Below are 57,289 nucleotides of genomic sequence, written 5' to 3'. Positions count from 1 at the left end.
CTTCGCCCCACCGCCGGCCGAGGCCTGCGCGCCCAGCCGCTCGGCCATGGTGTCCTTCACCCGGTTGTTGAACAGCGCGCCGAACAGCGCGACACCGAAGGAACCGCCGATGGTGCGGAACAGGGTGGCGGTGGAGCTGGCCACGCCCATGTCCTTGAGCTCGACGCTGTTCTGCGCGACCAGCATGGTGATCTGCATCAGGAAGCCCATGCCGGCGCCGAGCACGACCATCCAGCAGGCCGAGGTGAAGCTGCTGGTCCCGGTGCCCATGGTGGAGAGCAGGATCAGGCCGCCGGTCATCACGAGGGTGCCGATGATCGGGTAGATCCGGTACTTGCCGGTCCTGGTGACGGCCTGGCCGACCACCAGCGAGACGACCAGCATGCCGAACATCAACGGCATCAGCAGCAGACCGGAGTTGGTCGCCGAGGCGCCCTGGACGATCTGCTGGTAGAACGGCAGGAAGAAGGTCGAGCCGAACATCACGAAGCCGACGATGAAGCCGATGATCGAGACCAGGGTGAAGTTCAGGTTCTTGAACAGGGTCAGCGGCAGCATCGGCTCCTCGACCCGCTGCTCCACGTAGCAGAAGGCGATCAGCGAGGCGACGGCGAGCGCGGCCAGGCCGAGGATCTCCTTGGAGCCCCAGGCGTACTGCTGGCCGCCCCAGGTGGTCAGCAGCACGAGCGAGGTGATGCCGGTGGTGAGCAGGATCGCGCCCAGGTAGTCGATCCGGGCGGTGTTGCGGACCTTCGGCAGCTTCAGGGTGACGATGACGACGGCGAGCGCGATCACACCGAGCGGCAGGTTGATGTAGAAGGTCCAGTGCCAGCTCAGGTGGTCGGTGATGAAGCCGCCGACCAGCGGGCCGCCGACGGTGGCCAGGGCCATCACCGCGGCGAACATCCCCTGGTACTTGCCGCGGTCGCGCGGCGGGACGAGCGCGCCCATGATCGACATGACGCCGACCATCAGACCGCCGGCGCCCAGGCCCTGTACGGCGCGGAAGCTGATCAGCTCGGTCATGTTCTGCGACAGGCCGGACAGCGCCGAGCCCACCAGGAAGATCACGATCGAGGTGAGGAAGCTGCCCTTGCGGCCGTACAGGTCGCCGAGCTTGCCCCAGATCGGGGTGGAGGCGGCGGTGGTCAGCGTGTAGGCGGTGACCACCCAGGACCGGTGCTCGGCACCGCCGAGGTCGCCGACGATGGTCGGCATCGCGGTGCCGACGATCAGGTTGTCTAGCATGGCCAGCAGCATCGTGACGACCAAGCCGACCATCACGAGGCGGATCTCGCGGGGTGACCGCGGCTGTTCCTCCTCGGCCGTCTTGTCCTCCGGTACCGGGCCGGCGGTCTTGGACTGTGACATGGGGTGGGGTCTCCCGGAGGGGTGGTTCGGACGAGCGTCGCGCCGTGCGGCGGCTCACTTACTTGTCGCCCGGCTAGTTTATCGATCGTCGGCACGGTAAGTTGTTTCCTAGCCGGTCGTCAAGCCAGTTTTCCGAACGGCCGCCTGGGCAGGGAGAATGGGCCCGGGGCGGACGCCACCGTGGGGTCCGCAGCAGTCACCGACGCAGTCATGAGGCAGGCCATGGGCACTCCGCACAGCCCCCGCAGCGACACCCGGGCTCGCATCATCGAGGTGTCGTTGGAGCTCTTCTCCGAGCAGGGCTACGAGCAGACCTCACTGCGCGAGATCGCCGACCGCCTGGGCGTCACCAAGGCCGCGCTCTACTACCACTTCAAGACCAAGGACGACATCGTCCTGGGCATCGTCGAGCGGATGGCCGCGCCCATCGACGAGACCATCGAGTGGGGCCGTAAGCAGACCTGGAGCCCGGAGACGCGCGACGAGCTGATCCGCCGCTTCGCGGACGGGATGGCCGAGCGGGCCCCGCTGCTGCGCTTCTTCCACGAGAACCAGCCCGCGCTGCGCGAGTCCCCGGCCGGGCTCGCCTTCCGGGACCGCATGATCACCATGATGCAGCTGGTGCACGGGCCGGACGCGGACTTCCACGACCGACTGCGGGCGGCGATGGCGCTGTTCACCGTCCACTCGGCGCTGTTCCTGCTCAAGCAGGACACCTCGGACTGCGGCCACGCCGAGAACGTCTGGGGCGAGAAACTGCCCACGGCCGACCTGGACGAGGCGATCGACGCGGCCCGGGAGGTCTCGCTGGAGATCGGCTCCCGGATCAGCCACCCCGCCCGGACCGGCGGCTGACCCCCGGTCAGAACGCCGTGACGCCGTGCCCGGAGAGATAGGCGATCGGGTTGACCACCGCGCCGTAGCGGTTGCGGGTGCGAATCTCGAAGTGCAGGTGCGGCCCGGTCGAGTGGCCGGTGTTCCCGGACAGCCCGACCCGCTCGCCCGCCGACACGTGGTCGCCCGCCGACACCGAGAGCGCGGACAGGTGGGCGTACTGCGCGAAGTGCCCGTCGGCGAGCCGCAGCACGACCTCCTTGCCGTACGCGCCGTCCTGGGCGGCCGAGACCACGGTCGCGTCGCCGACCGCCAGCACCGGGGTGCCCGGGTCGACGGCGAAGTCCACCCCGGTGTGGTACCCGGCGGCGTACTCGGAGTCGGCCACCCCGTACGGATGGCTGATCGGCGCGTTCGGCACCGGCGGCGACCAGTCGGGCGCGAGGGCCGGTGCGGGCTCCGGCTCCGGGGCGGGCTCCGGCTCCGGGGCGGGCTCCGGCGCGGGCTCCGGCGCGGGAGCAGGGGCCGGGGCGGCGGCCGGCGGCTCGGCCGGCAGCAGATTGGGCGCCACCGCCACGAACGCCTGCGCCGAGGCGCCGTCGTCGGGCAACTTGTACGGGCTGGGGCCGGCCACCTGGACCATGCCCGGGTCGGGCACCGACGCCTGCGGAGCCGTGAAGGCCGAACTGCCCGGCGTGGTCGGCAGCACGGTCTGCGCCACGGCGCTGCCCGGCGCGGCCGCCAGCACCACGCCCGCCAGCAGCACCGCGGCCGCCCCGGTGGAGACCACCGCGCGGTCGCGCTCGGCCCGCCGCCGGCTGCCCTGCCGGGACGTGACGAGCGCGCGCAGCGGCGGCGCGGCACGGGTGTGGACGGCACGGCCGATCCGGGGCTGCCAGGCGGCCGCCTGGGCCGCCGTACGGGCGGCGAGCCGGCGCAGGGCCGGCCCCACGGGCGGGACGGTGGACATCGCTCGACGTACCTCACGGTCGTGCGGGGGGTAGCACGAAGCGCCCGATCGGGCGCGTGCTGAGCGGGGGACCACTCAGATGCAACCGTCACCGAGTGGAGTCCCAAACGGGGCGAGGTACTACGGCGTGTAGTCGGCGCGGCGCCGGAGATTCAATCCGACGGAGCAGCGATCACGAGATCGGATCGCCCACGACCGGTCCGATCCGCCCGGGCGGCCCACCCCGTCCGACTGCCGGGCCAGGTCGCACCGCGCCGGACCGCCGTGACCGGCACCACCCGACCGCGGGGTTCGAACCGGTATCCGAAGCGTCGGCGGAGCCGCGCACAAGCGTCCGGCCCGTCCCCGCGCGTTCGCGGGGACGGGCCGGACGTGGAGACTTCAGAGCCGTGCGATCACGGCCTGACCGTCAGGACGATCAGTTGTCGACCGGGCGGACCCGGATCCAGGTCTCCAGGTAGTTCGCGGACTCGTTCTCGACCTCGATGCTGGTGCCGGTCTTCGGAACGATCACGCTGCTGTACGGGTTGTCCTTGGACCAGTACTCCTTCAGGTCCGAGAACTCGTCGACGCCCTTGGACTTCGGGATGACCGTCTCGGCGCCGTTCTTGTGCAGCGTCAGCGCCGGGACGCGACGCGAGCCGAAGGTGGAGTCGAAGCCCTGCATGCGCGGACGCATCAGGGTGCCGTCGGCCCACTTCAGCGGGGTCGGGTGCGAGTCGACCGGGAGGACCAGACCCTGGCCCGGGTGGGCGCTGACGTTGTTGTCGGTCTGCGACTCGTCCCAGTACCAGATCAGCAGACCGGGCTGGTACGCGTAGTGCTCGACCCAGTTCGGCTTGGCGGCGCCGAAGCCGAAGTTGTACGGGCCGGTCTTCAGGGTCTCGTCGAACGACACGTACTGCCGGTTCTCCGCGATGTAGTACTGCGCGTAGTCCTTGGTGTACGAGCCGCCGAAGCGGGTGAAGCCGCCGGCCGCCCAGCCGTTGTCACCCTTCTCGACGTCGTCGCTGAAGACGGTGGCGCCGTCGGCGGTCACCGAGATGTCGTCCAGCGCCAGGCCGCGGTAGTGCAGGCCGCCGTCGGTGGTGTTGTGGTAACGGAACTTGACGGCCTTGCCGGCGTACGCGTCCAGGTTGAAGGACAGGTCGCCCCAGGCGGCGGTCAGGCCGCTGAGGGCCGGACGGCCGTTCTCCTTGGGCAGCGCGGCGCCGTTCCAGGTGCCGTCCACCACGGTCCAGGTCTTGCCACCGTCGGTGGAGACCTCGCCGAAGGCGTAGTCGAAGTCCGGCTCCAGCTCGTACCAGGCCTTGGCGTTGACGCTGGCCTTGGTCTTGCCGGTGAGGTCGATGTCCCGGGTCAGCGTGACGTTGAGGTTGTCGGCGCTGCCGCTCCACCACTCGGTGTTGCCGCTGAACGGCTTGTTGATGTCGGTGGTGATGCTCTTCTTCGGCAGGTCGACGATCAGGGCCTGCGGGAGCTTGCTGTTGTACTCGACCGGACCGATGTGGTGGGTCGACTCGGTGCCGGCCTTGGCGTGGTCCGCCTTCAGCCAGCCGAGCTTGTACTTGCTCCAGGCGTCGAGGTCGTTCGGCATGTCGCCGATGCTGTCCTTGCCCTCGCCGAGCCAGGAGCCGGAGGACATCAGCGACCAGAAGCCGACCGAGTTGTCGATGCCCTTGCCCGCGGTGTCGTAGAGGTCCGGCAGACCGAGGTCGTGGCCGTACTCGTGGGCGAAGACGCCGAGGCCGCCGTTCTCCGGCTGCATCGTGTAGTCGCCGATCCAGAAGCCGGAGTCACCGACCGGCACGCCGCCGAGCTTGTTGCCGTCGGGGCCGGCCTGGCCCGTCAGGTTGCCGTAGACGTACGAACGGTGCGCCCACAGGGCCTTGTTGCCCTGCTTGCCGCCACCGGCCGACTTGTCCTCACCGGCGTGCACGATCTGGAAGTGGTCGATGTACCCGTCGGGCTGGTTGAAGTTCCCGTCGTGGTGCGAGCCGTAGCGGTCCCACTGGTCGTACGAGGCCAGCGTCGCCTTGATCTGCTCCTTGGTCTGACCCTTCGCCAACTGGTCCTTGTACCAGATGTCGACGGCGTCGCGGATCAGGTCCTGGGCGCTGGGGCAGACGTTGGAGCCGCAGTAGTCCGAGCCGTACCGGGCCTCGTTCCACGGCACCCGGACCCAGTCCGAGACCACGCCGTCGACCGAGTAGCGGCCCGAGGACTGCTTCTCGTAGAAGGTCTTCAGCGAGGGCTTGTCCTTGGCGAAGTACAGGTCCTGGTAGTGCTGCTGGTTGTAGTCGGCCTGCCAGGCGGTCGAGTTGTTGGTGGCGCGGTCCGGCTTCTCGATCTCGTTGTGCTTCGGGCCGGGCTCGCCGCCGAACTTGGTCTTGCCGTCGGGCGTCTTGGTGGTGTTGTCCACCTGGTCGCCGAAGTCGACCAGGATGGTGAAGATCTTGTCCGTGCGCTCGCGGGCGAGCTCCACGTACTTGTCCTTGCCGAGCTTCACACTGGTGCTGCCGTTGTGCTGCTCGACCTGGGCGGTGCCGTTGAGCAGCTGCTCGGTGGCGGCCTTCTGCTCGGCCTCCACCTTGGCGGTCAGCGGACCCGGGATGTTGTGCTCGGTGTTGACGGACTGAACGGCGTCAGCGGGGTCCTTCGGCACCGGTGCGGAGCCGGCGGCGACGGCGGCGCTCGGGAACAGGCCCGCGCCGAGCGTGACTATGACCGCTGCGGCGGTGGCGATCGCAGCGGTTCTCCTGGTGGTCTTCAACGGTGTGACGTCCTCCCCGACCGAGCCGACTCTTGGCCAAGGCCCGGTAAACCAATATGAAAGACAGGTGGACGTCATTTGACCGAAGTGAGGCTGCAAAAGATAGACCTTGACCATGACATGGTCACGGCGCTATGCTCCCCGACTTCACATCAGCTGACAAGCTGTCAACCGTGCGCCGGTTAAAGCTTGCTGAGAAATGGGACGCACCCGCACGAACCGGCCGGCGGGCTGCCCGCCCAGGGCCACGCCGACTGCGGGGTCGTCCGCCCCCGAACGCACCGAGCCCCCGGCGTGAACGCCGGGGGCTCGGTGGCTGTGAAGTTGTCTGTTAAATGTTGCCTTACTTCGTCAGGTCCGGACCGGACGAGGCGACCGCGGCCGGGGTGTCCGCGACGGCCGACTTCTCCTCACCGCGGAAGGTGAACTTGGCCTCCTTGCCCTCGCCCTCGACGTCGACGACGACGATGTGGCCGGCCCGCAGCTCACCGAAGAGGATCTTCTCGGAGAGATGGTCCTCGATCTCGCGCTGGATGGTGCGGCGCAGCGGACGGGCACCCAGGATCGGGTCGTAGCCGCGCTTGGCCAGCAGCTTCTTGGCCTCGACGCTGAGCTCCAGGCCCATGTCCTTGTCCTTGAGCCGCTCGTCCACCTTGGCGATCATCAGGTCGACGATCTGGATGATGTCGTCCTCGGACAGCTGGTGGAACACCACGATGTCGTCGACACGGTTCAGGAACTCGGGGCGGAAGTGCTGCTTGAGCTCCTCGCCGACCTTCGCCTTCATCCGCTCGTACCCGGTCTGGGTGTCACCCGTGGCCGCGAAGCCCAGGTTGAAGCCCTTGGAGATGTCCCGGGTGCCGAGGTTGGTCGTCATGATGATGACGGTGTTCTTGAAGTCGACCACGCGGCCCTGGGAGTCGGTCAGGCGACCGTCCTCCAGGATCTGCAGCAGCGAGTTGAAGATGTCCGGGTGGGCCTTCTCGACCTCGTCGAAGAGGACGACCGAGAACGGCTTGCGGCGGACCTTCTCGGTCAGCTGGCCGCCCTCCTCGTAGCCCACGTATCCGGGCGGGGAGCCGAACAGCCGGGAGACGGTGTGCTTCTCGGAGAACTCGGACATGTCGAGCGCGATCAGCGCGTCCTCGTCGCCGAAGAGGAACTCGGCCAGCGTCTTGGACAGTTCGGTCTTACCGACGCCGGACGGGCCGGCGAAGATGAACGAACCGCCGGGGCGCTTCGGGTCCTTGAGGCCCGCACGGGTGCGCCGGATGGCCTGGGAGAGCGCCTTGATGGCGTCCTTCTGGCCGATGACGCGCTTGTGCAGCTCGTCCTCCATGCGGAGCAGACGGGACGTCTCCTCCTCGGTCAGCTTGAAGACCGGGATGCCGGTGGCGGTGGCCAGGACCTCGGCGATGAGCTCCTCGTTGACCTCCGCGACGACGTCCATGTCGCCGGCCTTCCACTCCTTCTCGCGCTTGGCCTTGGCCTGCAGGAGCTGCTTCTCGTCGTCGCGCAGGGACGCGGCCTTCTCGAAGTCCTGCGCGTCGATCGCGCTCTCCTTCTCGCGGCGCACGTCGGCGATCTTCTCGTCGAACTCGCGCAGGTCCGGCGGCGCGGTCATCCGGCGGATGCGCATCCGGGAACCGGCCTCGTCGATCAGGTCGATCGCCTTGTCCGGCAGGAAGCGGTCCGAGATGTACCGGTCGGCCAGGGTGGCGGCGGCGACCAGGGCGGCGTCCGTGATGGAGACCCGGTGGTGGGCCTCGTAGCGGTCGCGCAGACCCTTGAGGATCTCGATGGTGTGCGGCAGCGAGGGTTCCGCGACCTGGATCGGCTGGAAGCGGCGCTCCAGCGCGGCGTCCTTCTCCAGGTGCTTGCGGTACTCGTCCAGGGTGGTGGCACCGATGGTCTGCAGCTCGCCGCGGGCCAGCATCGGCTTGAGGATGCTGGCTGCGTCGATGGCGCCCTCGGCGGCGCCCGCGCCGACCAGGGTGTGCAGCTCGTCGATGAACAGGATGATGTCGCCGCGGGTGCGGATCTCCTTGAGCACCTTCTTCAGGCGCTCCTCGAAGTCACCGCGGTAGCGCGAGCCGGCCACCAGGGCGCCCAGGTCCAGCGTGTAGAGCTGCTTGTCCTTGAGCGTCTCCGGGACCTCGCCCTTGACGATCGCCTGCGCCAGGCCCTCGACCACGGCGGTCTTGCCGACGCCGGGCTCACCGATCAGGACCGGGTTGTTCTTGGTGCGGCGGGACAGCACCTGCATGACCCGCTCGATCTCCTTCTCGCGCCCGATGACCGGGTCGAGCTTGGCCTCACGGGCGGCCTGGGTGAGGTTGCGGCCGAACTGGTCCAGGACCAGCGAGGTCGACGGGGTGCCCTCGGCGGGCCCGCCGGCCGTGGCCGACTCCTTGCCACCGCTGGTCTGGTAACCGGACAGCAGCTGGATGACCTGCTGGCGCACCCGGTTGAGGTCGGCGCCCAGCTTCACCAGGACCTGGGCGGCGACGCCCTCGCCCTCGCGGATCAGGCCGAGCAGGATGTGCTCGGTGCCGATGTAGTTGTGGCCGAGCTGCAGGGCCTCCCGGAGCGACAGCTCCAGGACCTTCTTCGCCCGGGGGGTGAAGGGAATATGACCGGACGGGGCCTGCTGGCCCTGGCCGATGATCTCCTCGACCTGCTGGCGTACGGCCTCAAGAGAAATCCCGAGGCTCTCCAGGGCCTTGGCGGCGACGCCCTCGCCCTCATGGATCAGACCCAGGAGGATGTGCTCGGTGCCGATGTAGTTGTGGTTGAGCATCCGGGCTTCTTCCTGAGCCAGGACGACAACCCGCCGCGCGCGGTCGGTGAACCTCTCGAACATCGTTTATCGCTCCTCAGAGCGGTCGGGCAGTTCGGGGTCCGTCCCCGCCCTGTCCTTCCGCATGCTAGTCCCGCTCAGCGGCGCGGCCCACGGATTCACTCCCCGGTAGAGGAGCGAGATGCTGCGCGACCAGCCGACACCAATCCCAACCTGATGCTGGGAATCGGTGTTCCCACTGGTGGGCCGGATGCACCGGAAACCGCTACGCCATCGGCGAACAAGAGTCGCCGGGGCGGAGCCGGACCCTCTCCGGCCGGTCACCCCTGGACGGGTCGAAGTACCCGTCCACCTGCATTCATACCCGGTATCGAGGCGGTTCTCGCGCAGTTTCCGCGGTGACGGTGTTCGCCTGGCGAGAAGTCGGGCCGCGGTGACGGTGGTTCAACGGCGGCCGGGAGGGCCGGTACGCCATCCCGGTGGTGTCCTCGTTACCGCTTCGCTCCTACAGCGTTGCACAGCTCGTGATTGTTCCGCCGCCCGAGCCCGCGGCCCCGGACGACCCCGGTACCGGTGGCGCGGCGGTCGTCCGGGAATGCGCCGCGGGGCGCGGAGGAGGCTCCTCCGCGCCCCGCGCGTGTGTCGTCGGCGCCGTACGCGGTCGCCGGGGTCCCGCACCCGATCCGGCGGGCCGGCGGTGCCGGGGTCAGGACGCGTTGGCCTCTTCGTAGGCCTGGCGGACGTTGCTCGGCACCCGGCCGCGGTCGTTGACCTCCATGCCCTGCTCCTTGGCCCACGCGCGGATCTTCGCGGTGTCGGGAGCGCTGCCGGACGGGCGCGCCGCGGCGCCGCGGCCCGGACGCCGGGAGCCGGCGAGTCGGCCGCTCTGCTTGCGACCCTTCTCCACGTAGGGCGCCAGCAGACCGCGCAGCTTGTCCGCGTTGGCGCTCTTCAGGTCGATCTCGTAGGCAACGCCGTCCAGCGCGAACGTCACCGTCTCGTCCGCCGAACCGCCTTCGAGATCGTCTTCAAGAATGACCTGCACCCTCTGTGCCACGGGCTTCCCTTTCCGCTAAACGACCCATTGCCTAAGGAAAGGAAAGCGCCTTTCTCCGGAAAACACAAACCCTTGACCGGCACGGAGCCGCTCAGAGGTGCAGCAGCATGCGCGAGTTGCCCAGTGTGTTGGGCTTCACCCGCTCCAGGTCAAGGAACTCCGCGACACCTTCATCGTACGAGCGGAGGAGTTCTTCATAGACATCCGTAGCGATCGCCGCCGGGTCTGTCGTACCATCATCGGTTTCCTGAAGCTCCCCGATCTCGACGAAACCGTGTTTCGCGAAGAACGGAACCTCGAACGTCAGGCAGAAAATCCGACGGACGCCGAGCCAGCGTGCCGTCTGCACCAGCTTCTCCAGCAGCAGATGCCCGATCCCGAAGCCCCGGCAGGACGGATCGACCGCGAGCGTACGGACCTCGGCGAGGTCCTCCCACATCACGTGCAGGGCGCCGCACGCCACCACCACGCCGTTGTCGTCGCGTTCCGCGACCCAGAACTCCTGGACTGATTCGAACAGTGTGACAGTGGGCTTGTCGAGCAGAATGCCGTCGCGCGAGTAGGCGTCGATGAGCCCGCGTACGGCCCGCACGTCCGTGGTCCGCGCGCGGCGGATGGTGACCTCCATGGCGGGACGTTATCGCGTCGTCCCCGGCCCGGTCTCCCCGGTATCCGGTCCGGGGCTATCCGGAGGGGCGTCCGCGGAATCCGCGGCGGGCGGATCGGGCGGGAAGAGGGCGGCCACCCGCAAGGCGTCCCGGAGTGCCTCGCGTTGCTCCGGCGACATCAGGCCGAAGAAGTGCACCAGGGCCGCCGCCGGATTGTCACTGGTGGCCCATGCGTCGTTCATCAGGGCTGCCGTGTACGCCTCGCGCGAGGAGACCGGTTCATATCGATAGGCCCGGCCGACCCGCTCACGGCGCAGCCAGCCCTTTCTGTGCAGCTTGTCCAGGACGGTCATCACCGTGGTGTACGCGATTTCGCGTTCCGACTGCAGATCCAGGAGAACCTCGCGAACCGTCACCGGTCGGTTCCACCGCCACACCCGGGTCATGATGGCGTTCTCAAGTTCGCCGAGTTGCCGGACCATAGTGCGGCCAGGATAGGGAGTGAATGGGGCAAATCTTGTGAAGTGTGCCAAACCGGCGCGCCGCCACCCCCGGGAATCGGGAATGGCGGCGCGCGGGTCGTTCTGCGGCGGCTGACGGTGTCAGTCGCGGGGTCGTTCGCGGGGTCGTTCGCGGGGAAGGCCCCGGGAAGGCCCCGGGAAGGCCCGGGGAAGGCCTGGGGAAGGCCTGGGGAAGCCCCCGAGGCCCCGGGCACCCCGGGAGATCAGTCGATGTCTTCCTTGGCCTTCTGGGCCCCGCCCTGGCTGCGGAAGATGGCCCGCACCAGGAATCCGAAGCCGATCGCCATGACCAGCGGCGGCACGATCGCGCTGACGTAGTCCATCAGGTCACTCCTCCTCGGTCTTCTCCGCCGTCACGGCGGAAGCCTTCGGCTCCGGCTTCACCAGCGGGAAGAGCACGGTCTCCCGGATGTTCTTGCCGGTCAGCAGCATGATCAGGCGGTCCACGCCGAGGCCGAGGCCACCGGTCGGGGGCATCGCGTACTCCAGCGCGCGCAGGAAGTCCTCGTCCAGCTGCATCGCCTCGACGTCGCCGCCGGCCGCCAGCAGGGACTGCGCGGTGAAGCGGGCGCGCTGCTCGACCGGGTCGATCAGCTCGGAGTAGGCGGTGCCGATCTCGGTGCCGAAGATCACCAGGTCCCACTTCTCGGCCACGCCGGCGACCGAGCGGTGCTCGCGGGTCAGCGGGGAGACCTCGGTCGGGTAGTCCTTGATGAAGGTCGGCCGGACGGCGTTCTCCTCCAGCAGGCGCTCCACCATCTCCAGCACGATCTGGCCGTGGCCCCAGTTCTTCTCGAACGGGATGTCGTGGTCGGTGGCGAGCTTGCGCAGTTCCTCGACGCCGGTCTCCGGGGTGACCTCGACACCCAGGTGGGCGGAGATGCCCGGGTAGACGCTGACCTCCTCCCACGGCTCGGCCAGGTCGATCTCGTGCTCCACGCCGTGGGCGTCCACGCCCTTGATCACCGTGGTGCCCAGGGCGTCCCGGGCGGCGTTGATGATCGTCTCGCGGATCAGCTCGGCCTGGGTGTTGTAGTCGCCGTAGGCCTCGTACGACTCCAGCGAGGTGAACTCGGGGTTGTGGGTGGCGTCCGCGCCCTCGTTGCGGAAGTTGCGGTTGATCTCGAAGACCTTCTCGGCGCCGCCGACCACCAGCCGCTTGAGGTACAGCTCGGGGGCGATGCGCATGTAGAGGTCGATGTCGTACGCGTTGATGTGCGTCTTGAACGGACGGGCGTTGGCGCCGCCGTGCACCGGCTGCAGCATCGGGGTCTCGACCTCGATGAAGCCGCGGTCCTCGTAGGTGCGGCGGATCGAGCGGACGACCTTGCTGCGCAGGTGCAGGATCTCCCGGGCCTCGGGGTTCACGATCAGGTCGACGTAGCGCTGGCGGACCCGGGCCTCCGGGTCGGTCAGGCCCTTGTGCTTGTCCGGCAGCGGGCGCAGGCACTTGGCGGTGAGCTCCCAGCGGTCCACCATCACCGACAGCTCGCCGCGCTTGGAGGTGATCACCTCGCCCTCGACGCCGACCTGGTCGCCGAGGTCGATGTCGGACTTCCAGGCGGCCAGCCGCTCGGCGCCCAGCTTGTCCAGGGAGAACATCACCTGGAGGTCGCCGGTGCCGTCGCGCAGGGTGGCGAAGCAGAGCTTGCCGCCGGTGCGGGAGAGGATCACCCGGCCGGTGATGCCGGCCCGCTCACCGGTCGCGGTGTCGGGTTCGAGGTCCGGGTGCTTGGCACGCAGGTCCGCGATGGTGGTGGTGCGGGGGAATCCGACCGGGTACGGGTCGACACCGGCCGCCCGGAGCCGGTCCAGCTTCTCGCGCCGGACGCGCATCTGCTCGGGAAGGTCGTCGGTCGCGGGAAAAAGGCTCTGATCGCTCACCCCACAAGGGTAGCCAGCCGTACACCGTGCTCCGCGACCGGATTACCGGCGGGGGGAGACCGTGGCGACGGTCTCCCCCCGGGGACGCGGTCGGCTCAGCCGGTGCCGGTGCGGAGTTCGGTCTCCTCCGGGGTCTCGTCGGCCGGCGTGGTGGGGTGGGCCGGGGGTTTGGGGCGGCGGCCGAAGAGCTCGGCCGGGGTGGGCATCCGGTGCGGGCGGGCCGGCGTCTTCGCGGCGGCGGGCTGCTCCGGGCGGGAGTCGCGGGAGTCGGTGCTGCTCATCGTGGTCCGTCCTCCTACAGGGGTGGGGTGACTGCTCGGTGGTGCGGCGGGGTTCGGTACGACCACCAGGTGGCGCGGCTGCCCGGTGGTGAGGGCGAGCCGTTCGCGGACGGCGGTCTCGGCCAGCGCGTGGCAGCGCCCGGCCAACCGGGAGCGGCGGGACCGCTCCCCCTGGCCGCAGGGCTGGCGGGTCAGTCCGCGCAGCGCGGTGAGGTCCTCGGGGCCGGGCAGGTAGCCGCCGGCCACGGCTTCCTCCAGACGCTCCAGGTAGCCGGGGGCACTTCCGGGCAGGGCGGAGCGGTAGCGGCCGAGGTCGGCGAGCAGGAAGGCGCGCAGTCGGCCGCCCTCCTGGACGGCCTCGTCGATCGCCTCGGTCAGGCGTAGGGCGTCCTGGACGTCCTCCGCCCACAGCTCGGCGCCCGGCCCGGCGAACGCCGTCCGGTCGGGCTCCTGGAGGTGGACGGGAACGGCGGGGTGCAGGGCTTGGGCGAGGGCTCGGCGCAGCACGCGGACTTCATCGGCGCTGAAGGCCATGCCGCCGCGCGATCCGTGTGGCGTAGGCATGGGGTGACACTACGTGAGGAATATCCGATTTGTCGGTAACGTCGCGCGGAATTCCCCTCCATTGGGGCCTCGGCGGAGGGTCAGCTCGGCCGGTTGCGCTCGTACACCAGGCGCAGGCCGACCAGCGTCAGCCACGGCTCGTGCACGTCGATGGTGGTGGCCTCGCCGAGGACCAGCGGCGCGAGGCCGCCGGTGGCGATCACCTGAACGTCGTCCGGGTCCTTGGCCAGCTCCCGGGCCATCCGTTCGACCAGGCCGTCGACCTGCCCGGCGAAGCCGTAGAGGATGCCGGACTGCATGCCCTCGACGGTGTTCTTGCCGATCACGTTGCGCGGGCGGGCCAGCTCGATCTTGCGCAGCTGGGCGCCCCGGACGCCGAGCGCCTCGACCGAGATCTCGATGCCGGGGGCGATCGCCCCGCCGACGTAGTCGCCGCGGGCGTTGACGGCGTCGAAGGTGGTCGCGGTGCCGAAGTCGACCACGATGCACGGGCCGCCGTACAGGTGGTTGGCGGCCAGCGCGTTGACGATCCGGTCCGCGCCGACCTCCTTGGGGTTGTCCATCAGGACGTGCACCCCGGTCTTCACGCCGGGCTCCACGATCACCGCGGGGACGTCGCCGTAGTAGCGGCGGGTCACCTCGCGGAGCTCGTGGAGCACGGCGGGAACGGAGGAGCAGATCGCCAGGCCCTCCACCGAGGCCTCCCGGACCGCGGTGTGGTTGCCCATCAACCCCTGCAGCAGCACCGCCAGTTCATCGGCGGTGCGGCGCGGATCGGTGGAGATCCGCCAGTGTTCCACCACGTCCTCGCCGTCGAACAGGCCGAGTGTGGTCTGGGTGTTGCCGACGTCGATGGTGAGGAGCATGGGGCGCTTTCTGCGAGTCGGGACAGGTCTGCTCTCGACCTGACGGTCAGGCGCGCAGGTCCAGGCCGATGTCCAGGATCGGCGAGGAGTGGGTCAGCGCGCCCACGGCCAGGTAGTCGACACCAGTCTGGGCGACCTCGCGCGCGCTGGCCAGGGTCAGTCCGCCGGAGGCCTCCAGCTTCGCCCGGCCGGCCACCAGCGCGACGGCCTCCTTCAGCTGCTCGACGGTGAAGTTGTCCAGCAGGATCAGGTCCGCACCGGCCTCCAGCACCGGCGGGATCTGCTCCAGGTCGTCCACCTCGACCTCGACCGGCAGCTCCGGGTACGCGGCCCGGACGGCCCGGAAGGCCTCGGCCACGCCGCCGGCCGCCACCACGTGGTTGTCCTTCACCAGGGCGGCGTCCGAGAGCGCCATCCGGTGGTTGGCGCCGCCGCCGCAGCGCACCGCGAACTTCTCCAGCGCACGCAGGCCGGGGGTGGTCTTGCGGGTGTCCCGGACCACCGCGCCGGTGCCCTCCAGGGCGTCCGCCCAGGCCCGGGTCGCGGTGGCGATGCCGGACAGGTGGCAGAGCAGGTTGAGCGCGCTGCGCTCGGCGGTCAGCAGGTCGCGGGTGCGGGAGCGGACCGACAGCAGCACCTGGCCGGCCTCGACCCGGTCGCCGTCCTGGACGTGCCGATCGACCTCGAACTCCTCCTCGCAGATCAGCGAGACGACCGCCTCGGCGACCCGCAGACCGGCCACCACGCCGGCCTGGCGGGCGGTGAAGTCGGCGGTCGCGACGGCGTCGGCGGGCACGGTGGCCACCGAGGTGACGTCCTCGCCGCCGGCCAGGTCCTCGGCCAGCGCCAGGGTGGCGATGTCCTCGACCTCGACCGGGTCCAGCCCGGCCTGCTCCAGCAGCTCGGCCAGCTGCGGGTCCAGGCCGGTCTCGTAACCCTCGCCGTCCCCGCAGGCGCAGCCGTCGCCGCAGCCGCCGGCCTGGTCGGCCAGGGGGAGTTCCTCGTGGGAGTGGGTCATGGTTCTACTGCTCCTCAGGGGTGCTGACGGGGTCGCCGGAGGCGGTCAGGGTGGTGATCAGGTGGCGCCGCCAGTGGGCGTCGTCGCGCTCGGGGAAGTCCTCGCGCCAGTGGCAGCCGCGGGTCTCCTCGCGCTGCGCGGCGGCCGCGACCAGCGCGGTGGCGACCAGCAGCAGGTTGGCGGCCTCCCAGGTCTCCACCCGGGGGTCGGCCGGCTTCTCCTCGGCCACGTGCGCGTAGGCCTGCTCGGCGATCAGGGCCAGCCCGGTCGCGGTGTCGGCCATCGAGGCGGCCGAGCGCAGCACGCCCGCGCCGCGCGACATCAGCCGCTGGATCTCGGCCCGCGCCTCGGAGGGCGGCAGCGGCACCGGCTGCGCGGCCCTGGCGGCGGCGACGTCCACCGTCCGCTCGGGCAGGTCGCCGGCGCGGTGCCGCTTGGCCAGGTCGGCGGCGATCCGCTCGGCGAAGACCAGGCCCTCCAGCAGCGAGTTGGAGGCCAGCCGGTTGGCGCCGTGCACCCCGGTGCAGGCGACCTCGCCGCAGGCGTACAGGCCCGGGACGCTGGTGCGGCCGTGCCGGTCGGTCCGCACGCCGCCGGAGGCGTAGTGCGCGGCCGGGGCGACCGGGATCGGCGCGGTGACCGGGTCGATGCCGTGCGCGCGGCAGGAGGCCAGGATGGTCGGGAAGCGGTGCGCCCACATCTCGGCGCCGAAGTGCCGCCCGTCCAGGAACATGTGCTCGGCGCCCTGCTCCTGTATGCGCCGGGTGATCGCCTTGGCGACGATGTCGCGCGGGGCCAGCTCGGCCAGCTCGTGCTGCCCGACCATGAAGCGGACGCCGTCCGCGTCCACCAGGTGGGCGCCCTCGCCGCGGACGGCCTCGGAGACCAGCGGCTGCTGGCCCTCGGCGTCCGGGCCGAGCCACAGCACGGTCGGGTGGAACTGGACGAACTCCAGGTCGGTGACCGCGGCGCCGGCCCGCAGCGCGAGCGCCACGCCGTCGCCGGTGGAGACCGCCGGGTTGGTGGTGGCGGAGAAGACCTGGCCCATGCCGCCGGTGGCGAGCACCACCGCGCGGGCCCGGACGGCGCCGACGCCGTCGCGCTGGCCCTCGCCCATCACGTGCAGGGTGAGTCCGGCGGCGTGGCCCTCGGCGTCGGTCAGCAGGTCGAGGACGAGCGCGTGCTCGATCAGCTCGATGCCGGGATCGTTGCGGACGGCGGCGACCAGGGCGCGCGATATCTCGGCGCCGGTCGCGTCCCCGCCCGCGTGCGCGATCCGGCGGCGGTGGTGGCCGCCCTCGCGGGTCAGCAGGATCTCGCCGGCCTCGTCGCGGTCGAACAGGGCGCCGACCCCGATCAGCCGGCGGACGGCGTCCGGGCCCTCGGTGACCAGGGTGCGCACGGCGTCCTCGTCACAGAGCCCGGCGCCGGCCACCAGGGTGTCGTCCAGGTGCTGCTCGGGGGTGTCCCCCTCGCCCAGGGCGGCCGCGATGCCGCCCTGGGCCCAGCGGGTCGAACCCTCGTCCAGCATCGCCTTGGTGACCACCATGGCCCGCAGGCCGGCCTTGCGGACGTTGAGGGCGACGGTGAGACCGGCGACCCCGGAGCCGACCACGACCACGTCGGCGGTGGCGGTCCAGCCGGGGGCCGGGGCGGTGAGGCGATGCGTCACGGACATGGCTCAGTGGCTCCTTCAGCGCGTGGCCGCGGCGGCCGCGCCGTCGCCACCGTACGCCTGGTCACCGCGGAGCAGTCCGGTGCCCTCCCGGGCCTCGGCGGGGTCGCCGCCCAGGCCGGTGATCCGGTTGTGCTCGTCCACGAAGACGATCTTCGGCTCGTAGCCCTTGGCCTCGACCGTGTCCATCTGCCCGTAGGCGATGAGTATGACCAGGTCGCCGGGGTGGACCAGACGGGCGGCGGCGCCGTTGATGCCGATCACGCCGGTGCCGCGCGGGCCGGCGATGGTGTAGGTCTCCAGCCGGGCGCCGTTGTTGATGTCGACGATGTGGACCAGCTCACCGGGGAGCAGGTCGGCGGCGTCGAGCAGGTCCTCGTCCACCGTGACGGAGCCGACGTAGTGCAGGTCGGCCTGGGTCACGGTGGCCCGGTGGATCTTGGACTTGAGCATGGTGCGGAGCATGGGGTCACGCCTCCAGTGAGTGCATGCCTAGAAGGGGTTCTTGCTACCGGTTCAGCGAACGGTTCTGTGCTTGACGGTGATCTGCCTAGCGGCAGATGACGTGGACGTTGTCGATCAGTCGGGTCGAACCCACCTTCGCGGCGACGGCCAGCACCGCCGCGCCCTGGAAGTCGTCCGCCGCCTCCGAGAAGTCGTGCGGGTCGATCAGGGCGAGGTAGTCAAGGGTGACACCGTCGGCGCCGTCCAGGACAGCCGCGGCTGCCTCGCGCACGGCCTTCGGGCCCTGCGCGGCGACGTCCCGGCCGGCGAACAGGGCCTTGGACAGGGCGAGGGCGCGGGTGCGCTCCTCCTCGGAGAGGTAGCGGTTGCGCGAGGACAGCGCCAGGCCGTCCTCCTCGCGGACGGTCGGCACGCCGACGATCTCGACGTCGAAGTCCAGGTCGGCGACCATCCGCTGGATGACCGCCAGCTGCTGGGCGTCCTTCTCGCCGAAGAAGGCGAAGTCCGGGTCGGTGATGTGCAGCAGCTTGGCGACCACGGTCAGCACGCCGTCGAAGTGGCCGGGGCGGGTGGCGCCCTCGAAGCGCTCGCCCATCGGGCCGGCCGCCAGGCGCACCTGCGGCTCGCCGTTCGGGTAGACCTCCTCGACGGAGGGCGCGAAGACCACGTCGGCGCCGTTCTCCTCGGCCAGCCGCACGTCGTCGTCGAGGGTGCGCGGGTAGCGGTCCAGGTCCTCGGACGGGCCGAACTGCAGCGGGTTGACGAAGACCGTCACCGCGACCCGGCCCTCCTGGCCGACCTGCTTGCGGGCGGCCCGGATCAGCGCGGCGTGGCCCTCGTGCAGTGCGCCCATGGTCATCACGACGGCGTTGTCCACCGGCCGCTCGTCCGGCCAGAACGCGGCCTCGAAGTCGTCCACGGTGCGGGTGACGACGGCCCGGTGGACCTTCGGCGTCCGCTGGGGCTTGCTCCGCTGGGCCTTGCCCGCCATTCCTGCACTCCTTCGTTCATCCGGCTGCGCGCTGTGCCGCCGTCTCTTTACGCTCCGTCCCGTGCGGTGACGCACCGGGCAGGGCTTGTCCGTCATGAGGCCGCTCTGGCGGCCAAGTGAGAAGCCCCGGCTCAGGCCGGGGAGGAGTCACCAGGCTTCTCCTCGTTCAGTACGTCGAGAAGCGCGGCCGCAGTGTCGGTCGAGAGAGTCCCGTTGGCCACCGCCCGCTGGGCGGTGGCGCGGGCCATTGCACGATACGCCGCCGGGATGTCCGGGGACACCGTACTGAGCTGCGCCAGGTGGCGCCGTACGGTACCCGCGTCGCCCCGGGCGACCGGGCCGGTGAGGGCCGCGTCGCCGGAGCGCAGGCTGTTGTCCAGGGCCGCGCCGAGCAGCGGGCCGAGCATCCGGCCGGGCTCGGCGACGCCGGCCGTGCGCAGCAGGTCCATCGCCTGGGCGACGAGGGTGACCAGGTGGTTCGCGCCGTGCGCGAGGGCGGTGTGGTAGAGCGGGCGGACCTCCTCGGGCACCCACTCGGGCTCGCCGCCCATCTCCACCACCAGGGCCTCGGCGATCGGCCGCAACTCCTCGGGGGCGGTCACGCCGAACGGGCAGCCAGCCAGCCGGGCCAGGTCGACGGAGGTGCCGGTGAAGGTCATCGCCGGGTGCAGGGCCAGCGGCAGCGCCCCGGCCCGGGTGGCGGGCTCCAGGATGCCGACGCCGTGCGCGCCGGAGGTGTGCACCAGCAGTTGCCCGGGGCGGACGGCGCCGGTGGCGGCGAGGCCGGTCACCAGGTCGGCCAGCGCGTCGTCCGGCACGGTCAGCAGGACCAGGTCGGCGGCGGCCATGACCTGCGGCGGGGTGACGATCCGCACGCCCGGCAGCAGCGACTCGGCGCGGCGGCGGGAGGCGGCGGAGACCCCGGAGGCGGCGACCACGGTGTGCCCGGCGAGCTGCAGCGCGGCGCCCAGAGCGGGGCCGACCCGGCCGGTGCCGACCACGCCGACGGCCAGCCTGGCCGGTCGGTTGCCGGGGTCGCCGGGATCACCGAAAACCTGGTCGCCGAGGCCGTCGGCGAGCGGGGCGAACTCGCCGAAGTCCGAAGGACTCATGCGCCCGCCTCTCCCCCGGCCTTCGGCCGGGGGGACCCCCATGCTGCGCTCGCTCACGCTTTGTCCCTGATCATCCGTTCCAGTCCACCTGCGGGTACCGGACGTACCGCCCCAGTGTACGGGCGCGTCAGTCCGCCGCCCCGGCCCGGATCAGCCCCGCCTCGTACGCCAGCACCACGGCCTGGACCCGGTCGCGCAGCCCGAGCTTGGCCAGGATCCGGCCGACGTGGGTCTTCACGGTGGCCTCGGAGAGCACCAGCCGGGCCGCGATCTCGCCGTTCGACAGCCCCTGGGCGACCAGCAGGAACACCTCCCGCTCGCGCTCGGTCAGCGGGCCGAGGACGTCCGAGCCGGGCGCGCTCTGCGGGGTGGGCAGCACCTCGGCGAAGCGGTCGATCATCCGGCGGGTGGTGGTCGGGGCGACCACCGCGTCGCCGCCGTGCACCGCGCGGATCGCGGCCACCAGCTCGGTCGGCGGGACGTCCTTGAGCAGGAAGCCGCTGGCCCCGGCCTTGAGCGCGGCGAAGGCGTACTCGTCCAGGTCGAAGGTGGTGAGGATGAGCACGTGCGGGGCGTTCGGCAGCGGGCTGCCGTCCTCGGCCAGGCAGATCCGGCGGGTCGCCTGCACCCCGTCCAGGCGGGGCATCCGTACGTCCATCAGGATCACGTCCACCGGCGTGTGCCGCAGCAGCTCCAGGGCCTGCGCACCGTCGCCCGCCTCGGCGGCGATCTCGATGTCGCCCTGCGACTGGAGGATCATCCGGAAGCCGGTGCGCAGCAGCTCCTGGTCGTCGACGAGCATCACGCGGATGGTCAAGGTGGCTCCTAAAGGGGGCGATGGGTCAGTGTGCGGCCTTGAGCGGGAGGATGGCGCGGATCCGGAAGCCGCCGCCGGGGCGGGGGCCCACGTCGAGGCTTCCGCTGACCATGCCGACCCGTTCGCGCATGCCGATCAGGCCGTGGCCCAGGCCGTCCGCGCCGCCGGTGGTCAGGTTCTCGTCGGTGCTGCCGCGTCCGTCGTCCTCGACCAGGACGGCCAGTTCGCGTTCGCCGAAGTCGACGGCGACCCGGGCGTGTACGTCGGGGCCGCCGTGTTTGCGGACGTTGGTCAGTGCCTCCTGGACGATCCGGTAGACGGTGAGTTCGACGCCGCGCGGTAGTTCGCGGGGGTGTCCGGAGGTGGCGTAGTCCACCTGCAGTCCGGCGGTGCGGACCTGTTCCAGTAGTTCCGGGAGTTCCTCGACGCCCGGTTGGGGGACGTATTCCTCGGCGGTGTCGGAGGTGCGCAGTACGCCCAGGAGGCGGCGCATCTCGACCAGGGCCTGTCGTCCGGTGGAGGCGATCGTGCCGAGTGCCTCCTTCGCCTGTCGGGGGGAGTTGTCGAGGACGTACGCGGCGCCGTCGGCCTGGACGATCATCACCGAGACGTTGTGGGCGACCACGTCGTGCAGTTCGCGGGCGATGCGGGCGCGTTCGGCGGCGACCGCGACCTTGGCCTGGGCGTCCCGTTCGCGTTCCAGGCGGGCCGCGCGGTCCTCCAGCTCGGTGAGGTAGGCGCGGCGCACCCTGGTCAGTCGGCCCCAGGCCCAGCAGAGGATGAACGGGGTGCTCATCAGCAGGGTGATCAGCGCCGCCTCGCCGAGGCCGTACGGGTGGGTGTGCACCTCGCCGGCGTGCACCGTCGTCTGCATCGGGTTCATCTGCCAGTACGTCAGCGGTCCGGCGGCCAGTCCGGCGGCCAGCGCCAGCCGGGAGGTCCACTTCTGGCCGAAGGCGGCGCCGGTGTAGGCGAAGACGAGGTAGGCGATGGCGGAGGCGCCTGGTTCGACGTCGGCGATCACCTGGGCGACGGCGACGCCGATGGCGGCGGCGACGGTGACGTCGGGGAAGCGCCGGCGGAAGACCATCAGCAGCGGCAGCATCGCCGCGACCAGGAGCTCGGCGTCGAGGCGCGAGCCGGTGTCGAACTCGTTGCCCGGCAGCAGGCCGAGGAACAGCACGACCGACGCCCATGCGGCGTCGACCACCATGGGGTGACGGCGGAGCCAGGCGTTGAGTCGATGCACGTCTCAAGCCTAGGCAGTCGCGCGAGGTGCCCAGGTCCGCCGGTAGGGCGATCCGTCCTACTCCGTAGGTCGGAGACGCCCCGGCACCGGTTGGGAGGGGTTCCCGGAGGCCCGGTAGCGTCCCGCCCCATGACTTGGATGCGCTGGGCGCCCGCCATGGAACGGGCCCTGTACGACCCGGACGGCGGCTTCTACCGCAGGCCGGAGGGCCCGGCCGGGCACTTCCGCACCTCGGTGCACGCCTCGCCGAGGTTCGCCCGAGCGGTGGCCCGGCTGCTGCTCGAGGTTGACGCGGCCCTCGGCCGTCCGGAGGAGCTGGCCCTGGTCGACGTCGGGGCCGGGCGCGGTGAGCTGCTGACCGGGGTGCTGGCCGAGCTGCCCGACGAGGTGCTGGCGCGGCTGCGCCCGTACGGCGTGGAGATCGCGGAGCGCCCGGCCGGGCTTCCGTCCACAGCCCTGTGGACGGACGAGCTGCCGCGTGGCCTGACCGGGCTGCTGTTCGCCAACGAGTGGCTGGACAACGTGCCGCTGGACGCCGGGGAGGTGGACGGGGAGGGGGTGCTGCGCTACGTCGAGGTGGACACCGCGACCGGTGCGGAGCGGTCCGGCGAGCCGGTCTCGGCGGCGGACGCGGCCTGGGCCGAGCGCTGGTGGCCGGTCGAGCACCCCGGGGACTTCGTGGAGTTCGGTGGGCCCCGGGACGCGGCCTGGGCGCGGGCCGTGGCCGGGCTGGAGCGCGGTCTGGCCGTTGCCGTCGACTACGGGCACACGGCGGAGCGGCGACCGCTCTTCGGCACCCGCGCGGGTTTCCGGGAGGGCCGGGAGGTGGCCCCGGTGCCGGACGGCTCCTGCGACGTCACCGCGCACGTCGCGCTGGACGCGATCGCCGTGCCCGGTCTCCACAGCCTGTGGACAACCCAGCGCGAGGCCCTGCGCGCGCTCGGGGTGAGCGGCGCGCGCCCGTCGCTCGCGCTCGCCTCCACGGACCCGGCGGCGTACCTGCGGGCGCTGAGCGGTGCGGGGGAGGGGGCCGAACTCACCGACCCGAGCGGGCTGGGCGCCTTCGGCTGGCTGGTCCAGGCCGTCCACATGCCGGTACCGGCGGGCTTGGAGCTGGTGCCGGGATGGCAGACTCTGGGTTCATGAGGGAGACCACGGTCGGCATCGGGGCGGGAGCCGAGAACTTCACCGGCGAGGCGGGCACCACCGACATGGTGCTCAACATCGGCCCGCAGCACCCGGCCACGCACGGCGTGCTGCGGCTGCGTCTGCTGCTCGACGGTGAGCGGATCATCACCGCCGAGCCGGTGATCGGCTACATGCACCGGGGCGCGGAGAAGCTGTTCGAGGCCCGTGACTACCGGCAGATCATCATGCTGGCCAACCGGCACGACTGGCTCTCCGCCTTCTCCAACGAGCTGGGCGTCGTCCTCGGCGTCGAGCGGATGCTCGGCATGGAGGTCCCCGAGCGGGCGGTCTGGGTCCGCACCCTGCTGGCCGAGCTCAACCGGGTGCTCAACCACCTGATGTTCCTCGGCTCCTACCCGCTGGAGCTCGGCGGGATCACCCCGATCTTCCACGCCTTCCACTGCCGCGAGGAGCTCCAGCACGTGCTGGAGGAGGCCTCCGGCGGCCGGATGCACTACATGTTCAACCGGGTCGGCGGCCTCAAGGAGGACCTGCCGGCCGGCTGGTTCGGCCGGGTCCGCGCCGCCGTCGCCAAGGTGCGCTCGGAGATGCCGGTCTTCGAGGACCTCGTCCTCGGCAACGAGATCTTCCGCGCCCGCACCGCCGGCGTCGGCGTCCTCACCAAGGCGCAGGCCGAGGCGTACGGGGTCAGCGGCCCGATCGCCCGGGCCAGCGGCCTCGACTTCGACCTGCGCCGCGACGAGCCCTACCTCGCGTACGGCTCCGAGGAGCTGCGGCAGGTGCTCACCGTGGTCACCCGCGAGGAGGGCGACTGCCTGGCCCGCTTCGAGTGCCTGCTGGAGCAGACCCTCAACGCGCTGGACCTCGCCGACGCCTGCCTCGACAAGATCGCCACCCTGCCGCCCGGCCCGGTCAACCAGCGGCTGCCCAAGGTGCTCAAGGCGCCGGAGGGCAGCACCTACGCGTGGACCGAGAACCCGCTCGGGATCAACGGCTACTACCTGGTCTCGCGCGGCGACAAGACGCCGTGGCGGCTCAAGCTGCGCTCGGCGTCCTTCAACAACATCCAGGCGCTGACCGAGCTGCTGCCCGGGACGCTGGTCGCGGACATGGTGGCGATCCTCGGGTCGATGTTCTTCGTGGTCGGCGACATCGACAAGTAGGCCGGTACCGACGAGTAGGCCGGTACCGGCTAGTAGGTCACCCGGTCTTGGGCTTCTTGGCCGGGTCGGCCGGGTGCGGAGCCACCTTCCGGTCGCCCTTGGTGGCGATCCGCTCCTCGCACAGCCGGGCCAGCACGTCGTAGCCCGCCTTGCCCATCAGCTCGGTGAGCTCGGGGCGGTAGCTGACGTACACCGGCTCCGCGCCCTGGTGCGCGGCCGGCGCCCCGGTGCACCACCAGTGCAGGTCATGGCCGCCCGGGCCCCAGCCGCGGCGGTCGTACTCGCCGATCGAGACCTGGAGGTAGCGGGTGTCGTCGGGGCGGTCGATCCAGTCGTAGGTGCGGCGGATCGGCAGCTGCCAGCAGACGTCCGGCTTGGTCTCCAGCGGCTCGCGGCCCTCCCGGAGGGCCAGCGCGTGCAGGGCGCAGCCGGCGCCGCCCGCGAAATCCGGGCTGTTCACGAAGATGCAGGCGCCGTTGACCCGGCGGGTCTGCCGGTCGCCGTCCTCGTCCAGCATGGTGATGCCGCCGTCGGACTTGATCCGGCCCTTGGCGTCGGTGCCCTCGGCGAAGTTCTCCCACAGCTCGGGGGTCAGTCGCGCCGCGTGCCCCAGGACGCGCTTCTCGTCGTCCTCGTCCGAGTAGTGGGCGCCCAGCGTGCAGCAGCCGTCCGACGCGCCGCGGCCCTCACGGATGCCGTGGCAGCCCTGGCCGAAGACGCAGGACCAGCGGGAGGTCAGCCAGGTGAGGTCGCAGCGGAAGACCTGCTCCTCGTCGGCGGGGTCGGCGAACTCGACCCAGGCGCGCGGGAAGTCGAGCGGGACCTCGTCGCGCGGGATCTCGCGGCGCAGGGTCGGCATCGCGAGGTCGACGGGGGCGGGGGAGGCCTTGGGCTTCGCCTTGGCCTTCTTCTTGGACGTTTCTGCTGGTGCCACCCGGCAAGGGTAGAGCTTCGCGGGGGCGTACGGGCCGGTGGCCGCACCCGGGGCGGCGTGAAGGCGGGGTGAAGAGGTCCGGCGGTCGGTCCGGGAGGGGCGGGAGGGTGCCTAGGATGGCGGCCGGTCCGCTACGGGGAGGTACGGGATGGCAGGCGGCAGCACCGGGAAGTCCGACGGCGGCAGCGGCGGGTTCGTCATCAAACCGTGGGAACTGCGCGGCGAGGGGCGGGAGTTCGAGAAGATCGGACGCGAGCTGGGCAAGGCCGCCGGCGCCCTGGAGGAGGGTCTGACCGCGCTCGGCACGCCCTGGGGCACGGACACGGCGGGCAGCGCCTTCGCCGCCGTGTACGGTCCGGCGCACGGCGAGCTCCTCGGTGGGCTCAAGGGGTTGGCCGGCGGAGTGGGCCGGGTCGGGGCCGGGCTGCACGCGATGGCGGAGCGGACCACCGACACCGACACCTCGACGGCGGACGGCTTCGCGGGGAAGGCCCGACCGGCGGTCGACCCGCCGGGGGTGTCGCCCGCGGTGTATTCGGTTGCCGGGTCGGCAACCCCGGGGGCGGCGCCGGTCGTCCCCAAGGACATGTCGGTCTGACCGGCCCGGCTCGAAGGGGGAGATGCGCGTGTCCCGGAAACTGCCCGAGGAACTGGTCCCGCTCCTGGCCAGGACCGGCCAGCCCTGGCCGCAGGCCGACGAGGAGGGGCTGCGCAAAGCAGCCGCGCTCTGGCGGGAGTTCGGCTCCGAGGCCGACCGGCTGACCCGCCGCTGCGGGGAGTCCGTCCAGCGGGTGACCGCCGACAACTCCGGGCACGCGGTCGAGTCCTTCAGCGCCTACTGGCAGACCTTCAGCGGCGGCGGCAAGGGCCACCTGGACGACGCCCATACCGCGGTCGGGCTGGTCGGCACCGCCTTCGACGCCGCTGCCCGGGCCGTGGACAGCTGCAAGGCGGAGATCATCGCCACCCTGCAGAACCTGGAGGCCGAGCTCAAGCAGGCCCAGGAGCAGGCCGCCAAGGTCCAGCAGACCGCGGCCTCGGTCGCCACGGCGGCGAAGACCGACGACGGCCCCGGCCGGACCGGGGTGTTCGGCGGCCTGCGGAAGGCCGTCGCCGGCGTCGCCGACGACGTGAAGAACGCCGCCACCACCCAGGTCGCCGCCGGCGTCGAGGACGTCGCGGTCGAAGCGGCCGGGCTGAAGATCGCCGGCCTGCTGGCCGAACTCGGCCGCAGCATGAAGGACGCCCTGTCCACCGCGCTCAAGGAGCCCGCCGCCGTCGCCCTGCTGCGGCTCGGCACCACCTCCGGCACGGGGATCACCTCCGCCTCCTACCGCACCAAGGGCGGCTTCGACCCGCGCGCCGCCGGACTGCCCGCCGCGCTCGGCGAGCCCGGCGTGCTCGGGGCGGACGGCACCGGGCTGGTCCTGCTCTCCGGCAAGGACGGCAAGCCCGTGGTCGGCGTGCCCGGGCTCAGCGTCAAGGTCGACGCCCACGGACAGCCCGTCCTCGGCGCGGACGGCAAACCCGTCATCCTGCGCTCCGACGGCACCCCGGTCGCCGACGCCGCCGGGCTGCTGGTGCTGACCGGGCCGGACGGCAAGCCGGTGGTCGGGGTCTCGGACCTGGCCGTCCAGCGGGACGGGCACGGGAAGCCGGTGCTCACCGACGAGGCGGGCGAGGAACTGCACGGGCTCGCGCTGGCGGACCTGACGGACCCGCGGGACGCGAAGGGGGATCCGAAGATCGACCCGGTCGACCCGAAGGGCGATCCGAAGACCGACCCGAAGATTGACCCGAAGGCCGACCCGAAGGCCTCGGGCCTGGTGACGGTGTCGGCCGCGGTGCCGGTGGTGGATCCGACGGTGGTGCCGTCCGTGGTCTCCTCCGCGGTCCCGGGTCCGTCCGAGGCCGCGGCCGATCCGGTGGCGGCCTCCGCTCCGGCGTCCGGCCCCTCGCACCCGGGGTCGCACCGGGGCGCGGCAGCCGCCCCCGCCGACTGGTCGCCGCCCGCGGCGCGGGACGACGGTCCGGCGGTCCCCTCGGCGCCCTCGCACCAGGGCGGCGGGTCGGTGGCGGCGAGCTGGTCGGACGGGGACTACCCGCTCCAGGCGCCCGCGCACAACGGCGGCGGTGGCAGTGGCGGCAGCGCGCCGGTGACCGTACGGACGGACTCGGTGAGCGCGCCGCCCGCGCCCTCCGTCTCGCCGTCCGTCGGCGGTCCCGGCTACAGCCCGGCGCCGGACGCGCCCTCGTCGGTCCGACAGGTCGGAGTGGTCGGGGTGGCCGGGCAGTTCGGGACGCCGGCGTACACGGGCGGCTACCCGGTGGCCGGTCCGGTCGGCACCGTCGGGCCCGGGCCGCTCGCGGTCGGCGTGGGTGGGGCCCCCGTGCATGCGGCGGCACCCTTCGGCAGCGGCGTCGGCGCGGGAGCGCCCGGCGGCGTCGTGGGCGGCGTTCCCGCCGCCGGCGCGCCGGCGGCCGGTGCCCCCGCCACCGGAGCTCCCGGAGTCGTCGAGCCCCGACCCGGTGCACCCCGCACCCCGGTCGGCGTCGCGCCGCACCCGGTCGCGCCCGGCCCGGTCGCCGCGCCGCCGCCCCCGGCCGAGCCGCCGATCGTCGGCACCGCCCCGGTCATCGGCCGGCCCGAGCCGCACCACGTCGACGGCCGCCGCCGGGACACCGCCGCAGGCCTCGCCGACCCGACCCTGGCCTGGGGCGCCGTCCCGGTCGCCACCGCCCACGCGATGGCGCTCCAACTCGCCCTGCGGGCCCGACGAGGCCCGCTCGCCGACGACCGGGAACCCCGGCTGCGCACCATCGCGGACAGCCGCCCGTACGGTCTGCCCGGCGGACTCGGACCGGTCGACCCCGAGCACCAGGCCGAACTCGAACGCCGAGTACCCCGCGACGAGGACGACCTGCCCGACCGCCACCCCGACCCCGCCGTCGGCGGGTGGACCGAGGCCGTCAACGCCGGCGGCTACCGCGATCCCGGCCGGGCCAACAACAGTCTGGAGATCGCCCTCTCCGCCGTCGACACCTACACCGGCCGCCCCACCTGTGCCGCCCCGCGCATCCCCACCGAGGGCGACGCCGGCGAACGCGGCGGCCGCGACCGCGCCGAACGTGAACTCGGCGCCCCGTTCCGCGATCTCGGCGACGGCGGCCAGGCCTTCAACCGCCTCGCCGCCGAACTCCGCCGCGCCGGCCACGGCGCCCAGGCCGTCCTCCTCACCCTGGACGCCTACGGCCGCCCCCACGCCTGGAACGCCGTCAACCACCACAACGCCGTCACCTACCTCGACCACCAACTCGCCCGCCACGGCACCGCCCCCCTCCATCCCGCCACCCAAGGCCTCTGGGCCATCGCCCTGACCTCCGAAGGCCGCCCCCTCGACCTGGCCGCCGCCTGAGCTCGCCCTTGCCGCATCGAGGTCTTCGGCTCGAACCGACTGCGGCGCGGCCTCGCCCGTGGTCGGCCGGCCCCGGCCGCAGCGGGTGCCGGCACGATGCCGTGGGGGCGGGGCTGGATGATGGTGGGGTTTCGACTCGATGACGGGGGTGGATGGGTGATCTCGCGGGCGCAGGCGGTGGAGGCGGGGCATCGGTGGATCAACGGGGATCTGCCGCAGGGGGCCGGGATGATCCGGCGGGTGTGTGCGCACGAGTTCGAGCTCGGATGGGTGGTGTGGGCGGAGCCGGTGCGGATGGAGGTGGATCCGCGGACGGGGGAGCGGCGGGCGCCGGAGGAGGTGGGGGCCGCGTGTGCGGTGGTGGACCGGGAGAGCGGGCGGTTCACGGTGTGGCCGTCGGTGCCGGTGGACGAAGTGGTGGGGCTCTACCGGGACTTCGTGGGTGCGGGCGGGTACGACCCGACGCTGCCGCCGGCGACCGGCCGGGGTGCCCGGGTCGAGCTGACGCACCGGGACGCCGCCGGTGAGACCCGCTCGTTGGCGTTGTGGTCGGTCGCCGGCCTGCCGCACCCGGCGCTGCGCGGCTGGTGGTGGCTGCGGGAGCAGGGCATCGCCGCCGAGGACGTGCTGGCCGTACGGACGGACCTGCGGCTGAGCGCGCTGCCCGGCGGCTACTGGGCGTACGCGCTGGCGGCCGAACTCCCGCACCTCCGGCCGGACTTCGACCTTCCGTACGGCCCCCGGTTCGACCATCGCGCAGCCGCCGTACGGGAGTTGCCCGCGCCGCCGGACGGTCCGGCCCGCAACCGGGTGCCGTTCCCGCGCGCGGCGGCGCCGAGGCCGCCGGAGTCGGACCAGGACCTGGCCCGGCGGCTGGCCGAGCGGTTCGGCCCGGCCGGTGTGCAGCGCTTCGACCCGGCGGACGTGGCGCGGGCCGAACTGCCCGGGGACGCGGCCGCGCTGCTGCTGGCGGTGGGGGTGCCGGTCGCCGTCGAGGGCTTCTTCGCGCTGCACCACCCGGGGGTGGAGGCGATCGCGGACGGCTCTCGCACGGGCACCGTCCTGCCGCCGCTCGCCGCGCACCTCGCGTCGCTCGGCCGGGGCACCCGGATGGCCGAGCGCGAGCGGCTCGCGCTCGGCGGGCAACTGGTGCTGGGCACGGACGGCTGGGCGGCCGTCACCCTCGACACCCGGCTGGGCACCGTCCAGGCGGTCGACCCCGACTACGGGACCCCCCGTCACTGCAATGCCGACCTGCGCGCCTTCGTCCGCTGCCTGGAGCTGTTCGCGGGCTGGTGGCCGACGCTGCGCGGGCTCGACCCGGCGGCCGCGGGCGAGGCGGTGGACGCCCTGCAGCGCGGTCTCGCGGAGCTGGACGGTACGGTCTACGGCGATCCGGAAGACTGGTGGGCCGTGGTCGTGGAGCAGTTGTGGGACGGTCTGCTCTGATGGAAGGTCGATGACGGGACGTCGGTCCGGGGGCCCGGGAACCGGACACCGGCCCCGGGCTGTCAGAACGATCAGATGACCGCGAAGCAGATGTACCGAAGCAGCAGCTGGAGCACCGAGCCGTGACCGCCCCGCCCCGCGCCGTCCAGACGGCCGTCCTCGCCGCGCTCGCGGTCCTGGCCACCGGGTGTGCCGCCGGCGGCCCCGCGCTGCGGGCCCGTTCGGCCGCGGCGACGCCGGCGTGTCACGCCCCGGTGGTGATCGGGCACCGGGGGGCGCCCCGCAACGCGCCCGAGAACACCATGGCCTCCTTCGAGACCGCCCTCGACCAGGGCGCCGACTGGGTGGAGACCGACGTCCAGACCACCCGGGACGGTGTTCCGGTGCTGATGCACGACCCCACCGTGGACCGCACCACCAACGGCAAGGGCGCCGTCGCCGACCTGACCGCCGCCCAGGTCGCAGCCCTGCGGGTGACGGTGGGACCGGGCGCGGCCCAGCCGGTGCCGACCCTGGAGGAACTGCTCAAGCGCCTCTCCGGCAGCAGCGCCACGCTGCTGATGGAGATCAAGTGGCAGCGCCCCGAGGACGTCGCCCGGATCGCCCGGCTCGCGGCCGGCAGCAAGGCGCACGTCATCCTGTACTCCTTCTCCGCCGACCACCTGCGCCAGGCCCACGCCGTCGCGCCGGCCCTGCCGGTGGTGCTGATCCAGGGCGGCGGGATCGCCGAGGACCCGGGCGACCTCAAGCTGGACGGCATCGCCCTGGACGCCGGCCTGGCCACCGCCGCCCGGATCGCCGCCGAGCGCAAGGCCGGGCGCGAGGTGTACGTCTGGACGCTGGACGACGAGGAGTCCTGGCAACTGATGACGGCCCGGGACGCCGACGGCCTGATCACCGACACCCCGGGCCCGGCCCGCCGCTGGGTGGACACCGACTGCCGTACCGAGCACCGGGCCGGACCGCGCGGGCACTGAAGGCACACGGGACGGTCGTACGGCCTTCCACCGCAGTGGCCGGGACCAGCGCGAACACCGTCACAACCGATCTCCGTCGGGGCCGGATCGCGTAGCGTGGAGAGTTATGCGACTCGGTGTGCTCGACGTAGGTTCCAACACGGTCCACTTCCTCGTGGTGGACGCCCATCCGGGTGCCGCCCCGCTGCCCGCGTACTCGCACAAGGCCGAGCTGCGCCTGGCCGAGCTGCTGGACGACTCCGGCGCGATAAGCGAGGCAGGCATCGAGCGGCTGGTCGGTCACGTCACCTCCTCGCTGCGGGTCGCCGAGGACAAGGGCGTGGTCGACATCCTGCCCTTCGCCACCTCCGCCGTCCGCGAGGCCGCCAACGGCGAGCAGGTGCTGCGCCGGGTCGCCGCCGAGACCGGGGTCGAGCTGCGGGTGCTCTCCGGACAGGACGAGGCCCGGCTGACCTTCCTGGCCGTCCGCCGCTGGTTCGGCTGGTCCTCGGGCCGGCTGCTCAACCTGGACATCGGCGGCGGCTCGCTGGAGATCGCCTGCGGCCTGGACGAGCAGCCCGACGTCGCCTGCTCGCTGCCGCTGGGCGCCGGTCGGCTGACCGCCGGCTGGCTGCCCGGGGACGTCGCCGACCCGGACAGGCTGCGCGAGCTGCGACGACACATCCGGGCCGAGATCGCCCACGTGGTCGGCGAGATCTCCCGGCTCGGGCCGCCGCAGCACGCCGTCGCCACCTCCAAGACCTTCAAGCAACTGGCCCGGATGACCGGCGCCGCCCCCGCCGACGCCGGCCCGTACGCCGACCGCCGGCTCACCCGCGCCGGGCTCTCCGCCTGGGTGCCGCGGCTGTCCACGATGACCGTCGCCCAGCGCGCGCAGATCCCCGGCGTCTCCGAGGGCCGGGCCAAGCAGCTGCTGGCCGGCGCGCTGGTCGCGGACGCCGCGATGGACCTGTTCGGCCTGGAGGAGCTGGACGTCTGCCCGTGGGCGCTGCGCGAGGGCATCATCCTGCGCCAGCTGGACGCCATGGACAGCCCCGCCGACCGCCGCCGCCCCGCCCTCACCCCGTAGGGCGCGTCCGGCTCAGCCGCGGAGCACGTGCCGCCGGTCACTGCGCCGGGCGTCCGGTCCCGTTCGGCGTGTCCTCCGCTTACGCTGTCTCCCGTGGTGCAACCAGCGGGCGAGGACGGGACGCGGGAGGGCCGCGCTCCCGGTGACGGGCAGCCGCGGCCGGACAGTACGCGCCGCCGGCTCGGCAAGGCCGGGCTCGGCGAGGCGGTCAAGGGCGCCACCACGGCGCAGGCCGCCAAGGCCGTCCAGGCGGCCCAGCGCACCGCGAAGAAGGCCGCCGCGACGACCGTCGAGAAGGCCGCGGCCAAGAAGAAGGCCGCCGCGAAGACCGGGAAGACCGCCGAGAGGGCCGGGAGGACCGCCGAGAGGGCCGGGAAGACCGCCGAGAAGCGGACCGGCACGGCCAAGGAGCAGCCCCGGGAGACCCGTACCGCCCGGGCCGCCGGCGTCGCCAAGGCCGCCGTCCAGTCGGTGCGCTCGGTCAAGGCCGCCAAGCGGGACGCCGCCCGCCCGCCGCTGCTGCGCACCACCGACCGGCTGGTGCTGCCCCAGCACCCCACCCTGCACATCCCCGACACCAAGGTGGTCCTGTCCACCGCCTCGGTGTACCCGGCCGGCACCGCCGTCGCCTTCGAGCTGGCCGCCAAGCTCGGTTACGACGGGGTCGAGGTGATGGTCTGGAACGACCCGGTCAGCCAGGACATCGACGCCCTGCGCCGACTCTCCGACGCCCACCAGCTGCCGATCCTGGCCGTGCACGCGCCCTGCCTGCTGATCACCCAGCGGGTGTGGACCACCGACCCGTGGACCAAGCTGGTCCGGGCCCGGGCGGCGGCCGAGAAGCTCGGCGCGAGCGCCGTGGTCGTCCACCCGCCGTTCCGCTGGCAGCGCCAGTACGCCCGCGAGTTCGTCGAGGGCATCAACCGGATGGCGGGCGAGACCGACGTCCGCTTCGCCGTCGAGAACATGTACCCGTGGCGCTACCGCGACCGCGAGGTGCTCGCCTACGCCCCCGGCTGGGACGTCACCGACGAGGAGTACCGGCACTTCACCATCGACCTCTCGCACGTCGCCACCTCGCGGATCGACACCTTCGCGATGGTCGAGCGGATGGGCGAGCGCCTCGCCCACGTCCACCTGGCCGACGGCAGCGGCTCCGGCAAGGACGAGCACCTGATCCCCGGCCGGGGCAAGCAGCCCTGCGCCGAGCTGCTGGAACACCTGGCCCGCACCGGCTTCGACGGCCACGTGGTGCTGGAGGTCAACACCCGCCGTTCCGCGTCCCCCGCCGAACGCGAGGCCGACCTGGCCGAGGCCCTCGCCTTCACCCGCTTGCACCTGGCCACCCCCTCGCGCGTACGCTGAGCCCAGGGCCCGACCTGGCGCGAACTGCCGCATGGAGGGGGAGAGATGACGGAGAGTGGGAACTACCGCGAGGCCGCCGTGAGCTTCGGAGCGGTCGCCGCCGAGTACGAGCGGGGCCGCCCCGGCTACCCCGACGAGCTGTTCGACGCGGTGGAGCGGCTCTGGGGCCGCAGCCTCAAGGGCGCCCGGGTCCTGGACGTCGGCGCCGGCACCGGCATCGCGACCCGGCTGCTGGCCGCCCGCGGCGCGGAGGTCGTCGCGGTCGAGCCCAGCGACGGCATGGCCGCCCAGTTCCTGGCCTCCGCGCCCACCCTGCCGCTGGTCCGCGGCACCGGCGACGAGCTGCCCTTCCACGACGGCTCCGCCGATCTGATCTGCTACGCCCAGGCCTTCCACTGGACCTATCCCGAGCGGTCCGTCCCCGAGGCGATCCGGGTGCTGCGGCCCGGCGGGGCGGTCGCCGCCTGGTGGAACGTGTACGACGAGACCGTGCCGTGGGTCCGGGCCCGGGACGAGCGGATGGCCGCCGCCCTGCCGGACCGCTACCGCGGCTACGGCGGGATCAGCGGTCACACCAGCCACTTCGCCCCGGCCGGGCTCGCGGTCGAACGGGCGGTGCTGCACTGGGAGCGGCGGGTCACCGTCGAGCACGTGCTCACCGACCTCACCTCCCGCTCCTACCTGGCCTCGCTCAGCCCCGAGGAGCGCGCGCCGGTGCTGGCCGCCGAACGGGAGGCCATGCTCACCGAGTTCCCGGACGGCGTCGTGGTCGAGCCCTTCACCCTGGACCTCACCGTGGCCGTCAAGCGGGGCTGACCCGGCGTGCCCGCATCCCGGACGGACTGCCCGCCGGCCGGACGCCGGGCGTAGGCTCGGTAGCCACCAGCGGCCCCCGCACCTCCTCTCCCGCGGGGCGCCGTCGAGAGCCCCGAAGGAGTGGAGCACAGTGCCCGAGCTGAGGTCCCGTACGGTCACCCACGGTCGCAACATGGCAGGCGCCCGGGCGCTTCTCCGGGCGGCCGGCGTAGCCCGCGAGGACTTCGGCAAGCCGATCATCGCGGTCGCCAACTCCTTCACCGAGTTCGTCCCCGGCCACACCCACCTGCAGCCGGTCGGCCGGATCGTCTCCGAGGCGATCAAGCAGGCGGGCGGCATCCCGCGCGAGTTCAACACCATCGCCGTGGACGACGGCATCGCGATGGGCCACGGCGGCATGCTCTACTCGCTGCCCTCGCGCGACCTGATCGCCGACTCGGTCGAGTACATGGTCAACGCGCACTGCGCCGACGCGCTGATCTGCATCTCCAACTGCGACAAGATCACCCCGGGCATGCTGATGGCCGCGCTGCGCCTCGACATCCCGACCGTCTTCGTCTCCGGCGGCCCGATGGAGGCCGGGAAGGCCACCCTGGTCGACGGCACCGTGCGCAAGCTGGACCTGGTCGACGCGATCTCCCAGGCGGTCAACGAGAACGTCTCCGACGAGGACATCGCGATCATCGAGGAGAACGCCTGCCCGACCTGCGGCTCGTGCTCCGGCATGTTCACCGCCAACTCGATGAACTGCCTGACCGAGGCGATCGGCCTCTCGCTGCCCGGCAACGGCTCGGTGCTCGCCACCCACACCGCCCGCCGGGCGCTGTACGAGAAGGCCGGGCGGACCGTCGTCGGGATCGCCCACCGCTACTACGGCCAGGACGACGCCTCGGTGCTGCCGCGCGCGATCGCCACCCGCGCCGCCTTCGAGAACGCCATGGCCCTGGACATCGCCATGGGCGGCTCGACCAACACCATCCTGCACCTGCTCGCCGCCGCCCAGGAGGCCGAGCTGGACTTCGACATGCGGGCCATCGACGCCGTCTCCCGCAAGGTGCCCTGCCTGTCCAAGGTCGCGCCCAACGGCTCGTACTACATGGAGGACGTGCACCGGGCCGGCGGCATCCCGGCCATCCTCGGCGAGCTGTACCGCGCCGGGCTGCTCAACGAGGACGTCCACACCGTGCACGCCGACTCGCTCGCCGAGTGGCTCAAGACCTGGGACGTGCGCGGCGGTTCGCCCTCCGCCGAGGCCGTCGAGCTGTGGCACGCCGCCCCCGGCTGTGTCCGCTCCGCCGAGGCCTTCTCGCAGTCCGAGCGCTGGGAGTCGCTGGACACCGACGCCGCCCAGGGCTGCATCCGCAGCGTCGAGCACGCCTACTCGGTCGAGGGCGGCCTCGCGGTGCTGTACGGCAACCTCGCCGAGGACGGCTGCATCGTGAAGACGGCCGGCGTGGACGAGTCGATCTGGACCTTCAGCGGCCCGGCCGTCGTGGTCGAGTCCCAGGAGGACGCGGTCGAGGCGATCCTCGCCAAGCGCGTCAAGGAGGGCGACGTCGTCGTCATCCGCTACGAGGGCCCCAAGGGCGGTCCGGGCATGCAGGAGATGCTCTACCCGACCTCCTTCCTCAAGGGCCGCGGCCTCGGCAAGGCCTGCGCGCTGGTCACCGACGGCCGCTTCTCCGGCGGCACCTCGGGCCTGTCCATCGGCCACGCCTCCCCGGAGGCGGCCTCCGGCGGCACCATCGCGCTGGTCGAGGACGGCGACACCATCGCCATCGACATCCCGGGCCGGAATATCTCCCTGGAGGTGCCGGAGGAGGTCCTCGCCGAGCGTCGCCGCGCCCTGGAGGCCGCGGGCGGCTACCGGCCGAAGAACCGCGACCGCCAGGTCAGCCAGGCGCTGCGGGCCTACGCGGCGATGGCCACCTCGGCGGACAAGGGCGCCGTCCGGGACGTCGGCAAGCTCGGCTGACCCCGGCAAGCGAACGGAGGAGGGGCCGTCCCGGGGCGGGGACGGCTCCTCCGCCGTCTGGGGGCGTCGGGTGATAATCGAGGGCGTGAGCGAGCAGCCCCCCATCCCCGCCCCCAAGGCCGCCGGCGCCCCCGAGCCCGAGCCGATCCGTTTCTTCGGCACCAGCTGGCTGAACCGGGACGACGGCTACTGGCTGCGCCGGGTCGGCGTCTCGGCCGGCGCCCTGGTCGCCACCGCCGCCGCCGTGCTGGTGCTGCGCCTCGGCGTCGAGGGCGTCGCGCTCTCCGACAACGGCGGCTTCCTCAACGGGCTGCTGACCGCCGCCATCGCGGTCTGCTCGATGATGGCCGTCCGGCGCACCTGGAAGGTGCTCACCGAGGGCAAGGACCAGCTGACCGGCTGGATGATCGAGGACAGGTCGCTCGGCGCGGTCTGGCTGATCGGCGGGGCCGGCACCCTGGCCGCCTACTTCGCCCGCAGCCTGGTCGAGGCCCCCGGCGAGGGGGTCAAGCGGGCCGCCTACCAGCGGGCCGTCGAGCAGCACGGGAAGCGCCAGGCGAGCCGCAGCGGCAGGCCCGGCGCCAAGACGCCGGGCCGGGGCAAGCGCAAGCGCTGACCGCGGTCAGTAGCGGCTGACCGAGCCGCACCCGCCGGGCTCGGTGGACAGGTCCTTGCTGCGGTCGTACGGGTCGGTCTCCGGGCCGGTCGGCCGGGCGTCCGGGCTGTCCGGCAGCGCGGGCGCGAACTGGTCGAACTGCGGGTGGTAGTAGCCGTCGTAGACGTCGCAGGCCGAGTTGGCGGAGTCCGAGGTGGTGCCGTCGGCGATCACCAGCTTCTTCGGGTTGACCTGGTAACGGCCCGGGTCGTAGAAGCGGAAGTTCACCACCCGGCGCACGACCGTGCGGGTGGTCCAGGTGTCCCCGGAGGCGTCGTCCACCGGCACCACCAGCCCCACCGGCTCGGCCGTGCCGCCACCCTGGGGCGGGGCCGACTTCGTGGGCTTCGGCGCGCCCGCGGAGGGGCTGGGCGAGCCGGCCCGCTTACCGGCCTCCGGGCCGGGGCGCAGCGGGTACACGAAGCTGAAGTCGGTGTGGACCAGGACGCCCTTGCTCCCGTCGCCCTCGAAGCTGATCCGGCCCTGCACCTTGACCACGTCACCGACCGGGATCGCCTCGCGCGGGTCGAAGCGGCTGAACCAGCTGGTCGCGTCGGTGTCCTTGGACGGGTTCGCCAGCGCGGCGGTCGCGCGGTCCCGCTCGTCCCGGTCCAGCATCGCGAGCGCGGCGTCCGGCCGGCCGCCCGCGATCACCTTCGGGTCCAGGTTGGCGGCGGTCAGGTAGTCCTTGACCAGCTGCAGCTGGGCGGCGACCTGGTCGGCGGAGAAGACCCCGGTGTCCTTGGCCTCGGGGAGCACGAAGGCCTCGGCGCCGTTCGGCCAGCCCTCGGCGGGGGAGCCGGCCCACGGGCGGTCCACGGTCGGTTGCTTCTCGTCGACCTTCGGCGCCGCGGTGGTCGGCTTGGCCGTCTCCGGGGCCACGGTCGGCACCGGGGTGTGCGCGGCCGAGGAGCCGTTCCCGCCGATGTGGTCCGCGTACCAGGTGCGCAGCCCGTCGACGTTGAGCGCGGCGAGCAGCACCGCGACGGTCAGCACGACGAACAGCGGCGCGCGCCACTCCAACCGGCGGCGGCGGGCCGGGCGCGGGTTGCCCCAGGGGTCGACCACCTGGAGCCTGGGCTTGCGCCCGAACCGGCGCTTGGCCGTCGCCGGGCCGTCGTTGACGGAGCGGCGGCCGCCCGGGTCGACCGGCGGGGTGTGCTTCCAACGGGCGGTCAGCATCCGGGTGCGCCCGGACTGCTCCTTCACGGTGGCGGACTTGACGAAGTCCTCGTTCAGGACGAGGTCTGCGAACGGGTCCCTCCCGCCCGCTTCGGACGGGTCGGACCCGCCCGGCTCGCGGCCCTCTGCGGGGCGCGGTTCCGGATCTTCGGCTATCGGCATCGCGCCAGTATGCCGACGGGGTGTGACGATTCGTTGATCGGGGGCACTCTGTGTGGTGAACCCGTGTGCGAGGCGATTGTGTTCACCACCCTTTGTCCTGAATCGTGCCGGTGTTCAGTCGTGGCTCAGCCCTTGCCGCGGGCCTCCTTCACCCCGTTCACCACCCCGGCGATCGCCAGCAGGACGCCGACCGGGATGAGCGAGGAGAGGAACGCGCCGATCAGGCCGGCGTCGCCGAGGAACAGCTGCGCCAGCGTGTTCAGCACCAGCAGCCCGCCCGCCGCCGGGAGCGCCGACTGCCACGGGTGCTCGTGGGTCCACCGCCGCAGCCGCCGGTCGCCGGTGTCCCGGCGCAGCTGTCCGCCCGCCCAGCCGGTCAGGAAGAAGAAGAACAGGCCCCAGCCGGCCGGCTCGGCCAGCATGCTCAGCGACCAGTCGCCGGAGATCGCCTCGACCCCCAGGGCGGTCGCCCCCACTACCGCACCGACTCCCGCGGCCGTCCGCCACGGGCCCATCGTCGCCGAGGCGGCGGCGAGTTGCCGGTTCTCACGTCGGGACATCTCGTCGTGTGCCATGGCTCCACGGTGCGCCCGTACGGTCCGGGAGGCCATAGGGGAAACCCCGGAGTTTTCTCCCTAGGGGTGCCGCTTCCCGATCCGCGGGGACCACGGGCCGGACGGTCCCGACGGGCGTCGCCGCGCGGTGCGAGGATGGCCGCAGTACCGAGGCAAGGAGCGGACCATGGGCAGCAGCGCAGCACACGGACAGAAGATCGCCTTCCTGGGCACCGGCAAGATCGGTGAGGCCCTGCTCTCCGGTCTGCTGCGGGCCGGCAAGGACCCGGCGGACGTCCTGGTGACCGCCCGTCGCCCCGAGCGCGCCGCCGAACTCGCCGCCCGCTACGGCGTGGTGGCGGTCTCCAACGCCGAGGCGGCCAAGCTGGCCGACACCCTGATCCTCGCGGTCAAGCCCCAGGACATGGGCACCCTGTTGGAGGAGCTGGCCCCGCACGTCAGCCCGGACCGGCTGGTGATCTCGGCCGCGGCCGGTGTCCCGACCGCCTGGTTCGAGGAGCGGCTGGCGGCCGGCACCCCGGTGGTCCGGGTGATGCCCAACACGCCGGTGCTGGTGGACGAGGGGATGAGCGTCATCTCCGGAGGCTCGCACGCCACCGAGGAGCACCTCGTGCGCGCCGAGGAGATCTTCAGCTCGGTCGGCAAGGCGCTGCGCCTGCCCGAGTCCCAGCAGGACGCGGCCACCGCGCTGTCCGGCTCCGGCCCGGCCTACTTCTACTTCCTGGTCGAGGCGATGACGGACGCGGGCATCCTGCTCGGCCTGCCCCGGCAGGTGGCGCACGACCTGATCGTGCAGTCCGCGATCGGCGCCTCGGTGATGCTGCGCGACTCCGGGGAGCACCCGGTGAAGCTGCGCGAGGCGGTCACCTCCCCGGCCGGCACCACCATCGCGGCGATCCGCGAGCTGGAGAACCACGGTGTGCGGGCCGCGCTGCTGGGCGCCCTGGAGGCGGCCCGGGACCGCTCCCGGGAGCTGGCCTCCGGCGGCAAGTGACCCGCCACAGAAGTCCCTGCGCGACCCCTCCCGCAATCGCGGCACACCGCCTACGCTCTCGCCAACATCGTCCTACCGGTCGGTAGTGAGGTCGCCTGGAGGTCCGCATTGAGTGCCGTGCCGTCCGTTCGGCCCTTCTCGTCCCCGGTGGCGCCCGGCCTGCGCGTCGGGCGGGCCGCGCTCGCCGTCAGCTTCCTGCTCCAGGGCACCGCGTTCGCGCTGTTGGTCACCTGCATCCCGGAGATCCAGCACCGGTACGGGCTGAGCGACGGACTGCTGCCGGTCTTCCTGGCCGCCGTGCCGATCCTGGCCGGGGTGGGTTCGATCCTCTCCGAGCAGCTGGTGAGGCGCACCGGTGCCCGGGCGGTGCTGCGGGTGGTCCAGCCGGCCGTCTGCCTCAGCCTCGCGGGCGTCGGCCTCGGCGACACGCTGTGGCAACTCGCGCTGGCACTGGGTGCGTTCGGGCTGCTGGTGGGCGCGCTGGACGCCAGTATGAACATGCTCGGGGTGGGCCTGCAGCACCGCTACGGCCGCTCGATCATGATCGGCTTCCATGCCGCGTTCAGCCTCGGCGGCATCCTCGGTGCGGCGATCGCGGGCCTCGGCTCGCACGAAGACCTCGGGCTGCCGGTGCTGTTCGGCACGGCCGCCGCGGTGATCGCCCCGCTCGCGGTGCTGACCGGCACCAGATTCGCCGGTCCGGCCGAACTCGGCGACGCCGTCCGGGAAGCCGCCGAGGCCGCCGCCCGGAGCATCCCCTGGCGGCCGCTGCTGCCGCTGTGCCTGGCGATGGCCCTCGCCTACATCGCGGACGCCTCGGTCTCCAACTACAGCGTCAAGTACCTCACCGACGGCCTGGGCAGCCGGGATGACCTGGCCAAACTCTCCTACCTCGGCTACATGGTCGCGATGCTGCTCGGCCGCGCCCTGGGCGACCGGGCGGTGCAGCGCTTCGGCGCCGTCCCGGTGGTGCGCACGGGCGCCGCGGTGGCCGCGCTCGGCTTCGGGCTGGCCGCCGTGGCGCCCGCCGCCTGGGCGGGCATCGCCGCCTTCACCGTGCTCGGCTTCGGCATCTGCGCGATCATCCCGCAGGTGTTCGCGGCCGGCGGCCGACTCTTCCCGGCCGACTCGGACGCCGCCGTGGCCCGGCTCAACCTCTTCAACTACGTGGGCTTCCTGATCGGTTCGCCGCTGGTCGGGGCGATCGCCGACGCGAGCTCGTACCGCTGGGCGCTGCTCGCCCCGATGCTGCTGGTGCTCGCCGTCCTGCCGCTGGCCGAGCGCTTCGCCCCGGCACCGGTGACCGCGCCCGCGTAGAACGACGACGGGGCCGGGGCGGGCGGGGTCGGGGCGGGCGGGGTCGGTCTTCCTCCCCCCGTCCCGCCGTCGGCGAGCCCTGGCGGCCGACCGGCCACCCCCACCCGCTACGGTGGAGGCCATGCCCGAAGCCGAGCGTGACACCCCCTGCGGCCTGCACCTCTTCTGGGACGAGGCCGTCACCGCCTACGACTTCGGCCCCGGCCACCCGATGGACCCGACCCGGCTGGCCCTGACCATGCGCCTGGTCGAGGCCCTCGGGCTGAGCACCGGGCCCGGGGTGACCGTCCGGTCCGCGCCGCCCGCCGGGGAGTCCACCCTGCGGCTGGTGCACACCGGGGAGTACGTCGAGGCGGTCAAGTACGCCGCCGCCCACCCCGAGCAGTCGGACCCCCGGCACGGGCTCGGCACCGACGACAACTGGTCCTTCCCGGCGCTCCATTCGGCCTCCGCGCTGATCGCCGGTCAGTCCGTGGCCGCCGCCGAGGCGGTCTGGCGCGGCGAGACCCCGCACGCGGTCAACTTCGCCGGCGGGCTGCACCACGCGATGCCCGCCAAGGCCTCCGGCTTCTGCGTCTACAACGACCCGGCCCTCGCCATCGCCCGGCTGCTGGAACTCGGCGCCGAGCGGGTCGCCTACGTCGACGTGGACGTCCACCACGGCGACGGCGTCCAGCAGGCCTTCTGGAACGACCCCCGGGTGCTGACCGTCTCGTTGCACGAGCACCCCGCCACGCTCTTCCCGCAGACCGGCTGGCCCACCGAGACCGGCGGCCCGGACGCCCCCGGTACCGCCGCCAACCTGCCGCTGCCGGCCGGCACCGGCGACTCCGGCTGGTTGCGCGCCTTCCACGCCCTGGTGCCCGAGCTGCTCAGCGCCTTCCGCCCGCAGGTCCTGGTCACCCAGCACGGCGCGGACACCCACCTGGAGGACCCGCTCGCCCACCTCGCCGTCACCGTGGACGCCCAGCGGCTGATCGCCGAGGAGCTGCACGACCTCGCCCACCGGCTGACCGGCGGTCGCTGGGTGGCCACCGGCGGGGGCGGCTACGCGGTGGTGGACGTCGTCCCGCGCACCTGGACCCACCTGGTCGCCACGGCCGCCGGCCGGCCCGTCGACCCGGCCACCGAGACCCCCGAGGCCTGGCGTGCCGAGGTCTACCGCCGCACCCGCCGCCCGGCCCCGTTGCGGATGACCGACGGCGCCCGCCCGGCCTGGCGCGACTTCGAGGCGGGTTACGATCCGGCCGACCGGCTCGATCAGGCCATTCTCGCCAGCCGCCGCGCGGTGTTCCCCCACCACGGCCTGCTGGCCTGATTCCGCCGCCCCGGCTCCGGGCCTGGCAGGCGGTGCGTACGCCCGTTGGTGCGAACCGCCGATCGGCTACGTACTGCAACGGTCCTATCTCTCACCGTACGAGGACTGCACTTCCCCTCTTCCCACTGGTACCACCCATAACTACTCTGGGGATACACGTGTGCCGGTGGAGTCACCGGAGGGGAAGCCGGTGCCTTGCACACGGGTTAAGGGTCGGGTGATGGTCATGAGTTCCGGCGAACGCCCCTTGCAGGAAGTCGTCTTCCTGACCGTGGCGGAGGTTGCCGCGGTCATGCGGGTGTCCAAGATGACCGTGTACCGGTTGGTGCACAGCGGAGAGCTGCCGGCCATCCGGGTCGGGCGGTCCTTCCGGGTGCCCCAGCAGGCGGTGCACGAGTACCTCAAGGAGTCCTACGTGCGGCTTGAGAGCGCGTAGCCCCAGGTCGGGCGGGGGTGGGTCCGCGGCTGTGGATCCGCCCCCGTTCGCCCCGGATTTCCCGCGAGTTTCCCGGTTGCCGGGAGCGCGATTTACAGCCCCGGCCACGCGGACGGTAGGCTAGGCCCTCACGTCAGTCGTATGGACTCCGTCTCTCACGGACGAGAGTCTCAGTGAGCGAGGGTTGTTCCGTGGGCTCTGTCATCAAGAAGCGTCGCAAGCGTATGGCCAAGAAGAAGCACCGCAAGCTTCTCAAGCGCACTCGCGTTCAGCGTCGCAACAAGAAGTAAGCGCCCCCGGCCGCGCCCAGCGCGCCCAGCGCTTCCACCGCCCGCCCAGGCCCCCCGTGGCCCCGGCGGGCGGTGTCGTTTTCACGGCCCGGTACGGCGGCGCGGTACGGTGCACGCAGGCCGCTCGGGCCGAGGGAATGGGGTGCAGCACCGTGGGCGTCGTCGTGCTCGTCACCGGCGTGGCACGCCATCTCGGCGCCCGCTTCGCCGCCGAGATCCGCCGCCGCCCCGGCGTGGACCTGGTCGTCGGCGTGGACGTGCAGCCGCCCCGGCAGCCGGCCGAGGAGCCGGCCGGTCCGGCCGCGCCGTACACCTTCCACCAGCTCGACCTGCGCCGCCCCGCGGTCTCCCGGGTGATCGCCGAGTACCGGGTGGACACCGTGGTGCACCTGAGCGTCAGCGCCACCGGTCTGGGCTCCACCAACCGCTCCGCGGTGAAGGAGTCCAACGTCATCGGCACCATGCAGTTGCTCGGCGCCTGCCAGAAGGCCCCCGGGGTGCGCCGACTGGTGGTGAAGTCCACCACCGGCGTCTACGGCTCCGCGCCCCGCGACCCGGCGGTGTTCAGCGAACGGATCCAGCCGAAGGACCCGCCCGGCGGCGGCTTCGCCAAGGACGCGGCCGAGGTCGAGGGCTATGTGCGCGGCTTCGCCCGGCGCCGCCCGGACGTCGCGGTGACGGTGCTGCGCTTCGCCAACATCGTCGGCCCCAACCCCGACACCCCGCTCAGCGAGTACTTCGCGCTGCCCGTGCTGCCGACCGTGCTCGGCTACGACCCCCGGCTGCAGTTCGTGCACGAGGACGACGCGGTCGCGGTGCTCTGCCGGGCCGCCGACGAGCCCGCGCCGGGGACCGTCAACACCGGCACCTTCAACGTGGCCGGCGAAGGCGTCCTGCTGCTCTCCCAGTGCGCCCGCCGGCTCGGCCGCCCCACCCTGCCGCTGCTGCTGCCCGCGGTCAGCTGGATGGCCGCGCTGGCCCGGCAGACCCGGCTGGTCGACGTCTCGCCCGAGCAACTGCGGCTGCTCACCCACGGCCGGGTGGTGGACACCACCCGGCTGCGGGAGACCTTCGGCTACCGCCCGGCGTTCAGCACCCCGGAGGCCTTCGCCGACTTCGCCGCCGCCCAGGGCCCGGGCCTGCTGCCGCCCGAGCGGCTGGCCGCCGTCATCGACCGGCTGACCGGGCTGCTCGGTCGGGAGGGGGCCGTCCCCACCGTGCCGAACGCCGTACCGAACCGCCCCCGCCGACCGAGGAGCTGAAGCCGCCATGAGTGCCGCCGCCGACAACGTGCCGGGCGAGGCCAAGGTCATCCCGATCGAGTCCGCCCCCAGCTATACGTCCCCCGAGGTTCCCGGGCTGGCCGACCGGCTCGCGGGGGCCGTCGGCGGGGCGCTGTCCGGGCAGCTCGGCCCGGCGGCCACCCGGCTGTTCGGCAAGGGCTGGGAGGGCCGGGCCACCGAGGGGCTGGCCTTCCTGCGCCGCCGGATCACCGGCGACTACGAGGTGGACGAGTTCGGCTTCGACCGGGAGCTCACCGAGGAGGTGCTGCTCTCGCTGCTGCGCCCGCTGGCCGAGAAGTACTTTCGGATCGACGTCCAGGGGATCGAGAACATCCCGGCCGAGGGCGGCGCGTTGATCGTCGCCAACCACTCCGGGACGATCCCGCTGGACGCCCTGATGACCCAGGTGGTCATCCACGACCACCACCCGCACCGCCGACACCTGCGGATGCTCGCCGCCGACCTGGTCTTCGTCCTGCCCGGCATCAACGAGCTGGCCCGCAAGGCCGGCCACACCCTGGCCTGCAACGAGGACGCCCAGACGCTGCTGGAGCGCGGCGAGATCGTCGGGGTCTGGCCGGAGGGCTTCAAGGGCATCGGCAAGCCGTTCGCCGAGCGCTACAAGCTCCAGCGCTTCGGCCGCGGCGGCTTCGTCTCCTCGGCGCTGCGGGCCGGGGTGCCGATCGTGCCGTGCTCGATCGTCGGGGCGGAGGAGACCTACCCGATGATCGGCAACGTGAAGACGCTGGCCCGGCTGCTGGGCCTGCCGTACGTGCCGATCACGCCGACCTTCCCCTGGCTGGGGCCGCTCGGGATGCTGCCGCTGCCGACCAAGTGGACGATCCGGTTCGGCGAGCCGATCGCCACCGACGGGTACCCCGCGGAGGCGGCGGACGACCCGATGCTGGTCTTCGACCTGGCCGACGAGGTGCGCGAGACCATCCAGCACACCCTCTACCAGCTGCTGGTGCAGCGGCGTTCGGTGTTCTTCTGACGGGGCTCCTCCGACGGTTCGCAGTCCCTCGACGGTCCGCACGGCGAGGGCCCCCGGCGGGGTGCGTTTCGCCGGAGGCCCTCGTCCGTACCGGTCAGCTGCCGCCGAGGATCCGCAGGCCGGGCAGCAGGCCCGGGACCAGCGGGGGCACGTCCACGCCCTGCTGCGGCGTGCCGGGCACGGAGCTGGGCGTGCCCGGCACCTGCGGTGCCTGCGGCGGGGCCGCGTCGGCGCTCGGCGAGGGCTTGCCGGCGCCGCCGGTGAGCCCGTTGGTGAGGTCGCCGACCAGCCCGTTGACCGCGTCCGGGGCGCTGGTGGGCAGGGTGCTCGGCAGGCCGCCGCCCTTGGCAGCGCCGCCGGCGGAGGAGCCGGTGCCGGGGTTGGCCGGGGCGTGCCCGGTGCTGCCGGGGCGGCTGCCGCCGTTGCCCGCGCCGGTGCCGCCCTGGGACTGCTCGGAGCCGGGCGCGGCGCCGGAGCCGTTCGCGGCGGAGCCGGCCGGGGAGCCGCCGGTGGACGAGGACGAGTCGTCGCCCGCTCCGGTGCCGGCCGGGCCACCGCTCTTGGCGGGCGGCTGGGCCAGGCGCAGGGGCGCGACGTCCTCGCTTATGTCGTCGAAGAGCTGGTTCACCAGGTGCGCCTGCTCGGTGAGTTGGACCGGCAGCCGGCCCTGCAGCTCGCTCCAGCGGCCGTCCTCGTCGTGGGCGAAGCCGGCCAGCGCGCGCATCGGGTCGAGCGAGCCGTTGCTGCGGTAGACCGAGCGCAGCAGCTCACGGCCCTTGAGGGCGTCGGCGTGCATGTCGTCCAGCGCCCGGCGGACCCGGTCGACGGTGGACGGGCTGAGCGCGCCGACCGGCTCGCCGTGGCCGACCAGAGTGTTGGCCTCGCCGAGCCGGGTGGCGGCGTTGTCGAGCAGCAGCGCGCCGCGCTCCGAGTCGGAGTCCGCGAGGTCGAGCCGCAGCCCTTCGAGGCCGCGCTTCATCCCGTACAGCGTGTCCCCGGGGAGGGCGTTGGAGCTCGCGGCGGCGGCCCCGGCCAGGCTGCCGACGGCGAGCCCGGCGACGAGTCCGCCGATCGCGAAGCGGCGGCTCCACCGACCGCGCGGGGCCGTTCGGGCGCCCCGGTGCCGGCGCTGCCGGGGCACCGTGGCGCCCGGTCCGCCCGCGAAGGCCTGCTCGAACGCGGCCATCAGCTGGGCGCGTTGGACCGTCCGGACCTCCTGGTCCAGCGTCGGCCGGGCCACCTCCTCCAGCGCGTCGGCCAGGCCGATCAGTTCGGCCATCGCGACCGGACCGGCTTCGGTGGCAGCGGTGTTGGCCGATTCAGCGTAGGCCGCGCGGCGTTGCTCCGCCTGGTGGGCCTCCAGCGCCTCGGCGAAGGCCTTCGCCCGCCGGTGCTCCAGCACGTTTGCCGTCACGGGCCACACCTCCCTTCGTCGTTGTCGACACCCCGGCCAGCCGGACGGTTGCTCCGGCGAGCCAAAGCCACTCCATCGGGTGACACGTCGCAATTCGGCTTGACCGTGCGCCTGGTGGGGGCTTGCATGCTGGCCAACGAGCGGTGCGGGCGGTCGGTTACGCACGGCTGATCATCGGATCGACCGTTCACCCGGACGTGTCGATCGGGCGCACATGGTGACGGCCGGCCGGGCCGTCCCCGGGTTGTCGCCCCTTCGGTCACCGCAGCCTCACCGCGCGTCGGGCGGGAGCAGCCGGGCCAGGGTGCGGACGGCGCGGTACTGGAGCGTCTTGATCGCGCCCTCGTTCTTGCCCATGATCCGTGCGGTCTCGGCCACCGAGAGGCCCTGCAGGAAGCGCAGCGTCACGCACTCCTGCTGCTGCGGGTTGAGCCGGCGCACCGCGTCCAGCAGGGCGGCGTTGGAGAGCGACTCCAGCACCGACTCCTCCGGGCTGCGCTCGCACTCGTTGGAGTCGAGCATCTCGCCGGTGGTGACCTCCAGCCGGAACCGGCTGGACTTGAAGTGGTCGGCGACCAGGTTGCGGGCGATGGTGACCAGCCAGGCGCCGAAGTCCCGGCCCTGCCAGGTGAAGGTGCCGATCCGGCGCAGCGCGCGCAGGAACGTCTCACTGGTGAGGTCCTCGGCGGTGGCCCGGCTGCCGACCCGGTAGTAGATGTAGCGGTAGACGGTGTCCGCGTAGTGGTCGTAGAGCCGGCCGAAGGCCTCGCTCTCGCCGGCCTGGGCCCGCTCGACCAGCTCCATGATCGGGTTGTGCTCGGTCTCGTAGCCGGGGCTGGGCGCCGTGCGGGCGCGGCTGCGGCCGACGCCGGTGGTGCCGGTGCGGCCGCGCGAGCCGGTGCCGGCCGAGCCGGCCGCGGTGGTGCGCAGCGCCACCCCGGGGCCGTGCTGGTGGCCGAACGGACCGCCGGCGGGCACGAGTCGGGGCGAGGTGGTGAGCTGGCTGCGGAGCAGGCTGCGCAGCAGGTCCAGGCCGGTGGAGATCTGTCGTTCGGCGGTCGGATGGCCGCGGAGGCCGGTGTGGGGGCGCAGGGGCGCGGACGACGGGCGGGAGGGTGCAGGCGCGTCGTTCCGGACGGGTGGGTACACGGGACTCCCAGAGGCAGAACTGTGGACGGATCACCTCCGCCTGCGCGGAGAGCGCGCCCCCTGGCGTCCGTTCGAGCGGGACGCGTGGGTGACGCACATCCAGGAGAGAATAACGCTTTGTGCAATGACAGCTACACCGTGTGGTCGAAGAGGTCGTTTGGGATCCATTTGTTGCGCATATTCGGCTGACACTGACCGGAGATGTCATCGTTCATCCGGCTCAACGTGACCGTTCGAGCGCCCAGGGTGACCAATTCGGCGGTCCTGCGGGCGGTTTCCCAGCCTTGGGGCCCGGCAACCCCCGACTTTCCCGGCTTGGCGAACGATCAGAACCGGTCGCCGGGTGACAGGTTCGAGCAGCAGGTCTCGACGGCCCTGCGGGGCAAGGGAGTTCGCTCGTACGAGGGGCCAGGTCAGGGGCCTGGTTGACGTCCGCTCACCCGCCCGGGGGAGGTCCGGGAGGGGTGCTCACGGTCGCGCGGAAGGGAGTTCAGCCGCGCCGACGACGGCGCTGCAGTGCCACCCCGGCCGCCGTCGCGCCGGCCAACACCCCGACCGCGGCCGCCGCCGGCAGCCCCACCCGGGCCGCCTTGCGCCCGGTCCGGAAGTCCCGCACCCGCCAGCCCTGCGCCCGGGCATGGCGTCGCAGCGCGCCGTCCGGGTTCACCACGTACGGGTGGCCGACCAGCGAGAGCATCGGGATGTCGTTGGCCGAGTCGCTGTACGCGGCGCAGCGGTCCAGGTCGAGGCGCTCGCGCCGGGCCAGCGCACGCACCGCGGCGGCCTTGGCCGGGCCGTGCAGCAGGTCGCCGACCAGCCGGCCGGTGTAGGCGCCGTCCCGGGCCTCGGCGACGGTGCCGAGCGCGCCGGTCATGCCGAGCCGCCGGGCGATGATCCGGGCCACCTCCAGCGGGGCGGCGGTGACCAGCCAGACCCGCTGGCCGGCGTCCAGGTGCATCTGGACCAGGGCGCGGGTACCGGGCCAGATCTTGTCGGCGACGACCTGCTCGAAGATCTCCTCGCAGATCGCCTCCAGGTCGGCGGTGGGCTTTCCGGCGACGATGCCGAGGGCGGTGTTCCGGGCGTCCGAGATGTGGTCCGGGTCCTCCGTGCCGTGCAGCCGGAAGAGGGCCTGCTGCCAGGCGAAGCGGGCGATGTCGCGGCGGGTGAGGAAGCCGCGGCGGTAGAGGCCGACGCCGAGGTAGAAGATCGCGGCGCCGCGCAGGATGGTGTTGTCGCAGTCGAAGAAGGCGGCGGCACGGGGGTCGTCCGGGTCGGGGGTGTGGTTCCCCGCCGGGGCCTTGGGCGCCTTCCCGGGCCGGCTCGGTGCCGGGCCGGCCGCGGCGGGCGCGGCGGCCGCCGGGGCGACCGCGGGGAGGGTCTGCGGCTCGGCGCGCAGCGCGGCCTCGGCCGCCTCGGCCGCGGCCTCGCCCGCCAGGGCGCTCCGCGCGGTGGTGGAGCGCCTCGCCTGGGTGAGCCTTCGGAGCACGGCCATGTCACCGAGCATAGCCAGCCGGGCGGGGAGCGGCCGTGACGGCGCCGTGCCCACACGGTGAACAGCTGTCCGTCGCCGGGCCCCACAATGGCGGGGTGAGCCCACTGCTGCGACGTAAGAGCCCCAAGCCCGCGGACCGTACCGTGACTCTGGTCGGCAAGCCCGGCTGCCACCTGTGCGACGAGGCCCGGGAGGTGATCGTCCGGGTGACGGCGGAGCTGGGCGCGACCTTCGAGGAGAAGGACATCACCCAGGACGAGGAGCTGTACCGGCGCTACTGGGAGCAGATCCCGGTCACCCTGATCGACGGCCGCCAGCACGACTTCTGGCGGGTCGACGAGCGCCGTCTGCGCACCGCCCTCGGCGCCTGAGCGACCCGCGACCGCCCCCGCCGACCGGCGGGGGCGGTTCGCCGAATCGTTGCCAAAGACACTCCGTTTCGGTTTGAGGAGGGGCGCCGCGGTCGGCTTACGATCGAACGCGTTTGCGCCCATGGGGGGCTGAGCACACGAGGAGTGCCGCCATGCTTCCCGGCCCGACCCCTGGGACGCCCCGAGCCCTGACGGGCCCCCGGGGCTTCGCGGTGGTGGACGTGGAGGCGACCGGCCGCAGCCCGTGGCGGCACCGGGTGGTCGAGATCGCGGTGGTGCTGCTGAACGAGCGGCTCTGCCCCGAGGGCGAGTTCGCCACCCTGCTGGACCCGCTGGGCCCGGTCGGCCCGACCCATGTGCACCGGATACGCCAGACCGACGTCGAGGGCGCCCCGCGCTTCCGGGAGATCGCCCCGAGGCTGCTGGAGCTGCTGGCCGGCCGGGTGCTGGTCGGCCATCACGTCAGCTGCGACCACGCCTTCCTGGACCGTGAGTTCGCCCGGATCGGGGTGCCGCTGCCGCCCGTCCCGCTGCTGTGCACCATGCAGCTGGCCCGCGAGCACCTGCCGGAGGCCCGCAGCCACGGCCTGGCGGCCTGTGTGGAGGCGGCGGGCCTGGGCTGGTACCCGGCGCACACCGCGCTGGGCGACGCCCGGGTGACCGCCGAGCTGCTGCGGCACTGCGTGGGCGCCCCGTCCTGCCCGCCGGACGACTGGGCCGGCCCGCTGCGGGAGGCCGCCCGGGTGCCCTGGCCGCGACTGGGGTGGGCGCGGTCCCGGTCGTCCGGCGCGCCCGTCCCGTTGGTCCGCCGCGAGGCGCTGTACGGCCCGCGGCTTCCTGGCGACCGGTCCTCGGAGGTGGTGCTGACCCAGGCCGGCGCCGTGCCCCCTCCCCCGCGCGAGCGCGGGGGCCTCCCACTCGGATCGGTCGACCCCCATGACGGCCGAGCCCTGACGGCTGTCGGACGGCAGGCCACCGACGCCGCTACCGGCTCGACGGCGTGATGCGTGTCACTGTGCGGGGACAAATCGGACACCATCTTTGTGCACACGTTCACAAACGCATAGCCTGGCTGCCAAAGCCCAGCTTCACCCACAGGAGCACCGTGGCAATCGGCCGATCACCACAGAGCAGTTCGCAGACGCCTGACCAGGGCGCCGCGCGCCGACCCTCGCGTGCCCGGGGCATCCCGGAGGCGACCGTCGCCCGCCTGCCCCTCTACCTGCGGGCCCTCACCGCGCTCTCCGAGCGCTCGGTGCCGACCGTCTCCTCCGAGGAGTTGGCCGCCGCGGCCGGAGTGAACTCGGCCAAGCTGCGCAAGGACTTCTCCTACCTCGGCTCCTACGGCACCCGCGGCGTTGGCTACGACGTCGAGTACCTCGTCTACCAGATCTCCCGCGAGCTCGGCCTGACCCAGGACTGGCCGGTCGTCATCGTCGGCATCGGGAACCTCGGGCACGCCCTCGCCAACTACGGCGGTTTCGCCTCCCGCGGTTTCCGGGTCGCCGCCCTGTTGGACGCCGACCCGAACGTGGTCGGTTCCACCGCGGCCGGACTGCCGGTGCGCCACATGGACGAGCTCGAGTCGATCGTCGAGAGCCAGCACGTCTCCATCGGCGTGATCACCACCCCGCCCGGCGCCGCCCAGCAGGTCTGCGACCGGCTGGTGGAGGCCGGCGTCACCAGCATCCTCAACTTCGCCCCGACCGTGCTGACCGTCCCGGACGGCGTGGACGTGCGCAAGGTGGACCTCTCCATCGAGCTGCAGATCCTGGCCTTCCACGAGCAGCGCAAGGCGGGCGAGGAGCCGGACCACACCGAGTCGGTGCTCGACCGCGCCCCCGGACCGGTCCGGGCGGCGGCCGCCAAGCTGCGCCGCGCGGCCGGCGGCGGCAGCGGCAAGGGCCGCGGCTCCGGCGAGGCGGGCGGCAAGGACCAGGCCGAGCCGTCGGCCAAGGGCAAGTCCGCCAAGGGCGGCGAGGGCGAGCTGTCCGCGGTGATGCCCGCATGAACACCGAGAGCTGTGGGGGGCGGGCATGAGTCTTCTCGTCGTCGGACTGAGCCACCGGACCGCACCGGTCGGCGTGCTGGAGCGTGCCGCGCTGACCGGTGAGGTCCCGACCCGACTGCTGCACGACGCGGCCGCCTCCTCGACCGTCGCCGAGGCCGCGTTGCTCAACACCTGCAACCGGATCGAGCTGTACGCGGACGTGGACAAGTTCCACGCCGGCGTCGCCGAGCTGTCGCTGCTGCTGGCCCACCACAGCGGGGTGGACCTGGAGGAGCTGACCTCCCACCTCTACGTCCACTACGAGGACCGCGCCGTCCACCACCTGTTCTCGGTGGCCTGCGGCCTGGACTCGATGGTCGTCGGCGAGGGCCAGATCCTCGGCCAGCTGCGCGACGCGCTGGCCAAGTCCCAGGACGAGCACACCGCCGGGCGCGGCCTGAACGAGCTGTTCCAGCAGGCCCTGCGGGTCGGCAAGCGGGCGCACAGCGAGACCGGCATCGACAAGGCCGGCCAGTCGCTGGTCACCTTCGGTCTGGAGCAGGTCGCGGCGGGCGCGGGCGAGATCGCCGGCAAGCGCGCGCTGGTGGTCGGCGCCGGCTCGATGAGCTCGCTGGCCGCGGCCACCCTGGTCCGCTCCGGCGTCACCGACCTGCTGATCGCCAACCGGACCCCGGCCCGGGCCGAGCGCCTGGTCGAGATCCTCGGCCCGGACGTGGCCCGCACCCTCGACCTCGCCAAGGTGCCGCAGGCGCTCGCCGACGTCGACCTGGTGATCTCCTGCACCGGCGCGGCCGGCGTGGTGATCAAAGCCGAGGACGTGGCCGCCGCGGTCGCCCTCCGCACCTCGCCGCAGCCGCTCGCCCTGCTCGACCTCGCCATGCCGCGCGACGTCGACCACGCGGTGCACGAGCTCGCCGGCGCCCTGCTGGTCGACCTGGAGAGCCTCTCCCACGCGCACGCCGCCAGCCCCGGCGCCGGCGACGTCGACCAGGTCACCCGGATCGTCGCCGACGAGGTGACCGCCTTCGGCGCCGCCCAGCGGGCCGCCCGGATCGCGCCCACCGTGGTCGCGCTGCGGGCGATGGCCTCCGACGTGGTCGCCGCCGAGCTGGGCCGGCTGGACTCCCGGCTGCCCGACCTGGACGAGCGCTCCCGCGCCGAGATCACCCAGACCGTCCGGCGCGTCGTCGACAAGCTGCTGCACGCCCCGACCGTCCGGGTGAAGCAGTTGGCCGCCGAGCCCGGCGGCGCCTCCTACGCGGACGCCCTGCGCGAGCTGTTCGACCTCGACCCGGCGGCCGTGCACGCCGTGTCGGGCACGCCCGTCGGCGGCCGGCCCCAGCCCTCGGGCGGGGGCGCCAGATGAACCGTCAGCCATCCCACGAGTACCACCGGGACGATCACCTCATGAATGGTCAACCGCTCACCGAGCAGGCCCCGGGAGCCCCCGCCCTGCGGCTCGGCACCCGGCGCAGCGCGCTCGCCATGGCCCAGTCGGGCATGGTCGCCCGCGAGGTGACCAGGCTCACCGGGCGCCCCGTCGAGCTGGTCGAGATCACCACCTACGGCGACACCTCCCGGGAGGCACTCGCGCAGATCGGCGGCACCGGCGTGTTCGTCTCCGCACTGCGGGACGCGCTGCTGGAGGGCCGGATCGACTTCGCCGTGCACTCGCTCAAGGACCTGCCCACCGCCTCGCCCGAGGGCCTGGTGCTGGCCGCCGTCCCCGAGCGCGAGGACGTCCGGGACGCCCTGGTCGCGGCCGAGGGCCTGAACCTGGACGAGCTGGTGGAGAAGCTGGCCGGAGCCGGCCGCCCGGCCCGGATCGGCACCGGCTCGCCGCGCCGGATGGCCCAGCTGAACGCCTGGGCGGTCGCCCGGGGCGCCCAGCTGGAGACCGTCGCGATCCGCGGCAACGTGGACACCCGGATCGGCTACGTGACCGGCGGCGAGCTGGACGCGGTCGTGCTGGCCACGGCCGGCCTCAACCGGCTCGGCCGCGGCGCCGAGATCTCCCAGCACCTCGACCCCGAGCTGATGATCCCGGCCCCCGGCCAGGGCGCGCTCGCGATCGAGTGCACCACCGCGGCCGTGCTTCCCGACGGGGGCTCGCTGACCGCCGCGCTCGCCCTGCTGGACCACGCCCCCACCAGGGTCGCCGTGGCCGCCGAGCGCGCCCTGCTGGCCACCCTGGAGGCCGGCTGCTCGGCCCCAGTGGCCGCACTGGCCACCTGGGGCCGGGAGAACGAACTGCAGTTGGACGGTGTGGTCGGCGACCCCGACGGCACCGCCCTGCTGAAGATGTCCGCCAACGGTCCGATCGTCCTCGACGAGACCGCCGAGCAGCAGGCGCGGGCCCTCGGCCACGCCCTGGCCGCCCGGCTGCTCGACGCGGGCGCGGCCGCCCTGATGGGGGAGCGAGCCCGATGAGCCCCACCGCCGCCACCGACGCCCTGTTCCCGGCAGGCCAACCCTCCGGACGGTGCACCTTCCTGGGCGCGGGCCCCGGCGACCCGGGCCTGCTGACCCTGCGCGCGGTCGACGTGCTGTCCTCGGCCGACATCCTGGTGGCCGACCCGCTGACCGCGGCGGCCGTGCGCACCCACTGCCCGTCCGGTGTGCAGGTGCACACCCCGGGCGCCGAGGGCGCCGAGTTCGACCTGGCCAAGCTGGTCGCCGAGGCCGTCCGGTCCGGCAAGCACGTGGTCCGCACCGTCGACGGCGACCCGGGCCTGGACGGCTGCGCCGCCGAGGAGATGCTCAGTTGCGCGGGCGACGGGATCCCCTTCGAGGTGATCCCGGGCGTCGCCCAGTCGGTCGGCGTCCCGGCCTACGCGGGTGTCCCGCTGCGAGGCGCGGCCGGCACCGACGTCCGCTTCGTGGACGGCGCCCAGCTGCTGTCCGGCGGCCCGGTCGACCTGGGCGCGCCGGAGACCACCCTGGTGGTGCGCACCACCCTGGGCCAGCTGCCGGCCACCGCCAACGCCCTGGTCTCCAACGGCCGCAAGCCGGAGTCGGCGCTGAGCGCCACCCTCTCCGGCACCACCACCCGCCAGCGCACCTTCACCTCCACGCTGTCCGCCATCGCGGCCGACCTGAAGGCCGCCCGGGTGCTGCCCTCGCCGGTCTCCGCCCCAGTGGACCCGGCCACCTCGGTGATAGCCGTGGTGGGCGAGCAGGTCGCCCACCGCGCCTCGCACTCGTGGTTCGAGACCAAGCCGCTGTTCGGCTGGAACGTGCTCGTGCCGCGCACCAAGGAGCAGGCCCACGGCCTGTCCGAGCAGCTGCGCTCGTACGGCGCGGTGCCGCAGGAGGTGCCGACCATCGCGGTCGAGCCGCCGCGCACCCCGCAGCAGATGGAGCGGGCCATCAAGGGCCTGGTCACCGGCCGCTACGAGTGGATCGCCTTCACCTCGGTGAACGCCGTCCGCGCCGTCCGGGAGAAGTTCGAGGAGTACGGCCTGGACGCCCGCGCGTTCGCCGGGATCAAGGTCGCGGCGGTCGGCGAGACCACCGCGCAGGCCCTGGTGGACTTCGGCGTGAAGCCGGACCTGGTGCCCTCCGGCGAGCAGTCCGCGGCCGGGCTGCTGGAGGACTGGCCGCCGTACGACCCGGTGTTCGACCCGATCGACCGGGTGCTGCTGCCGCGCGCCGACATCGCCACCGAGACCCTGGTGGCCGGCCTGGTCGAGCTCGGCTGGGAGGTCGACGACGTGACGGCGTACCGGACGGTGCGCGCCTCGCCGCCGCCGGCCGAGACCCGCGAGGCGATCAAGGGCGGTGGCTTCGACGCGGTGCTGTTCACCTCGTCCTCGACCGTGCGGAACCTGGTCGGCATCGCCGGCAAGCCGCACAACGTCACGGTCATCGCCTGCATCGGCCCGGCCACCGCCAAGACCGCCGAGGAACACGGCCTGCGGGTCGACGTGATGGCCCCGGCGCCGTCGGCGGCCGCGCTGGCCCAGGCGCTGGCAGACTTCGGGGCCAAGCGTCGCGACACCGCGACGGCCGCGGGCGAGCCGGTCTACCGGCCCAGCGAGCGCCGTCCGGGCTCGCGCCGCAAGGCCCGCTGAGGCCCCCAACCAGTGTGCCGGGGGTGGAAGTCCACCGCCCCCGGCACGGCACAACCGTTCGGAGAGAGAAGCCGTGTCCGCTGAATTCCCGTACGTTCGCCCCCGCCGGCTGCGCCAGAGCCCGGCGATGCGCCGGCTGGTCGCCGAGACCCGGCTGCACCCGGCGGAGCTGATCCTGCCCGCCTTCGTCAGCGAGGGCATCACCGAGGCGAAGCCGATCGCCTCGATGCCCGGGGTGGTCCAGCACACCCGGGACACCCTCCGGAAGGCCGCGGTGGAGGCCGCCGAGGCCGGTGTGGGCGGCATCATGCTGTTCGGCCTGCCCGAGGTGAAGGACGCGGTCGGTTCCGAGGGGACCAACCCGGACGGGATCCTGCAACAGGCCATCCGCGACGTGGTCGCGGAGGTCGGCGACCAGTTGGTGGTCATGTCGGACCTCTGCCTGGACGAGTTCACCGACCACGGCCACTGCGGCGTGCTGGCCGAGGACGGCAGCGTGGACAACGACGCGACCCTGGCGCGTTACGCCGAGATGGCCGTGGTCCAGGCCGAGGCGGGTGTCCACATGGTCGGCCCGTCGGGGATGATGGACGGCCAGATCGCCGTCATCCGGCGGGCGTTGGACGAGGCCGGCCACCAGGACGTCAGCGTCCTCGCCTACACCGCCAAGTACGCCTCCGCGCTGTACGGCCCGTTCCGCGAGGCCGTCAACTCCTCGCTCAAGGGTGACCGCAAGACCTACCAGCAGGACCCGGCCAACGCCCGCGAGGCCCTGCGCGAGCTGGAGCTGGACCTCGCCGAGGGTGCGGACCTGGTGATGGTCAAGCCGGCCATGCTGTACCTGGACGTGCTGCGGCAGGTCGCCGACGTCTCGTCGGTGCCGGTGGCCGCCTACCAGATCTCCGGTGAGTACTCGATGGTGGAGGCCGCTGCCGCCAACGGCTGGATCGAGCGGGAGCGCACCATCCTGGAGACGCTCACCTCGATCCGCCGGGCCGGCGCCGAGCAGATCCTCACCTACTGGGCTGTCGAGGCCGCTCGGATGCTCAAGCGGTAAGCGCTTCAAGGCGGACGGAAGGCCGGGCCCCTCGTCGGAGAGGGGCCCGGCCTTCCGCGTTCCGCTATCAGTCGATGTGCGCGAAGCCCGCGCCGCCGCCGACCAGCTCGGTGGAGGTGGCGGCGCCACCGCCGAAGCCGCCGGCGACGATGTCGGAGGTGTGGGCGACGCCGAAGCCTCCGCCGGCCACGAACGGCGGGTTGGCCGAGGCCTTGATGCCGCCGCCGCCCACCACGCCGACGTGGGCGAACGCCGGGGTGGCGGCACCGGCGAGCGCCAGCGCGGCGGTGGCGGTCAGGGCGGCCTTGGCCAGCTTGCTCTTCATGGATCTGCCCTCTCTGTGG

At 72.8% G+C, this 57,289-nt stretch carries 50 protein-coding genes (1 of these 50 cut by a window edge); 26 read left to right on the top strand and 24 right to left on the bottom strand.

Annotation, left to right across the window (positions count from 1 at the left end; all coding sequences use genetic code 11):
* On the bottom strand, positions 1-1,371 hold the 5' portion of the coding sequence (locus tag ACH4E7_RS09190; RefSeq protein ID WP_396248360.1) for an MDR family MFS transporter. 225 nt of this gene lie to the left of the window's left edge; the window shows 1,371 of its 1,596 coding nt (coding positions 1-1,371); the start codon lies at positions 1,369-1,371; its stop codon lies beyond the left edge, outside the window.
* 222 nt (positions 1,372-1,593) lie between these two features.
* Here ACH4E7_RS09190 and ACH4E7_RS09185 point away from each other — a divergent pair, with 222 nt between their 5' ends.
* Entirely contained in the window at positions 1,594-2,226 is a 633-nt protein-coding gene (locus ACH4E7_RS09185; protein WP_396248359.1) for a TetR/AcrR family transcriptional regulator, read from the top strand.
* A gap of 7 nt (positions 2,227-2,233) precedes the next feature.
* Here the strand turns inward: ACH4E7_RS09185 and ACH4E7_RS09180 are convergent, their stop codons facing one another.
* From ACH4E7_RS09180 to ACH4E7_RS09105, 16 genes are all read right to left on the bottom strand, one after another.
* On the bottom strand, positions 2,234-3,175 hold the full coding sequence (locus ACH4E7_RS09180; protein WP_396248358.1) for a M23 family metallopeptidase: 942 nt from the start codon (positions 3,173-3,175) through the stop codon (positions 2,234-2,236).
* Between the two features lie 418 nt (positions 3,176-3,593).
* Entirely contained in the window at positions 3,594-5,948 is a 2,355-nt protein-coding gene (locus ACH4E7_RS09175; RefSeq protein WP_396248357.1) for an immune inhibitor A domain-containing protein, read from the bottom strand.
* Between the two features lie 343 nt (positions 5,949-6,291).
* Positions 6,292-8,811, bottom strand: coding sequence for an ATP-dependent Clp protease ATP-binding subunit (locus ACH4E7_RS09170; protein WP_396248356.1), 2,520 nt, complete (start codon positions 8,809-8,811; stop codon positions 6,292-6,294).
* Between the two features lie 643 nt (positions 8,812-9,454).
* Complete coding sequence (locus tag ACH4E7_RS09165) at positions 9,455-9,805, bottom strand: Lsr2 family protein (protein ID WP_396248355.1); 351 nt, start codon at positions 9,803-9,805, stop codon at positions 9,455-9,457.
* 91 nt (positions 9,806-9,896) lie between these two features.
* On the bottom strand, positions 9,897-10,433 hold the full coding sequence (locus tag ACH4E7_RS09160; RefSeq protein ID WP_355672100.1) for an amino-acid N-acetyltransferase: 537 nt from the start codon (positions 10,431-10,433) through the stop codon (positions 9,897-9,899).
* A gap of 9 nt (positions 10,434-10,442) precedes the next feature.
* Positions 10,443-10,895, bottom strand: a complete 453-nt coding sequence (locus ACH4E7_RS09155) for a BlaI/MecI/CopY family transcriptional regulator (RefSeq protein ID WP_396248354.1) — start codon at positions 10,893-10,895, stop codon at positions 10,443-10,445.
* A gap of 366 nt (positions 10,896-11,261) precedes the next feature.
* On the bottom strand, positions 11,262-12,818 hold the full coding sequence (lysX, locus tag ACH4E7_RS09150; RefSeq protein WP_396248353.1) for a bifunctional lysylphosphatidylglycerol synthetase/lysine--tRNA ligase LysX: 1,557 nt from the start codon (positions 12,816-12,818) through the stop codon (positions 11,262-11,264).
* A 95-nt stretch (positions 12,819-12,913) separates the two neighbouring features.
* Complete coding sequence (locus ACH4E7_RS09145) at positions 12,914-13,663, bottom strand: hypothetical protein (protein WP_396248352.1); 750 nt, start codon at positions 13,661-13,663, stop codon at positions 12,914-12,916.
* Between the two features lie 80 nt (positions 13,664-13,743).
* Positions 13,744-14,529, bottom strand: a complete 786-nt coding sequence (locus tag ACH4E7_RS09140) for a type III pantothenate kinase (protein WP_355672096.1) — start codon at positions 14,527-14,529, stop codon at positions 13,744-13,746.
* 46 nt (positions 14,530-14,575) lie between these two features.
* Complete coding sequence (gene nadC, locus ACH4E7_RS09135; RefSeq protein WP_396248351.1) at positions 14,576-15,547, bottom strand: carboxylating nicotinate-nucleotide diphosphorylase; 972 nt, start codon at positions 15,545-15,547, stop codon at positions 14,576-14,578.
* A 4-nt stretch (positions 15,548-15,551) separates the two neighbouring features.
* The gene (locus tag ACH4E7_RS09130; RefSeq protein WP_396248350.1) at positions 15,552-17,225 is read right to left on the bottom strand and encodes an L-aspartate oxidase; all 1,674 of its coding nucleotides are present in this window, start codon (positions 17,223-17,225) and stop codon (positions 15,552-15,554) included.
* Positions 17,226-17,240: 15 nt separating this feature from the next.
* A complete protein-coding gene (gene panD / locus ACH4E7_RS09125; protein WP_396248349.1) occupies positions 17,241-17,687 on the bottom strand; it encodes an aspartate 1-decarboxylase in 447 nt (148 codons plus the stop codon).
* 85 nt (positions 17,688-17,772) lie between these two features.
* On the bottom strand, positions 17,773-18,678 hold the full coding sequence (panC, locus tag ACH4E7_RS09120; RefSeq protein ID WP_396248348.1) for a pantoate--beta-alanine ligase: 906 nt from the start codon (positions 18,676-18,678) through the stop codon (positions 17,773-17,775).
* Positions 18,679-18,809: 131 nt separating this feature from the next.
* Positions 18,810-19,790, bottom strand: coding sequence for a Rossmann-like and DUF2520 domain-containing protein (locus ACH4E7_RS09115; protein ID WP_396248347.1), 981 nt, complete (start codon positions 19,788-19,790; stop codon positions 18,810-18,812).
* Between the two features lie 127 nt (positions 19,791-19,917).
* A complete protein-coding gene (locus ACH4E7_RS09110) occupies positions 19,918-20,607 on the bottom strand; it encodes a response regulator (protein ID WP_396248346.1) in 690 nt (229 codons plus the stop codon).
* Between the two features lie 25 nt (positions 20,608-20,632).
* A complete protein-coding gene (locus ACH4E7_RS09105) occupies positions 20,633-21,856 on the bottom strand; it encodes a sensor histidine kinase (RefSeq protein WP_396248345.1) in 1,224 nt (407 codons plus the stop codon).
* A gap of 129 nt (positions 21,857-21,985) precedes the next feature.
* Here ACH4E7_RS09105 and ACH4E7_RS09100 point away from each other — a divergent pair, with 129 nt between their 5' ends.
* Both ACH4E7_RS09100 and ACH4E7_RS09095 read left to right on the top strand, forming a co-directional pair.
* Positions 21,986-23,002: an SAM-dependent methyltransferase gene (locus tag ACH4E7_RS09100; RefSeq protein WP_396248344.1), complete on the top strand. Its 1,017-nt coding sequence runs from the start codon at positions 21,986-21,988 to the stop codon at positions 23,000-23,002.
* Complete coding sequence (locus ACH4E7_RS09095) at positions 22,999-24,168, top strand: NADH-quinone oxidoreductase subunit D (RefSeq protein ID WP_396248343.1); 1,170 nt, start codon at positions 22,999-23,001, stop codon at positions 24,166-24,168. Before ACH4E7_RS09100 ends, ACH4E7_RS09095 begins: the two co-directional genes overlap by 4 nt.
* Before the next feature lie 37 nt (positions 24,169-24,205).
* Here the strand turns inward: ACH4E7_RS09095 and ACH4E7_RS09090 are convergent, their stop codons facing one another.
* Positions 24,206-25,027, bottom strand: a complete 822-nt coding sequence (locus ACH4E7_RS09090; protein WP_396248518.1) for a hypothetical protein — start codon at positions 25,025-25,027, stop codon at positions 24,206-24,208.
* Positions 25,028-25,250: 223 nt separating this feature from the next.
* Here ACH4E7_RS09090 and ACH4E7_RS09085 point away from each other — a divergent pair, with 223 nt between their 5' ends.
* The 9 genes from ACH4E7_RS09085 to ACH4E7_RS09045 all read left to right on the top strand — a co-directional run bounded on the left by ACH4E7_RS09085 (position 25,251) and on the right by ACH4E7_RS09045 (position 36,785).
* A complete protein-coding gene (locus tag ACH4E7_RS09085; RefSeq protein WP_396248342.1) occupies positions 25,251-25,700 on the top strand; it encodes a hypothetical protein in 450 nt (149 codons plus the stop codon).
* A gap of 28 nt (positions 25,701-25,728) precedes the next feature.
* Complete coding sequence (locus tag ACH4E7_RS09080) at positions 25,729-28,518, top strand: toxin glutamine deamidase domain-containing protein (RefSeq protein WP_396248341.1); 2,790 nt, start codon at positions 25,729-25,731, stop codon at positions 28,516-28,518.
* A 240-nt stretch (positions 28,519-28,758) separates the two neighbouring features.
* Positions 28,759-29,967 carry an SUKH-4 family immunity protein gene (locus ACH4E7_RS09075; protein ID WP_396248340.1) on the top strand — a complete coding sequence of 403 codons (1,209 nt, stop codon included), beginning with the start codon at positions 28,759-28,761 and terminating at the stop codon, positions 29,965-29,967.
* Positions 29,968-30,089: 122 nt separating this feature from the next.
* Positions 30,090-30,944 carry a glycerophosphodiester phosphodiesterase gene (locus tag ACH4E7_RS09070; RefSeq protein WP_396248339.1) on the top strand — a complete coding sequence of 285 codons (855 nt, stop codon included), beginning with the start codon at positions 30,090-30,092 and terminating at the stop codon, positions 30,942-30,944.
* 106 nt (positions 30,945-31,050) lie between these two features.
* Positions 31,051-32,013 (top strand): Ppx/GppA family phosphatase, encoded by a 963-nt coding sequence (locus tag ACH4E7_RS09065; protein ID WP_396248338.1) that lies wholly within the window; start codon positions 31,051-31,053, stop codon positions 32,011-32,013.
* Between the two features lie 561 nt (positions 32,014-32,574).
* Positions 32,575-33,378, top strand: coding sequence for a sugar phosphate isomerase/epimerase family protein (locus tag ACH4E7_RS09060; RefSeq protein ID WP_396248517.1), 804 nt, complete (start codon positions 32,575-32,577; stop codon positions 33,376-33,378).
* 45 nt (positions 33,379-33,423) lie between these two features.
* The gene (locus ACH4E7_RS09055) at positions 33,424-34,194 is read left to right on the top strand and encodes a class I SAM-dependent methyltransferase (protein ID WP_396248337.1); all 771 of its coding nucleotides are present in this window, start codon (positions 33,424-33,426) and stop codon (positions 34,192-34,194) included.
* A gap of 130 nt (positions 34,195-34,324) precedes the next feature.
* Positions 34,325-36,169 (top strand): dihydroxy-acid dehydratase, encoded by a 1,845-nt coding sequence (gene ilvD, locus ACH4E7_RS09050; RefSeq protein WP_396248336.1) that lies wholly within the window; start codon positions 34,325-34,327, stop codon positions 36,167-36,169.
* 85 nt (positions 36,170-36,254) lie between these two features.
* Positions 36,255-36,785 carry a hypothetical protein gene (locus tag ACH4E7_RS09045; RefSeq protein WP_396248335.1) on the top strand — a complete coding sequence of 177 codons (531 nt, stop codon included), beginning with the start codon at positions 36,255-36,257 and terminating at the stop codon, positions 36,783-36,785.
* A gap of 6 nt (positions 36,786-36,791) precedes the next feature.
* Here the strand turns inward: ACH4E7_RS09045 and ACH4E7_RS09040 are convergent, their stop codons facing one another.
* The gene (locus ACH4E7_RS09040) at positions 36,792-38,168 is read right to left on the bottom strand and encodes a hypothetical protein (protein WP_396248334.1); all 1,377 of its coding nucleotides are present in this window, start codon (positions 38,166-38,168) and stop codon (positions 36,792-36,794) included.
* Between the two features lie 125 nt (positions 38,169-38,293).
* Positions 38,294-38,743, bottom strand: coding sequence for a hypothetical protein (locus ACH4E7_RS09035; RefSeq protein WP_396248333.1), 450 nt, complete (start codon positions 38,741-38,743; stop codon positions 38,294-38,296).
* Between the two features lie 166 nt (positions 38,744-38,909).
* Here ACH4E7_RS09035 and proC point away from each other — a divergent pair, with 166 nt between their 5' ends.
* The 7 genes from proC (at position 38,910) to ACH4E7_RS09000 (ending at position 45,375) form a co-directional block, all read left to right on the top strand.
* Positions 38,910-39,737 carry a pyrroline-5-carboxylate reductase gene (proC, locus tag ACH4E7_RS09030; protein ID WP_355675799.1) on the top strand — a complete coding sequence of 276 codons (828 nt, stop codon included), beginning with the start codon at positions 38,910-38,912 and terminating at the stop codon, positions 39,735-39,737.
* Between the two features lie 108 nt (positions 39,738-39,845).
* The gene (locus ACH4E7_RS09025) at positions 39,846-41,054 is read left to right on the top strand and encodes an MFS transporter (protein WP_396248332.1); all 1,209 of its coding nucleotides are present in this window, start codon (positions 39,846-39,848) and stop codon (positions 41,052-41,054) included.
* A gap of 121 nt (positions 41,055-41,175) precedes the next feature.
* Positions 41,176-42,372 (top strand): acetoin utilization protein AcuC, encoded by a 1,197-nt coding sequence (locus ACH4E7_RS09020; RefSeq protein ID WP_396248331.1) that lies wholly within the window; start codon positions 41,176-41,178, stop codon positions 42,370-42,372.
* 226 nt (positions 42,373-42,598) lie between these two features.
* Positions 42,599-42,808 (top strand): helix-turn-helix domain-containing protein, encoded by a 210-nt coding sequence (locus ACH4E7_RS09015; protein ID WP_148644250.1) that lies wholly within the window; start codon positions 42,599-42,601, stop codon positions 42,806-42,808.
* Positions 42,809-42,999: 191 nt separating this feature from the next.
* A complete protein-coding gene (locus ACH4E7_RS09010) occupies positions 43,000-43,098 on the top strand; it encodes a 30S ribosomal protein bS22 (RefSeq protein ID WP_003948845.1) in 99 nt (32 codons plus the stop codon).
* 152 nt (positions 43,099-43,250) lie between these two features.
* A complete protein-coding gene (locus ACH4E7_RS09005; RefSeq protein ID WP_396248330.1) occupies positions 43,251-44,360 on the top strand; it encodes an NAD-dependent epimerase/dehydratase family protein in 1,110 nt (369 codons plus the stop codon).
* Between the two features lie 7 nt (positions 44,361-44,367).
* Positions 44,368-45,375 carry a lysophospholipid acyltransferase family protein gene (locus ACH4E7_RS09000; protein ID WP_396248329.1) on the top strand — a complete coding sequence of 336 codons (1,008 nt, stop codon included), beginning with the start codon at positions 44,368-44,370 and terminating at the stop codon, positions 45,373-45,375.
* Between the two features lie 94 nt (positions 45,376-45,469).
* Here the strand turns inward: ACH4E7_RS09000 and ACH4E7_RS08995 are convergent, their stop codons facing one another.
* From ACH4E7_RS08995 to ACH4E7_RS08985, 3 genes are all read right to left on the bottom strand, one after another.
* Positions 45,470-46,789 (bottom strand): DUF5667 domain-containing protein, encoded by a 1,320-nt coding sequence (locus ACH4E7_RS08995; RefSeq protein WP_396248328.1) that lies wholly within the window; start codon positions 46,787-46,789, stop codon positions 45,470-45,472.
* Between the two features lie 270 nt (positions 46,790-47,059).
* A complete protein-coding gene (locus ACH4E7_RS08990) occupies positions 47,060-47,881 on the bottom strand; it encodes an ECF subfamily RNA polymerase sigma factor, BldN family (RefSeq protein WP_396248516.1) in 822 nt (273 codons plus the stop codon).
* Positions 47,882-48,428: 547 nt separating this feature from the next.
* A complete protein-coding gene (locus tag ACH4E7_RS08985; RefSeq protein ID WP_396248327.1) occupies positions 48,429-49,433 on the bottom strand; it encodes an HAD family hydrolase in 1,005 nt (334 codons plus the stop codon).
* Between the two features lie 95 nt (positions 49,434-49,528).
* Here ACH4E7_RS08985 and ACH4E7_RS08980 point away from each other — a divergent pair, with 95 nt between their 5' ends.
* The 7 genes from ACH4E7_RS08980 (at position 49,529) to hemB (ending at position 56,945) form a co-directional block, all read left to right on the top strand.
* On the top strand, positions 49,529-49,804 hold the full coding sequence (locus tag ACH4E7_RS08980; RefSeq protein ID WP_396248326.1) for a glutaredoxin family protein: 276 nt from the start codon (positions 49,529-49,531) through the stop codon (positions 49,802-49,804).
* Between the two features lie 152 nt (positions 49,805-49,956).
* Positions 49,957-50,808, top strand: a complete 852-nt coding sequence (locus ACH4E7_RS08975) for an exonuclease domain-containing protein (protein WP_396248325.1) — start codon at positions 49,957-49,959, stop codon at positions 50,806-50,808.
* 101 nt (positions 50,809-50,909) lie between these two features.
* Positions 50,910-51,815 (top strand): redox-sensing transcriptional repressor Rex, encoded by a 906-nt coding sequence (locus ACH4E7_RS08970; RefSeq protein WP_396248324.1) that lies wholly within the window; start codon positions 50,910-50,912, stop codon positions 51,813-51,815.
* Between the two features lie 25 nt (positions 51,816-51,840).
* On the top strand, positions 51,841-53,181 hold the full coding sequence (locus ACH4E7_RS08965; protein ID WP_396248323.1) for a glutamyl-tRNA reductase: 1,341 nt from the start codon (positions 51,841-51,843) through the stop codon (positions 53,179-53,181).
* Between the two features lie 41 nt (positions 53,182-53,222).
* A complete protein-coding gene (gene hemC, locus ACH4E7_RS08960; protein WP_396248322.1) occupies positions 53,223-54,245 on the top strand; it encodes a hydroxymethylbilane synthase in 1,023 nt (340 codons plus the stop codon).
* Complete coding sequence (locus tag ACH4E7_RS08955; RefSeq protein ID WP_396248321.1) at positions 54,242-55,888, top strand: uroporphyrinogen-III synthase; 1,647 nt, start codon at positions 54,242-54,244, stop codon at positions 55,886-55,888. The genes hemC and ACH4E7_RS08955 overlap by 4 nt, the downstream gene beginning before the upstream one ends.
* A 73-nt stretch (positions 55,889-55,961) precedes the next feature.
* Positions 55,962-56,945, top strand: a complete 984-nt coding sequence (hemB, locus tag ACH4E7_RS08950) for a porphobilinogen synthase (protein ID WP_396248320.1) — start codon at positions 55,962-55,964, stop codon at positions 56,943-56,945.
* A 67-nt stretch (positions 56,946-57,012) separates the two neighbouring features.
* On the opposite strand, the gene ACH4E7_RS08945 is transcribed toward hemB, so the two are convergent.
* Positions 57,013-57,270 (bottom strand): hypothetical protein, encoded by a 258-nt coding sequence (locus tag ACH4E7_RS08945; RefSeq protein WP_396248319.1) that lies wholly within the window; start codon positions 57,268-57,270, stop codon positions 57,013-57,015.
* Positions 57,271-57,289 lie beyond the last annotated feature (19 nt).

Origin of the sequence: Kitasatospora sp. NPDC018058 (assembly GCF_044327205.1) — a bacterium.
Classification (GTDB): Bacteria; Actinomycetota; Actinomycetes; order Streptomycetales; family Streptomycetaceae; genus Kitasatospora.
Note: the sequence above shows the minus strand (reverse complement) of the source record. Positions and strands in the feature narration are given on the sequence as shown.

Bases quoted from the DNA above. Each gene is read 5' to 3' on its own strand.
- ACH4E7_RS09185 (WP_396248359.1), top strand. From the start codon at position 1,594: ATGGGCACTCCGCACAGCCCCCGCAGCGACACCCGGGCTCGCATCATC.
- ACH4E7_RS09180 (WP_396248358.1), bottom strand. From the start codon at position 3,175: ATGTCCACCGTCCCGCCCGTGGGGCCGGCCCTGCGCCGGCTCGCCGCC.
- ACH4E7_RS09170 (WP_396248356.1), bottom strand. From the start codon at position 8,811: ATGTTCGAGAGGTTCACCGACCGCGCGCGGCGGGTTGTCGTCCTGGCT.
- ACH4E7_RS09160 (WP_355672100.1), bottom strand. From the start codon at position 10,433: ATGGAGGTCACCATCCGCCGCGCGCGGACCACGGACGTGCGGGCCGTA.
- ACH4E7_RS09155 (WP_396248354.1), bottom strand. From the start codon at position 10,895: ATGGTCCGGCAACTCGGCGAACTTGAGAACGCCATCATGACCCGGGTG.
- ACH4E7_RS09145 (WP_396248352.1), bottom strand. From the start codon at position 13,663: ATGCCTACGCCACACGGATCGCGCGGCGGCATGGCCTTCAGCGCCGAT.
- ACH4E7_RS09140 (WP_355672096.1), bottom strand. From the start codon at position 14,529: ATGCTCCTCACCATCGACGTCGGCAACACCCAGACCACACTCGGCCTG.
- nadC (WP_396248351.1), bottom strand. From the start codon at position 15,547: ATGACCCACTCCCACGAGGAACTCCCCCTGGCCGACCAGGCCGGCGGC.
- ACH4E7_RS09130 (WP_396248350.1), bottom strand. From the start codon at position 17,225: ATGTCCGTGACGCATCGCCTCACCGCCCCGGCCCCCGGCTGGACCGCC.
- panD (WP_396248349.1), bottom strand. From the start codon at position 17,687: ATGCTCCGCACCATGCTCAAGTCCAAGATCCACCGGGCCACCGTGACC.
- panC (WP_396248348.1), bottom strand. From the start codon at position 18,678: ATGGCGGGCAAGGCCCAGCGGAGCAAGCCCCAGCGGACGCCGAAGGTC.
- ACH4E7_RS09115 (WP_396248347.1), bottom strand. From the start codon at position 19,790: ATGAGTCCTTCGGACTTCGGCGAGTTCGCCCCGCTCGCCGACGGCCTC.
- ACH4E7_RS09100 (WP_396248344.1), top strand. From the start codon at position 21,986: ATGACTTGGATGCGCTGGGCGCCCGCCATGGAACGGGCCCTGTACGAC.
- ACH4E7_RS09095 (WP_396248343.1), top strand. From the start codon at position 22,999: ATGAGGGAGACCACGGTCGGCATCGGGGCGGGAGCCGAGAACTTCACC.
- ACH4E7_RS09090 (WP_396248518.1), bottom strand. From the start codon at position 25,027: ATGCCGACCCTGCGCCGCGAGATCCCGCGCGACGAGGTCCCGCTCGAC.
- ACH4E7_RS09085 (WP_396248342.1), top strand. From the start codon at position 25,251: ATGGCAGGCGGCAGCACCGGGAAGTCCGACGGCGGCAGCGGCGGGTTC.
- ACH4E7_RS09065 (WP_396248338.1), top strand. From the start codon at position 31,051: ATGCGACTCGGTGTGCTCGACGTAGGTTCCAACACGGTCCACTTCCTC.
- ACH4E7_RS09055 (WP_396248337.1), top strand. From the start codon at position 33,424: ATGACGGAGAGTGGGAACTACCGCGAGGCCGCCGTGAGCTTCGGAGCG.
- ACH4E7_RS09040 (WP_396248334.1), bottom strand. From the start codon at position 38,168: ATGCCGATAGCCGAAGATCCGGAACCGCGCCCCGCAGAGGGCCGCGAG.
- ACH4E7_RS09035 (WP_396248333.1), bottom strand. From the start codon at position 38,743: ATGGCACACGACGAGATGTCCCGACGTGAGAACCGGCAACTCGCCGCC.
- proC (WP_355675799.1), top strand. From the start codon at position 38,910: ATGGGCAGCAGCGCAGCACACGGACAGAAGATCGCCTTCCTGGGCACC.
- ACH4E7_RS09020 (WP_396248331.1), top strand. From the start codon at position 41,176: ATGCCCGAAGCCGAGCGTGACACCCCCTGCGGCCTGCACCTCTTCTGG.
- ACH4E7_RS09015 (WP_148644250.1), top strand. From the start codon at position 42,599: ATGAGTTCCGGCGAACGCCCCTTGCAGGAAGTCGTCTTCCTGACCGTG.
- ACH4E7_RS09000 (WP_396248329.1), top strand. From the start codon at position 44,368: ATGAGTGCCGCCGCCGACAACGTGCCGGGCGAGGCCAAGGTCATCCCG.
- ACH4E7_RS08985 (WP_396248327.1), bottom strand. From the start codon at position 49,433: ATGGCCGTGCTCCGAAGGCTCACCCAGGCGAGGCGCTCCACCACCGCG.
- ACH4E7_RS08975 (WP_396248325.1), top strand. From the start codon at position 49,957: ATGCTTCCCGGCCCGACCCCTGGGACGCCCCGAGCCCTGACGGGCCCC.
- ACH4E7_RS08965 (WP_396248323.1), top strand. From the start codon at position 51,841: ATGAGTCTTCTCGTCGTCGGACTGAGCCACCGGACCGCACCGGTCGGC.
- hemC (WP_396248322.1), top strand. From the start codon at position 53,223: ATGAATGGTCAACCGCTCACCGAGCAGGCCCCGGGAGCCCCCGCCCTG.
- ACH4E7_RS08955 (WP_396248321.1), top strand. From the start codon at position 54,242: ATGAGCCCCACCGCCGCCACCGACGCCCTGTTCCCGGCAGGCCAACCC.
- ACH4E7_RS08945 (WP_396248319.1), bottom strand. From the start codon at position 57,270: ATGAAGAGCAAGCTGGCCAAGGCCGCCCTGACCGCCACCGCCGCGCTG.